Source organism: Acidaminobacter sp. QWL-03 (assembly GCF_058683855.1).
Window position 1 is genome coordinate 2,075,393 of the sequence record NZ_CM178752.1, and the last position, 57,671, is coordinate 2,133,063.

The 57,671-nt window shown below is 49.7% G+C and carries 54 protein-coding genes and 1 other annotated feature (2 of these 55 running past the window's edge); of the genes, 7 read left to right on the forward strand and 47 right to left on the reverse strand.

The genetic code is table 11. The features are described from left to right. From panB to AC4PHM_RS09660, 3 genes are all read right to left on the reverse strand, one after another. Positions 1-545: the 5' portion of a 3-methyl-2-oxobutanoate hydroxymethyltransferase gene (gene panB / locus AC4PHM_RS09650; protein WP_492017604.1), read on the reverse strand. 292 nt of this gene lie to the left of the window's left edge; only the first 545 of its 837 coding nucleotides appear in the window; the start codon lies at positions 543-545; its stop codon lies off the left edge, out of view. After that, positions 535-1,464 (reverse strand): Rossmann-like and DUF2520 domain-containing protein, encoded by a 930-nt coding sequence (locus AC4PHM_RS09655; protein ID WP_492017605.1) that lies wholly within the window; start codon positions 1,462-1,464, stop codon positions 535-537. The genes panB and AC4PHM_RS09655 overlap by 11 nt, the downstream gene beginning before the upstream one ends. Positions 1,465-1,857: 393 nt before the next feature. Further along, positions 1,858-3,069, reverse strand: a complete 1,212-nt coding sequence (locus AC4PHM_RS09660) for an MFS transporter (RefSeq protein WP_492017606.1) — start codon at positions 3,067-3,069, stop codon at positions 1,858-1,860. 260 nt (positions 3,070-3,329) lie between these two features. Between AC4PHM_RS09660 and AC4PHM_RS09665 the strand changes: the two genes are divergently transcribed. The 3 genes from AC4PHM_RS09665 (at position 3,330) to AC4PHM_RS09675 (ending at position 5,858) form a co-directional block, all read left to right on the forward strand. Beyond that, a complete protein-coding gene (locus AC4PHM_RS09665) occupies positions 3,330-4,130 on the forward strand; it encodes a threonine/serine exporter family protein (protein WP_492017607.1) in 801 nt (266 codons plus the stop codon). After that, positions 4,127-4,573 carry a threonine/serine exporter family protein gene (locus AC4PHM_RS09670; protein WP_492017608.1) on the forward strand — a complete coding sequence of 149 codons (447 nt, stop codon included), beginning with the start codon at positions 4,127-4,129 and terminating at the stop codon, positions 4,571-4,573. Before AC4PHM_RS09665 ends, AC4PHM_RS09670 begins: the two co-directional genes overlap by 4 nt. A gap of 208 nt (positions 4,574-4,781) precedes the next feature. Beyond that, positions 4,782-5,858, forward strand: a complete 1,077-nt coding sequence (locus AC4PHM_RS09675; protein ID WP_492017609.1) for an NAD(P)H-dependent flavin oxidoreductase — start codon at positions 4,782-4,784, stop codon at positions 5,856-5,858. A 111-nt stretch (positions 5,859-5,969) separates the two neighbouring features. On the opposite strand, the gene nspC is transcribed toward AC4PHM_RS09675, so the two are convergent. Further along, complete coding sequence (gene nspC, locus AC4PHM_RS09680; protein WP_492017610.1) at positions 5,970-7,109, reverse strand: carboxynorspermidine decarboxylase; 1,140 nt, start codon at positions 7,107-7,109, stop codon at positions 5,970-5,972. A 28-nt stretch (positions 7,110-7,137) separates the two neighbouring features. Then, entirely contained in the window at positions 7,138-8,337 is a 1,200-nt protein-coding gene (locus tag AC4PHM_RS09685) for a saccharopine dehydrogenase family protein (protein WP_492017611.1), read from the reverse strand. Positions 8,338-8,673: 336 nt separating this feature from the next. Between AC4PHM_RS09685 and AC4PHM_RS09690 the strand changes: the two genes are divergently transcribed. Beyond that, positions 8,674-9,918 (forward strand): RtcB family protein, encoded by a 1,245-nt coding sequence (locus AC4PHM_RS09690; protein ID WP_492017612.1) that lies wholly within the window; start codon positions 8,674-8,676, stop codon positions 9,916-9,918. A 79-nt stretch (positions 9,919-9,997) separates the two neighbouring features. On the opposite strand, the gene AC4PHM_RS09695 is transcribed toward AC4PHM_RS09690, so the two are convergent. The 12 genes from AC4PHM_RS09695 to AC4PHM_RS09750 form a co-directional block, all read right to left on the reverse strand. Then, the gene (locus AC4PHM_RS09695; RefSeq protein WP_492017613.1) at positions 9,998-10,156 is read right to left on the reverse strand and encodes a hypothetical protein; all 159 of its coding nucleotides are present in this window, start codon (positions 10,154-10,156) and stop codon (positions 9,998-10,000) included. 267 nt (positions 10,157-10,423) lie between these two features. Continuing rightward, the gene (locus tag AC4PHM_RS09700) at positions 10,424-10,582 is read right to left on the reverse strand and encodes a hypothetical protein (RefSeq protein WP_492017614.1); all 159 of its coding nucleotides are present in this window, start codon (positions 10,580-10,582) and stop codon (positions 10,424-10,426) included. Positions 10,583-10,614: 32 nt separating this feature from the next. Continuing rightward, entirely contained in the window at positions 10,615-10,773 is a 159-nt protein-coding gene (locus AC4PHM_RS09705) for a hypothetical protein (RefSeq protein ID WP_291403842.1), read from the reverse strand. Positions 10,774-11,469: 696 nt separating this feature from the next. After that, a complete protein-coding gene (locus AC4PHM_RS09710; RefSeq protein ID WP_492017615.1) occupies positions 11,470-12,189 on the reverse strand; it encodes a class I SAM-dependent methyltransferase in 720 nt (239 codons plus the stop codon). 99 nt (positions 12,190-12,288) lie between these two features. Next, the gene (locus AC4PHM_RS09715) at positions 12,289-13,926 is read right to left on the reverse strand and encodes a glycosyl hydrolase family 18 protein (RefSeq protein WP_492017616.1); all 1,638 of its coding nucleotides are present in this window, start codon (positions 13,924-13,926) and stop codon (positions 12,289-12,291) included. An 18-nt stretch (positions 13,927-13,944) separates the two neighbouring features. After that, positions 13,945-14,484 carry a chromate transporter gene (locus AC4PHM_RS09720; RefSeq protein WP_492017617.1) on the reverse strand — a complete coding sequence of 180 codons (540 nt, stop codon included), beginning with the start codon at positions 14,482-14,484 and terminating at the stop codon, positions 13,945-13,947. After that, positions 14,481-15,092 carry a chromate transporter gene (locus AC4PHM_RS09725; RefSeq protein WP_492017618.1) on the reverse strand — a complete coding sequence of 204 codons (612 nt, stop codon included), beginning with the start codon at positions 15,090-15,092 and terminating at the stop codon, positions 14,481-14,483. The genes AC4PHM_RS09720 and AC4PHM_RS09725 overlap by 4 nt, the downstream gene beginning before the upstream one ends. Positions 15,093-15,283: 191 nt before the next feature. After that, positions 15,284-16,396: an aminopeptidase gene (locus AC4PHM_RS09730; protein ID WP_492017619.1), complete on the reverse strand. Its 1,113-nt coding sequence runs from the start codon at positions 16,394-16,396 to the stop codon at positions 15,284-15,286. A gap of 167 nt (positions 16,397-16,563) precedes the next feature. After that, positions 16,564-17,352, reverse strand: a complete 789-nt coding sequence (locus AC4PHM_RS09735; protein WP_492017620.1) for a protein kinase domain-containing protein — start codon at positions 17,350-17,352, stop codon at positions 16,564-16,566. Then, positions 17,339-18,004 carry a hypothetical protein gene (locus tag AC4PHM_RS09740; RefSeq protein WP_492017621.1) on the reverse strand — a complete coding sequence of 222 codons (666 nt, stop codon included), beginning with the start codon at positions 18,002-18,004 and terminating at the stop codon, positions 17,339-17,341. Before AC4PHM_RS09740 ends, AC4PHM_RS09735 begins: the two co-directional genes overlap by 14 nt. After that, entirely contained in the window at positions 17,991-19,532 is a 1,542-nt protein-coding gene (locus AC4PHM_RS09745) for a DUF5702 domain-containing protein (RefSeq protein ID WP_492017622.1), read from the reverse strand. The genes AC4PHM_RS09740 and AC4PHM_RS09745 overlap by 14 nt, the downstream gene beginning before the upstream one ends. Before the next feature lie 52 nt (positions 19,533-19,584). After that, positions 19,585-20,040: a hypothetical protein gene (locus AC4PHM_RS09750; protein ID WP_492017623.1), complete on the reverse strand. Its 456-nt coding sequence runs from the start codon at positions 20,038-20,040 to the stop codon at positions 19,585-19,587. Between the two features lie 342 nt (positions 20,041-20,382). On the opposite strand from AC4PHM_RS09750, the gene AC4PHM_RS09755 reads away from it, so the two are divergent. Further along, positions 20,383-20,925 carry a 4Fe-4S binding protein gene (locus AC4PHM_RS09755; protein ID WP_492017624.1) on the forward strand — a complete coding sequence of 181 codons (543 nt, stop codon included), beginning with the start codon at positions 20,383-20,385 and terminating at the stop codon, positions 20,923-20,925. 189 nt (positions 20,926-21,114) lie between these two features. Here AC4PHM_RS09755 and AC4PHM_RS09760 read toward each other — a convergent pair whose 3' ends face one another. The 10 genes from AC4PHM_RS09760 to uvrC form a co-directional block, all read right to left on the reverse strand. Then, positions 21,115-21,771, reverse strand: a complete 657-nt coding sequence (locus AC4PHM_RS09760; protein WP_492017625.1) for a PHP domain-containing protein — start codon at positions 21,769-21,771, stop codon at positions 21,115-21,117. Positions 21,772-21,965: 194 nt separating this feature from the next. Beyond that, on the reverse strand, positions 21,966-22,148 hold the full coding sequence (locus AC4PHM_RS09765; protein WP_492017626.1) for a hypothetical protein: 183 nt from the start codon (positions 22,146-22,148) through the stop codon (positions 21,966-21,968). After that, entirely contained in the window at positions 22,148-22,705 is a 558-nt protein-coding gene (locus AC4PHM_RS09770; protein WP_492017627.1) for an ATP-binding protein, read from the reverse strand. The genes AC4PHM_RS09765 and AC4PHM_RS09770 overlap by 1 nt, the downstream gene beginning before the upstream one ends. Before the next feature lie 5 nt (positions 22,706-22,710). Beyond that, the gene (locus tag AC4PHM_RS09775; RefSeq protein ID WP_492017628.1) at positions 22,711-23,439 is read right to left on the reverse strand and encodes a hypothetical protein; all 729 of its coding nucleotides are present in this window, start codon (positions 23,437-23,439) and stop codon (positions 22,711-22,713) included. Then, entirely contained in the window at positions 23,439-23,771 is a 333-nt protein-coding gene (locus AC4PHM_RS09780) for an AraC family transcriptional regulator (RefSeq protein ID WP_492017629.1), read from the reverse strand. The genes AC4PHM_RS09775 and AC4PHM_RS09780 overlap by 1 nt, the downstream gene beginning before the upstream one ends. Positions 23,772-23,776: 5 nt before the next feature. Continuing rightward, positions 23,777-25,045, reverse strand: a complete 1,269-nt coding sequence (locus AC4PHM_RS09785; RefSeq protein WP_492017630.1) for a [Fe-Fe] hydrogenase large subunit C-terminal domain-containing protein — start codon at positions 25,043-25,045, stop codon at positions 23,777-23,779. A gap of 14 nt (positions 25,046-25,059) precedes the next feature. Beyond that, on the reverse strand, positions 25,060-25,509 hold the full coding sequence (locus AC4PHM_RS09790) for an ATP-binding protein (RefSeq protein WP_291403873.1): 450 nt from the start codon (positions 25,507-25,509) through the stop codon (positions 25,060-25,062). 56 nt (positions 25,510-25,565) lie between these two features. Next, entirely contained in the window at positions 25,566-25,922 is a 357-nt protein-coding gene (locus tag AC4PHM_RS09795; RefSeq protein WP_291403875.1) for a DRTGG domain-containing protein, read from the reverse strand. Positions 25,923-26,070: 148 nt separating this feature from the next. Beyond that, on the reverse strand, positions 26,071-27,039 hold the full coding sequence (tmk, locus tag AC4PHM_RS09800; RefSeq protein WP_492017631.1) for a dTMP kinase: 969 nt from the start codon (positions 27,037-27,039) through the stop codon (positions 26,071-26,073). A gap of 169 nt (positions 27,040-27,208) precedes the next feature. After that, positions 27,209-29,302, reverse strand: coding sequence for an excinuclease ABC subunit UvrC (gene uvrC / locus AC4PHM_RS09805; RefSeq protein WP_492017632.1), 2,094 nt, complete (start codon positions 29,300-29,302; stop codon positions 27,209-27,211). 185 nt (positions 29,303-29,487) lie between these two features. On the opposite strand from uvrC, the gene AC4PHM_RS09810 reads away from it, so the two are divergent. Beyond that, positions 29,488-29,970: a ferritin-like domain-containing protein gene (locus AC4PHM_RS09810; RefSeq protein ID WP_492017633.1), complete on the forward strand. Its 483-nt coding sequence runs from the start codon at positions 29,488-29,490 to the stop codon at positions 29,968-29,970. 151 nt (positions 29,971-30,121) lie between these two features. On the opposite strand, the gene AC4PHM_RS09815 is transcribed toward AC4PHM_RS09810, so the two are convergent. The 8 genes from AC4PHM_RS09815 to ftsE form a co-directional block, all read right to left on the reverse strand. Beyond that, on the reverse strand, positions 30,122-30,778 hold the full coding sequence (locus AC4PHM_RS09815; protein ID WP_492017634.1) for a hypothetical protein: 657 nt from the start codon (positions 30,776-30,778) through the stop codon (positions 30,122-30,124). After that, positions 30,775-33,798 carry an excinuclease ABC subunit UvrA gene (gene uvrA, locus AC4PHM_RS09820; protein WP_492017635.1) on the reverse strand — a complete coding sequence of 1,008 codons (3,024 nt, stop codon included), beginning with the start codon at positions 33,796-33,798 and terminating at the stop codon, positions 30,775-30,777. Before uvrA ends, AC4PHM_RS09815 begins: the two co-directional genes overlap by 4 nt. A gap of 6 nt (positions 33,799-33,804) precedes the next feature. Further along, on the reverse strand, positions 33,805-35,775 hold the full coding sequence (gene uvrB / locus AC4PHM_RS09825) for an excinuclease ABC subunit UvrB (RefSeq protein WP_492017636.1): 1,971 nt from the start codon (positions 35,773-35,775) through the stop codon (positions 33,805-33,807). 212 nt (positions 35,776-35,987) lie between these two features. After that, the gene (locus tag AC4PHM_RS09830; protein ID WP_492017637.1) at positions 35,988-37,103 is read right to left on the reverse strand and encodes an AI-2E family transporter; all 1,116 of its coding nucleotides are present in this window, start codon (positions 37,101-37,103) and stop codon (positions 35,988-35,990) included. Beyond that, the gene (locus tag AC4PHM_RS09835) at positions 37,100-38,326 is read right to left on the reverse strand and encodes a S41 family peptidase (RefSeq protein ID WP_492017638.1); all 1,227 of its coding nucleotides are present in this window, start codon (positions 38,324-38,326) and stop codon (positions 37,100-37,102) included. The genes AC4PHM_RS09830 and AC4PHM_RS09835 overlap by 4 nt, the downstream gene beginning before the upstream one ends. A 44-nt stretch (positions 38,327-38,370) precedes the next feature. Further along, the gene (locus AC4PHM_RS09840) at positions 38,371-39,504 is read right to left on the reverse strand and encodes a murein hydrolase activator EnvC family protein (RefSeq protein ID WP_492017639.1); all 1,134 of its coding nucleotides are present in this window, start codon (positions 39,502-39,504) and stop codon (positions 38,371-38,373) included. Between the two features lie 81 nt (positions 39,505-39,585). After that, positions 39,586-40,482, reverse strand: coding sequence for a permease-like cell division protein FtsX (gene ftsX, locus AC4PHM_RS09845; RefSeq protein ID WP_492017640.1), 897 nt, complete (start codon positions 40,480-40,482; stop codon positions 39,586-39,588). Next, positions 40,472-41,194: a cell division ATP-binding protein FtsE gene (ftsE, locus tag AC4PHM_RS09850; RefSeq protein ID WP_492017641.1), complete on the reverse strand. Its 723-nt coding sequence runs from the start codon at positions 41,192-41,194 to the stop codon at positions 40,472-40,474. Before ftsE ends, ftsX begins: the two co-directional genes overlap by 11 nt. A gap of 248 nt (positions 41,195-41,442) precedes the next feature. Between ftsE and AC4PHM_RS09855 the strand changes: the two genes are divergently transcribed. Then, a complete protein-coding gene (locus AC4PHM_RS09855) occupies positions 41,443-42,039 on the forward strand; it encodes a 5-formyltetrahydrofolate cyclo-ligase (RefSeq protein ID WP_492017642.1) in 597 nt (198 codons plus the stop codon). 118 nt (positions 42,040-42,157) lie between these two features. Here the strand turns inward: AC4PHM_RS09855 and AC4PHM_RS09860 are convergent, their stop codons facing one another. The 12 genes from AC4PHM_RS09860 to AC4PHM_RS09915 form a co-directional block, all read right to left on the reverse strand. After that, positions 42,158-44,755: a Lon protease family protein gene (locus AC4PHM_RS09860; protein WP_492017643.1), complete on the reverse strand. Its 2,598-nt coding sequence runs from the start codon at positions 44,753-44,755 to the stop codon at positions 42,158-42,160. A gap of 146 nt (positions 44,756-44,901) precedes the next feature. Then, positions 44,902-46,077, reverse strand: coding sequence for a 30S ribosomal protein S1 (rpsA, locus tag AC4PHM_RS09865; protein WP_492017644.1), 1,176 nt, complete (start codon positions 46,075-46,077; stop codon positions 44,902-44,904). A 261-nt stretch (positions 46,078-46,338) separates the two neighbouring features. Next, positions 46,339-48,030 carry a biosynthetic-type acetolactate synthase large subunit gene (gene ilvB, locus AC4PHM_RS09870; RefSeq protein WP_492017645.1) on the reverse strand — a complete coding sequence of 564 codons (1,692 nt, stop codon included), beginning with the start codon at positions 48,028-48,030 and terminating at the stop codon, positions 46,339-46,341. Positions 48,031-48,042: 12 nt separating this feature from the next. Next, a complete protein-coding gene (gene ilvD, locus AC4PHM_RS09875; RefSeq protein WP_492017646.1) occupies positions 48,043-49,695 on the reverse strand; it encodes a dihydroxy-acid dehydratase in 1,653 nt (550 codons plus the stop codon). Between the two features lies 1 nt (position 49,696). After that, positions 49,697-50,701 (reverse strand): ketol-acid reductoisomerase, encoded by a 1,005-nt coding sequence (gene ilvC / locus AC4PHM_RS09880; RefSeq protein ID WP_492017647.1) that lies wholly within the window; start codon positions 50,699-50,701, stop codon positions 49,697-49,699. A gap of 18 nt (positions 50,702-50,719) precedes the next feature. After that, complete coding sequence (locus AC4PHM_RS09885; RefSeq protein ID WP_291403908.1) at positions 50,720-50,941, reverse strand: ACT domain-containing protein; 222 nt, start codon at positions 50,939-50,941, stop codon at positions 50,720-50,722. 79 nt (positions 50,942-51,020) lie between these two features. Next, positions 51,021-51,260, reverse strand: a binding site (T-box leader). 250 nt (positions 51,261-51,510) lie between these two features. Then, positions 51,511-52,458 carry a transketolase family protein gene (locus AC4PHM_RS09890; RefSeq protein WP_492017648.1) on the reverse strand — a complete coding sequence of 316 codons (948 nt, stop codon included), beginning with the start codon at positions 52,456-52,458 and terminating at the stop codon, positions 51,511-51,513. Further along, positions 52,451-53,281 carry a transketolase gene (locus AC4PHM_RS09895; RefSeq protein WP_492017649.1) on the reverse strand — a complete coding sequence of 277 codons (831 nt, stop codon included), beginning with the start codon at positions 53,279-53,281 and terminating at the stop codon, positions 52,451-52,453. Before AC4PHM_RS09895 ends, AC4PHM_RS09890 begins: the two co-directional genes overlap by 8 nt. Before the next feature lie 39 nt (positions 53,282-53,320). Continuing rightward, positions 53,321-54,145, reverse strand: coding sequence for a WecB/TagA/CpsF family glycosyltransferase (locus tag AC4PHM_RS09900; protein ID WP_492017650.1), 825 nt, complete (start codon positions 54,143-54,145; stop codon positions 53,321-53,323). A gap of 4 nt (positions 54,146-54,149) precedes the next feature. Beyond that, the gene (gene csaB, locus AC4PHM_RS09905; protein WP_492017651.1) at positions 54,150-55,256 is read right to left on the reverse strand and encodes a polysaccharide pyruvyl transferase CsaB; all 1,107 of its coding nucleotides are present in this window, start codon (positions 55,254-55,256) and stop codon (positions 54,150-54,152) included. Further along, complete coding sequence (locus tag AC4PHM_RS09910; protein WP_492017652.1) at positions 55,243-57,447, reverse strand: DUF5693 family protein; 2,205 nt, start codon at positions 57,445-57,447, stop codon at positions 55,243-55,245. Before AC4PHM_RS09910 ends, csaB begins: the two co-directional genes overlap by 14 nt. Before the next feature lie 64 nt (positions 57,448-57,511). Further along, positions 57,512-57,671, reverse strand: the 3' portion of a protein-coding gene (locus tag AC4PHM_RS09915) for a hypothetical protein (RefSeq protein WP_492017653.1). The gene runs 371 nt beyond the window's last position; the window shows 160 of its 531 coding nt (coding positions 372-531); the start codon falls outside the window, past its right edge; the stop codon is at positions 57,512-57,514.

Below are 57,671 nucleotides of genomic sequence, written 5' to 3' on the forward strand. Positions count from 1 at the left end.
ATCGCGCACGCCCCCGCTTCCTGAACCGCCAGCGCGTCCTCAATTAGCTTTTTCGCCTGATCGAGGCTCTTGCCCTGGACCTTGAAACCTCCAAAAACGTTCACCGACTGCGGTGTCAGCCCAATATGCGCGACGACCGGAATCTGAGCTCTGACAATTGCCCTGATGGTCTCCGCCATCTCAACGCCGCCCTCGACTTTCACCGCGTCCACCAAAGCCTCCCGAACAAAGCGCCCGGCATTTCGAACCGCCTCTTCAACCGTGACGTGATAGGAGAGAAACGGCATGTCCGCAATAAGAAAGGCGTTTTTCGTTCCTCTGCGCACGGCCTTGGTGTGATGGATCATGTCCTCCATAGTCACTTGAAGGGTATTTTCGTAGCCCAGCATGGTCATGCCCAGAGAGTCCCCCACCAGCAAGCTGTCTACGCCGGCATCATCCAACAGTTTGGCCATGCTGTAATCATAGGCAGTCAGCATAGCGATTTTCTCGCCGCGGGCTTTAAAAGCTTTGAGATCACTCACTGTAAATTTTTTATCCTTCACGCTTGGTATCCTCCTTCGCGAGCAAGGCCTTCAGCTCGGCCGCCGCCCCTGGGTCCTTGGTCAGTTTATATCGCATTGCCAGCGACAGCGTTGCCCTGGAAAGGGACTTATAGAGCGCTGCCGCGTCCGGCAAAACTCCGCTGTCCAGGTCATCCAGGGCACCCAGCGCCTCCAGATGCTTAGCCACCGTGGCGACATCCCCTCTGGCGACTGGTCCCGTCAGCGCCCTCTCCGCGCCTGAGCGCGCCACATTTTCCACGCTCCCGTACACCAGCGGCATCAGTCCGCGTCTGGCCTCTTCCTCGGTAAAACCAATCTGTTCAAACAATTGAATCGCTGCGTCCAGCACTGTCACCACAAAATTTGAGGCAAATACCGCCCCGGCATGATACAGCGCTTTGTTTCCCGCCTCAATCCTAACAAAGCTTATGCCGATGGTCGCCAGCCAACCCTCAAAGCTGCCTCCCGGAGTTATTTCAGCCGTAAAGAGCGAATCACCAAAGGCGTTTCTGGCACGCTCAATTTCAGATACCGACTGCAGCGGATGCAGCGTCGCCGTTTCAAAACCGGCGGCCGCCAGCGGTTCAAGGGCCATGACACTATGGGCGCCGCTCATATGGACGAAGATAGGATAATAAGGAGCCGTAGGAGCGGCTTTCAAAGCGCTTTTGACAACCTTTGCCGCCAGCGCCGCTGCCAGCGGTTCTATCTGATCGTCCACCACCGTGAGAAAAATGAGTTCCGAGTTTCGGATCAGTTCCAAAGGATCCAGGAAAGGCTTGCTGCCCGTCAGCGCAGCGGCTTCGCAGGCTGAACTGTAAGTCCTGCTGGCATAGCCCGTGATGGTCTCACCCCGGTCTTTTAAGAAAAGACCAAAGGACGTCCCGACCTTGCCTGCACCTATGATCCCGATTCTCATGGAAACACTCATCCTTTCAACGTGCGGAAGATGGTGTCTGACACCAATTTCCTAAAAGTGAAACCGGGGGTCGATAGGCCTAAGGCCGCTGACACCGAGTTTCTTAACTCATTCTTACCCAAAAACACAAAAATGACCCGCCCCAGAACAGGACGAGCCGCACGCCAAAAAGGCGATTGAATCACGATGTCTGTCTCTGGCCGCGCTGGCTCTGAGCAGTTTTAAGGTCTTTCCAGCATTTCAGGTCTTTCATAAAAGGTATGGCGCACGCAGGCTGCCATCCAAAGAAATTTTATCACAGAAATTTTGAATGTAAAGTTTTTTCTATGTCGACGCCCGCCCTTCAAAGGACCTCCACAAAGAAAATTTTGCCTTTAACCGCATTTTTTCGACTTAATCCGCATTTCTTCTGTTTTCTTCAGGTCTGAACCACAGATAAAACCCTATCATGAGCAGTGCTGCCAGCATTGCCATGCCTGCACCAAAATAAAACGGCGCCTGGTTGTCCACGCGATCATAGAGATAGCCTGCGATCAGACTTGCCGGCAGCAGCGTGATCCCAACCAGGCTGTTGTAAAGTCCCAGACCCGTACCACGGACGTCTCGCTTGACAAGATCTGAAACCATTGCCTTCTGTGTCCCATCCGTTAAGGCGCTATAGAGCCCATAGAGCGCAAAAAGCATCACGACTGAAGGAACCTTGACCACCTGGCCAAATCCAAAATAAATCCCCGAATAAAGCAAATAACCGGCAATGATCAATCGCTCTCTGCCAATTCGGTCCGAGAGAATTCCGGCCGGCACTGAAAAAACCACCGAGACACCGTTAAAGGCCAAGTAAAGCATTGGGATCCAGCCCGCCTGGACGCCTACGTCGCCTGCCTTGACGAGGAGCAGGGCATCCGTGGAATTACCCAGTGTAAAGATAAAGACAATGCTCAAGAACATGTAATAGCGCCCTGAAAAATCCCGCAGATGAATCATGCCCAGTTTCTGCACTTCCATCTGCCGGCACTCCTTAACGAAGACCAGGATGGAGACCACGCCAAAGGCCGCTGGAATTGCAGCGAATACGAAGACTTTGCGATAATCCCCCGGAAACAGGAGCAGCACCCCTGCCGCAAGAAGCGGACCAAGGATCGCGCCACTGTTGTCCATAGCCTTATGAAAACCGAAGCCCTTTCCCCGCCCGCCCTCCTCTGAGGAGGCTGCGATCAGGCTGTCTCTCGGTGCAGTGCGAATGCCCTTGCCTACCCGTTCGGCGAAGCGGATGCCAAGCACATGAAACGGTGAGGACGCAAAGGCGAAAAGCGGGGATAAGGCCGCAGTGAACAAATAGCCCACAAGCATAAAGGGCTTGTTTTTTCTGATTTTGTCACTCCACCAGCCTGACAGAGCTTTCAGGACAGACGCGGTGCTCTCTGCGATCCCTTCAATGAGGGACAATTCGATTTTGGTGGCGCCCAGTGACAACAAGAACAGCGGCATGACCGCATAGATCATTTTGGTCGTCGTATCCGTGAGAAAGCTGGTAAGTCCAATAAAAAAGATATTTCTTTCAAGTCCAAAGATGGACTTTTGCTTGGGTGGAGGATTGGGAACCATCGGCTAAACCGCCTTTCCTTGAATGATTATTTAAGCAAATGACTATTGCATCCATTTAACCAGTCATGACATAATGGGATTGACTCCTTTGCGTCGGAATCCAGCCGAACCGGCCCTCCAACTGCTGGTCTGATGACTACAGTTTATCACACTTAGGACTCAAGTACACACCGACACAGCGCCTCAAACACCGCCACACAAGAGGTAAAAAAAGAGGCGATTCTAAAACGCAAACGCGACAAATTAAGTTTTCTGAGGAGGTGCCCGCTCTGGAACGATACGAAATCAAGGAGTTACTTCTTTTTGCTTCTCTGGCGGGTCGAGTCCTGCTTGAGAACGGTGCGGAGACCTATCGGGCCGAAAGCACCGTTGAGCACATACTCAGTTCCAGGGGGATCAGCAACGTTCAGGCCTTTGTGATTCCTACCGCAATTTTCTTATCCATAGAATACGAGAACGAGCTTTATAGCCATATTGAAAGAAATAAGCGCATCGGGATAGACCTGATGAGAATCACCAGAGTAAATGAGTTGAGCCGGGAATTCTCATCCGGCGACATGAGTGTAACCGAGGCTAAGATCAAGCTGAACGACATTAAAAAATCCTCACAGTATAATTTGTGGACCAGACTTTTGTTCGCCGGGGTGAGCAGCAGCTTTTTCACACTGATGTATAATGGCGGGTTCGTCGAATTCGGAGGCGCAATGATCGCTTCTGTCATCACCGCCGCGGTCACCGAGTTCCTGTTCGCCCTCGACGCGAGCCTGTTTATGCGCAATATTTTCGGCGGCGTGGTGGCAGCTGCCGCTTCTATAGCATTTTCCGTGCTTTGCGTCCTCCTGGGGATTGAGGTAGATATGAACATCATAATCATAGGCGCCATCATGACCATGGTTCCGGGCGTCGCCATCACAAACGCCGTCAGAGATTCCATTTCTGGCGATTACGTTTCAGGGATGTCGCGAACCTCTGAGGCCATTGTCATTTCGGTAGCGCTGGTCCTGGGTGTCGCCGTCACGCTCAACGCTTCGAGATTGCTGCTTGGAGGGTTGATGCCATGACACTGTTTACCAGCGGTTTGACTTCCTTTCTGGCCACCTTGGGCTTCGCGGTCATCTTCAACATCCCGAGGCGGCATCTGCTGACAGCCAGCTTAAACGGCGCGCTGGGCTGGATGCTTTATACGCTGATCATGCAGCTCGGCGGCACCATTATTTTCGCAAACTTTGCCGGCGCAGTCACCGTCGGTCTGATCGGCGAGCTCCTCGCAAACCATTTCCGGAAACCAGCCACCATATTCATCATTCCGGGCATCATCCCGTTTGTGCCCGGGTATGGGATTTTCTACACCATGGAGTCGATCATGCTGCAGAATTTTTCCGAAGCGGTGTCCAAGGGCTCAGAGTCGTTCATGATTGCAGTCGCTATAGCCAGCGGGCTCATCGTCTCCTCGACCGTAGGTAAATATGTCAGAACTTATGCACGACGAAGAAAAGCGACCTGAAGCTGCACAAAATTATGGCGGGATCACCCGTGGAGACCTTGATCAATAAAGGTTTCCACGGGTTTTTATTTTCATTTTTGATACCTGATACTAATATCTATCATTGACTTTTAACAACTTTTATCCTATATTAAGAGTTGGAAACTGAAATCGTCTACATGCAGGGTCGGCAACCGCTGATCCTTTTTTTATAAGGAGTGTGATTATATTGAATCTGCCAACCCTGAAAATTGGGGATCTCGAAGCACGCCTGCCTGTCATTCAGGGCGGTATGGGCATTGGCGTTTCCATGTCCAGACTGGCGGCTGCCGTAGCGAACGCCGGAGGCGTCGGCGTCATCTCCGGCGCGCAGCCTGGGTTCCGAGAGCCTGATTTTTGGACCAACCCTTTGGAAGCCAACCTCAGAGGGATTCGTAACGAAATCAGAAAAGCAAGAGACATGAGCCCGCACGGGATCATCGGCATCAATTTCCTGACAGCGACGCGTGAGTATACAGATTTTGTGAAGGAAGCCGTCAAAGAAGGCATCGATCTCGTCATTTCAGGCGCGGGTCTGCCTAAGAACCTTCCTGAATTTGTTCAGGGCACAAAGACCAAGTTCGCGCCCATAGTCTCCTCCGGCAAAGCCGCAGAGACGCTGCTCAAGTTATGGGACCGACGCTATCAGGTCGTTCCGGACGCCATCATCGTGGAAGGTCCTCTCGCTGGCGGTCACCTCGGGTTCTCCCGTGAAGAACTGGAAGGCACGGCCAAAGACCTTTACACCTTAGTTGATGAAGTATTGGCAGCCGTCAAATCCTTTGCGGACCGTTATCAAAAACCTATTCCCGTAATAGCCGCAGGCGGCATCTTCAGCGGCGCCGACATCAAAAAAGCCTTGGATCTTGGCGCTGCCGGTGTTCAGATCTCCACGCGCTTCGTCGCTACAGAAGAATGCGACGCGGATGACGCCTTTAAACAGATGTACCTGGATGCTACGGAAGAAGATGTGGTCATTATTCAGAGTCCTGTTGGACTCCCCGGCCGCGCGATCCGCAACGACATGACGCGCAGCCTCGAAGCCGGGCGCATTCCAGTCACCGCCTGCACCCGCTGCCTCAGCCACTGTGATCCCGGCACAACACCATTCTGCATCACTAAAAAACTGATTGAAGCCGTCACAGGTGAAGTCGACAAAGGCCTGGTCTTTGCAGGTCACAACGCCTTCAAGCTGGATAAAATCTCAACGGTACAGGCCGTCATGGATGAGCTCGTCTCAGAGTATGAAGAGGCTTGTCAGGCGTAGCGCATGCGCCAAGGATAAGAACATAAAAAAGCGTTCTCTTTTCGGTCAACTTAACTGCCGAAAAGAGAACGCTTTATTTATTGCTTTAATTCTTCACAACCAATCGGGCTTCTAAAGCCGCGATACATAGTCCTCGAACCCGAAGGTCCTGTGAACCCTGATCCCGTCAGTCTCATTGTAAGACGCAATGGACGGAAGGTTAACGCCATTGAACGTGTTGTTCTTAACCATGGTGTAATGGGCCATGTCCATGAAGACTAACCGGTCACCAGGCTTTAAAGGCGCATCAAAAGAATAATCCCCAATCACGTCACCGGACAGGCAGGTATTGCCGCCCAGGCGGTACGCGTAAGGCTTCTCACCAGGTTTTCCCGCACCAATGATGTTAGGGCGGTACGGCATCTCAAGGACGTCCGGCATATGGCAGGCCGCCGAAGCGTCAAGAATGGCCAAATCCATGCCGTTCTTGACGACATCCAGCACCGTAGACACCAGATAGCCCGTGTTGAGTGCAATGGCTTCCCCCGGCTCAAGATAAATCTTAAGGTTGTACTTGTTTTTCATAAACAGGATGGATTCCACCAGGGACTCAATGTCATAATCCTCGCGGGTGATGTGATGCCCCCCGCCAAAATTGAGCCATTTCATCTGCGACAGATAAGGCCCGAACTTCTCATCCACAACCGGAATAGTTCTGGCAAGGGCGTCCGAATTTTGCTCGCAAAGCGTGTGGAAATGGAGTCCGTCAATGCCTTCCAGCATCTCCGGATGGAAATTGTCCAGCGTAATCCCCATGCGGGAATTTGGCGCGCACGGATTGTAAAGCTCCACTTCAATTTCAGAATACTCCGGATTGACGCGAAGGCCACATTCGATCTTCTTGCCCGTGTAGGCTTTCACCCTGTCCCGATATTTCTCCCATTGAACGAAGGAGTTGAAGACCAGATGGTCACAATACCCCATCAGCTCTTCGAATTCATGTTCAATGAATGCCGGCGCATAAGCGTGGACTTCCTTGCCCATGTAGTCATGGCCAAGGCGCGCTTCATGAAGCGAGCTGGCGGTGATTCCCGCCAGGTATTCCCCGACAACGGGCAGCATGGACGCCATGGAAAACCCCTTTAGTGCCAGAAGAATTGAAGCGCCTGTGCGCTTTTGAACCGAATCCAGGATCTCCAGATTTCTTCTGAGAAGCCGCTCATCCACCACGTAGCACGGACTTGGAACGCTGTTAAAATCAATATTTTTCAATCTCTGCACCTCTGTCAGTCATTCAAGATCAGTCGAGCAGGACCGGCTCAAAGCTTTCATGCCATGGCAGCCCCTGCTTATTGAGCTCTTCCATGAACGGATCCGGATCGAACTCTTCGACGTTGTAGACGCCCGGCTTCTTCCAAAGCCCTTTCAGAATCATCATGGCACCAATCATGGCAGGAACGCCTGTCGTATAGGAAATGGCCTGTGAACCTACTTCCCTGTAAGCTTCCTGGTGGTCGCACATGTTGTAAACATAGTACGTACGCGGCTGACCGTCTTTAATGCCTTGAATGACGCAGCCGATGTTCGTCTTGCCCTTCGTTCTTGGTCCAAGGGACGCAGGATCCGGAAGGAGCGCCTTCAGGAATTGAAGCGGCACAATCTCTCTGCCCTCATACATCATAGGCTCTATAGACGTCATGCCAACATTTTCAAGAACTTTGAGGTGAGTCAGGTAGTTTTGAGAGAACGTCATCCAGAAACGGATCTTCTTGATGCCTTTGATATTGAGCGCAAGGGATTCCAGCTCCTCATGATAGAGGAGATAGATGTCTTTTTCCCCAATGCCGTCAAAGTTGTAAACCTTCTTGACGGAGAGCGGCGGCGTCTCGATGAACTCGCCCTTCTCCCAATAACGGCCATTCGCTGTGATTTCACGGATGTTGATCTCCGGATTGAAGTTCGTGGCAAATGGATAGCCATGGTCTCCGCCGTTTGCATCCAGAATATCAATAGTGTGAATCTCGTCAAAGTAGTGCTTCTGAGCGTAAGCGCAGAAGACGCCGGAAACACCCGGATCAAAACCGCTGCCGAGCAGTGCAGTGATCCCTGCCTTTTCAAAGCGCTCTCTGTAAGCCCACTGCCATTTATATTCGAATTTCGCCGTATCGAGCGGCTCATAGTTCGCGGTATCCAGGTAGTCGACGCCTGTAGCGAGACATGCGTCCATGATGGTCAGATCCTGGTACGGCAGCGCAACGTTGATAACAATATCCGGACCGAACTGTTTAATAAGCTCAATCACTTCTTCAGTTTTATCCGCGTCGACTTGAGCCGTCTGAATTTTGGTCTTTCCGCCGTCGAGCTTCTCTTTTAAAGCGTCGCATTTTGACTTGGTTCTGCTTGCTATGCAGATTTCCTCGAATACGTCAGGATTTTGACAACATTTGTGAACAACGACTTGGGCGACACCACCAGCTCCGATGATAAGGGCCTTGGCCATTTTTCAACCTCCTTTGAATAGTTAATCTTCCGGGACAATTATAGTAAAAACTTCACTATAAGTCGAGTGTTTTTGCTTTTTATTAAACGACTTGAAGTGAAAAAATTTACATCCGCCTGCTGTCTATGCCAGATTTCCTGAAAAATAGGTACAGTGGAGGACACATAGTCGTTTATACCCCGCTAAATCTGAATTAAATCGCGTATGGGAATTCTCCTTGAGCAGGTGTTCACCGTATCAAGCCAGACCTTTGATGTTTGTGGCTTTGTTACAGAAGGAGCAGTGTTATGATAAGATTGTATAGAAGATCTCACGCATTCCTAAAGGAGGCACATCATGTTCACCCTTTTTGACCCCAACCGCCAAAAACTCCCTATAAAAGTCTGGCTCGATAATGCCGGAGAACTGGAACCCGTCTGTCTGGAACAGGCCAGAAATCTCTCAAATCTGCCCTTTGCCCATGGTTGGATTGCCTTAATGCCGGATACCCACAGCGGTTATGGCATGCCTATTGGCGGTGTACTGGCTGCGCGGGAGGTCATTATCCCGAATGCGGTTGGCGTCGATATAGGCTGTGGTGTAGTTTTTGAACAAACCTCCGTCAAAGTTGCTGAAGTTTTTAAGGACAGCACAGACACTCGACTTTTGGAAGTCATCGTCAACGAAATCCTGCGGGCGATTCCTACCGGCTTTGAACATCATAAGCATAAGCAGCCTTGTCAGGCAGCGGACAGATTTGAGAAAGTCCTCTCAGGTATTAAAATCCAAGACTTTGAACAAGTATTAGTTCAGGAACTCGAGCGGGCTTGCTTTCAGGTCGGGACTTTAGGCGGAGGCAACCATTTTATTGAACTGCAGGAAGATGACGAGGGCTATCTTTGCCTGATGGTTCATTCGGGTTCCAGAAATGTGGGCCATACGTTGTGTACCCACTACAACAAACTGGCAAAATCATTGAGCGGCCGATTGCAGCCGTCCATTCCCTCAAAGTGGGATCTGGCCTATCTCCCTGTTGACACTCCGGAAGGTCAGGCTTACATCCGCTGGATGCAGTTTGCCCTTGACTTCGCCCACGAAAACCGCGAAGTTATGATGGAAAGGGTCTGCGGCATCGTTGAAAAGGCGCTGGCGCCGCGCTTGTCAAAGCACACATTTGAGATTCTGGCGCACCACCATTGTCATCACAATTACGCCAGCCACGAACGCCATGATGGTCAAGCGCTCTGGGTCCACCGGAAAGGCGCTATTCGGGTTATGAAGGACGAAACAGGCATCATCCCCGGCGCCATGGGCAGCTATTCCTATCTGGTCCGCGGAAAAGGCAGCACCGAGAGCTTTAATTCCTGTTCTCACGGCGCCGGGCGCAGGATGAGCCGCCATGAAGCGAAGAAGCGATATTCACTTCAGGAGACGCTGAAAGATTTGGAACATCAAAATGTTGTCCTCGGAAAAGTCAAAAAAGGGGATCTCGGCGAGGAGTCCCGGCTGGCTTATAAGGACATAGATGATGTCATAAAAAATGAGCTCGATCTGATCGAACCCGTCAAGAGAATGAAAACCCTGGCCGTAGTAAAAGGCTGAAACATCTCAAAAAACACCAAACGCCTTTGTCATGATAAGCGACAAAGGCGTTTAACTTCTGGGGCCAGATTGGCACATTTTAATTTTCCATCTCCTTGTAACCGTAGAGACCAGCATAATCATTGTCGATTTCGTGATCGCATGCGTCACAAACACCAAAACGATTGACTTTCTTTTCATCTCCACAGCGCTTGCAAGTTTCTACTTTCCATTGATCTTTGCTGATGTACTTCTCCATATTGTTTTCCTCCCTTATCGAATAATTGTATACAATTATTCTCTTTGTGATTATTATATGAGGTAATCTTTCATTTTACAACCCCTTTTTTCAGTGAAAGCTCAATTTTACTATGTATTTTTGCAAATACATAACGTTTAACTTGCATTTTTAACTCCAAAAAGAATCTTGTTTTGCAAGCTATACATTTTATAAAATAAAAAATGCGCCCCGGTCGACTTTTTCTTCGACGAGGGCGCTCAGTTTCTGGGCTCAGGCTGAATCATTTTAGTTTTCCATCTCCTTGTAACCGTAGAGACCAGCATAATCATTATCGATTTCGTGCTCACATGAATCGCAAACACCAAAACGATTGACTTTCTTCTCATCTCCGCAGCGCTTGCAGGTTTCTAATGTCCATTGATCTTTGCTTATATATTTCTCCATATTTTTTCCTCCTAGTCAATGATTATGATCTATTAGTTTTCCATCTCTTTGTAGCCGTAGATCCCTGCATAATCGTTATCAATTTCATGATCGCAAGTTTCGCATACACCAAAGCGGTTAACTTTCTTTTCATCTCCACAACGTTTGCATACTTCCACGTTCCATTGATCTTTGCTTAAGTATTTATCCATAATGCCCTCCTTAAGTTTTTTATGTATTGCTTAACCTCTTGTGATTATTATAAGGGATGATCTTTCATTTTGCAATACTTTTTTTGATATTAATTTATATTTTTTATCTATTTTTGCAAGTTTGCATTTTACAACTTTCATTTTGCGAAAACAAATGAAATATATTTTTCTTTTATCTAAATAAAGATTTCAAACCAGTCATTATAAAACAAGTTATATTATTCGTATTTTTGTTTTTTTATACCTGTGCTGTTTTTCCTGGATCTTTCGAACCCTTGCATTCACCAGCTTACAAGTGATTCAGCACATTATGCCAGACTGCTTCATCCCAGCACCAAACCCATTCAGACCTGACGCCATTCTCAGTTATGAATCTCTACCTGTATATTCCTGCAAACCTGTTTTTGTTTTAGTTCATCATCCCTGAGTTGTTTTTGATATCACATTGGTATGTCTCGAACTATTAATGAATATTATAATCACCAAACTTTCATTTTGCAACCCCAAATTCCATTGAATTAGCCATTTATCAATGTTTTTTTACAAGTACAAAACAGAAATCTTGCATCCTCGTTTTCTTCTTGCAAGTTTACGTCCCATTAAATATATTTTATAAAATAAAATGCCGCCTCCGAAAACGAAGGCGACATTTGTATAACTTGTATAGTTATTTATTTGATCACTTTTAACATAAACTCATCGAGTTGCGACAGCGATTATGGCCGGACTCTCCGATGTATACTCCGATCCGTCAAAACCGCCTAGGAGTTTGATAGTCTTAAATCCAGCCGCTTCAAGAGCGCCTGCGAGATCCTTTGAAACAATTGGCAAAAGAATCGTCGAGGCTTCGAGTTTTCCCTCACCTTCAATTTCCAGCTGCCCGTTAAAAACAATATGCGCATCTTTAATTTCATAAGACCTGTGGAATCGCACGCGGCCTTCCTGTCGGTCAATCAACGGCAGCGAAAGTTCATTACGGTCCAGTACGCGGTCATAATTGACCGTTTGAATGACAACCGAGCCCCCGTCATTAAGTTTTTCATAGCAATCCTTCATCAGCTTATTGACTTCGTCAAGCGTATCCAGATGAACAATGGTGTTTCCTATGGAATAAATCAGGTCAAAAGCGCCAACATTCAGATCCGACAAGCGCCGCATATCATAGACCAACGCTCTGGGAGGCTTATCATCATTTTCCGTTTTCGAGACCAGCTGTTCGACCATAGGTGAGTCGGTATCAAATGCACACACCTCATATCCAAGTCTTGCGAGCGGAATCGCATAAGTACCCGTTGCACAACCCACATCCAGAACCCGGCCACGCTCAGGCAGCATGCTTTTTAGGTAAGTTAAATGCTTCTCATTGGTCGGGAAGATCACATCATAATATCGTCCAAGCATCTCATAAAAGTCCACAGGATCACCTCATCCAATTCTTCATTAGGGCTCAGCCCAGTCGTCGTTCATTACTGCCGTGACCTCAGTCGCCTATCGCTGACCTTCGTATTATACCCTTCAACGGCTTTTTATAATCTCCCATACCTCTTCACTCGCAAAATCCACAGACCATAAACCCAACCCCGGAAGTTTGTATTGTTCCATTAGATCAAGCCTCATAGTCAAAGAGGTTTCATCTTCCAGCCAAACTTTAAACTTCGAAGCACCGGCCAGATATTCAACAAAATTTTGTCCCGTCTTAGGGTCGTACACCGGCGTTAAATTTTTATTCATCAGCCATTCCTCCGACCTCAGATAACTCAATGTTGATGAGCTCACCTTCTTCGAAGCGCCTGACTCTTCCCAGATGCGGGTATACAGCGGCATGCCCAAGATCAGCTTCTCCCGCGGGATCAGAGCGAGACTTTTTTCAATGCCCGTCACAACCCAGTCGCGGGAAGCCACAGAGCCTGCCTTTGAACTGGACGCCCAGTGTTCGTCGTAAGCCATCAAGAACATATAATCGACCGCTCCAGACAGCGCCTCACGATCGTAAACCTTGGACCATTGGTCGCTCCCCTCCGGTACAGTGACATCAACGGAAACCCATTTCCCAACCCGCTTCAGCGCATCAGACAATTTTTCCACATAAGCTGTGAAAAGGTCCTGATCCTTCAAATACATATTTTCGAAGTCTATGTTGATCCCATCCAGCCCGAACGCCACAGAATAGGCGACCACATGGGCGATGGTCCGATCCGTCAAAGCTTCACTCCGCAGCATTTCAGAGGTCCACGCGGGGCTGAAATGGTTGGCGTAGAGGCCCCAGACCTGCCAGCCTGCCTCTTGTGCGCTGAGGACATAGGCCATATCCGTCAGGTTCAGCACAATACCGTCGACATTCAGGTCGAACCAGGTTGGCATGATCACATTACCGACACCAGAACCATCGGCCGCATTGAAGTTGAAATTGTGGTCATAACGATGTACCTGGTCCCAGGCCGCGATGATTCTCTCCAGAACGATTCGGTCACCCGGCGCCGCCACCTGGGGAAGCACATCTGCCTCCAGAATACTCGACACCGCAGAGGCATCGATAAGCCCAATTCGACCGTCCGGATGAACCACACTTAAATGCCCATCATCTGACTTCACGGCAGTCAGATTCTCATTTGTCATAATTTCAAAGGTTTTAACGCCATCCAAAGTCGCAAAGGTCTTCTTCGCCACCTTCACGTTCACCACTTCAGCGCGATGGGTCACAATATTAATAATCCCCGTTTCGAGGTTGCGCGTCCAGTACATCCGAAACAAACGGGACAACGCTTCCAGTTCGATATAGTTTTGATCTTCCGCCGCATAGATTGGAAGACTCAGCGTCTCCAGGGATTTGCTCAGAAAAAGGTCCGTCGCCGGATCCCCCGACTTGAACCCGAGCGCGTCAAATTTCAGGTAAAGGCGTTCTCCCGAGGGGCTGACATAAGCGCCCTCATCCAGCCAGCCCTGCACGATTCTGATATCCAGAAACAGCCGCCCCTCATGCTCAAGATAGGTCATGCCGCTTGGAATGACTTGATCGTCCACCGTCACAAGGGATCGATAAAACGTCTCCGCATAGCGTCCGGAGAGCTCATTGTACTTGAAATACCAATAACCCGCTGCCGAGGACGACACCAAGAGCAGCAAGATTATAATCACCATCACCCAACGTTTCATACACCACGCCTCCAACACTTAGCCCATCAGTCCATAAAACACGGCCCCGAGCAGCCCCGAAATGCCCATCACCCATGTAACTTTGACCTTCACGCGAGTCAGCAGCAGAAAAGCTATTGCGCCGATGGTCACTGAACGAAAGTCCCATTCCACCGTCACTCCCGTAGAAACCGCTGCGCTGAGAATCAGCGCGATCACAATGGGACGAAGGGCGCCAAAGACACTTCGAATCAGACGGTGCTCCCTGTACGGGTAGAGCCTTCCCGCCAGCAGGATTGACAAGGTGATGCAGGCAACGACCACTGCAATGGTTGCCGCCATCGATCCAGGCAGGCCACCCATTTTATACCCGACATAAGTCGAGGTATTGATGGCGACCGGCCCCGGTGTCACCTGTGAGATGGACAAAATATTAAGAAATTCACGATCTGTCAGCCAGTGATGAATCCCGACCACCTCATGCCGGATCACAGGCAGGATGGCGTATCCACCGCCAAAGCTGAAAGCGCCAATTTTAAGAAAGGTCAGCGTCATTTGCAAAATCAAAGTCAGATTCACTTGCTGCCCCCCCTGTCTTCAACACCCAGCACACCGACTTGTTTTTTGTCAGTGTTTACAGCAGCAGGCGGGCTGTCAAAAGGCTGAAACATGCGGTTGAAAAACAGTCCAACGGCTATCCCGCCGGCGATGACGAGGATCGGATGAACGCCGGCGACAATCAGCAAAACAGCCGCCAGCCCGAATATTACCTTGTTCCGCCTTGTCCACCATACCTTTGTCCCTAGCCGGTAAGCCGAAATCAGGATCATAACCGCGATGGCAGGCATCAGCCCGCTGAAGACCGGTTCGATCTTGTCAGCGATGTTCGCATTAATCAGCAAGTGCGCTATGATCACAATAATCAGAAAAGACGGCAGAATAACGCCCAATGAGGCCATGAGCGCGCCACGCAGATTCCTGAGTCTGTATCCAATAAAAGCAGCCATATTGACAGCAATTGGTCCTGGCAGGCTCTGGGCAACGCTGATGATATCCATAATTTCTTCATCCGTCATCCAAGCCTTTTTCCGGACGATTTCCTCCTCAATCAGTGGAATCATGGCGTAACCGCCGCCAAAAGTGAATAATCCAATTTTAAAAAATGTCGTCAGCAGCGATCTAACCATTATTGATCCTCCGAATAACACGCGTTTAACAATCTTAAATCTTATTGTATCATATCCGACCATCGGCGTGGGCTTGAAGTTAAAACTCAGTGAAGAGGAAATTGGTGTCAGACACCTTTTTCCATCTACAAAAACGGATGCCCCGTTTACCAGAGCATCCGTCATGTGAGTCGTTTCGGTGTGATCAAAATTTACTTCAAATTCTCAGGATTCAGCACTTCCAAATCCGCTGCTATGAAACGGCCATCTTTACGAACCAATTCGCCGTCGAAATACATTTCCCCGCCACCATATTCAGGAGTTTGAATGCAGACCAAATCCCAGTGAATGGCGGAGGCATTGCCGTTGGAAGCGTCCTCATAAGCCCTGCCCGGTGTAAAGTGGAAGCTGCCCATGATTTTTTCGTCAAACAAAGTGTCTTTCATAGGTTTGAGGATATACGGATTGACCCCGATCGCAAATTCACCCACATAGCGGGCGCCTTCATCCGTATCAAAGACTTGATTGATCTTTTCAGTGTCATTGGCGGTCGCCTCGACAATTTTTCCATTTTCAAACCTGAGGATAATGTTTTCATAAGTGAATCCATTGTAGACGGCAGGGCAATTGTAAGATATAACGCCGTTGACCGAGTCTTTAACAGGCGCCGTAAAGACTTCTCCGTCCGGTATGTTGTTTTCGCCGGCACATTTAATAACAGGGATTTCACCGATTGAAAAGGACAAATCCGTTCCCTGACCAACTATTCTGATTTCACGGGTCTTATCAAGCCGTTCAACCAAAGCATCCATCGCTTTAGACATCTTCCCATAATCGAGATTGCAGACGTCGAAATAAAATGCTTCGAATTGCTCAAGACTCGTTGAGGCAAGTTGGGCCATTGAGCTGTTCGGATAGCGCAGCACAACCCATTTGGTATTGTTGACGCGTTCATTGGTCAGATTTGAGAGATATTTTTCCATATAGAGGCGCATTTTCGCACTTGGCACATCTGCCATTTCATTCACGTTATCCGCGCCGGAGATCCCAATATAGGCATCCATCTGGCGCATTTTATAGAGATCGACCTCTTCCCAGAGTTTGTAGAGCGCTTCGTCGCCCTGCATGACTATTTCACGGGTGAGGACAGGATCCTTGAGCTCCACAAAAGGATGTCCGCCTGCTGCGTATACCTCACGAACCAAGGCTCTGACCAAAGGCTTGGGACTTTCTCCTACACTTTGGATCAGCACCTTTTCTCCAGGTTGTACATGGCAGGAATACTGCACAAGATTTTTCGCCAATTGATCAATTCTGGGATCCATAATATCCTCCTCATAGTCCATTAGTGTACTGCGAACGGCCATCGGTTATTTTCGCTTTCATTATATACAAATAATTTATACGTCGCAATAATTTTATACGGCTTAAAATATTGATTTTTTGTAATCCGATTTTTTGTAATCTGACTTTTTCGATCTGAGACCATTGTTTATCCTTCACCGATCAGATTGATCAGCGCTTCACGCAGCCCAACGGCACTTTCAATTCTCGACGCTGACTCGATCCGCGTGCACCGGCGCATCACGTCGTAGAAACCGGGGCTGAAGGAGTGAGGCTCAAGGGCTGCGATTTCCAAAAACATCCGCCCGAAACTGTATAAATCCACCGCAGCATCACAACTTTCCGGAAACAGCTTAGCTTCAGGCGGGGCATAGCCCTTGGTGCCTTTGATCCCGGTACCTTCCCCAATCCTTTCCGCATCAGCCTTTGCCGTAGAAACCTTACGCCCCACCGTCACCAGTGGCCTGGCTGAGTCGAAATCAATCAGCACAGCGTCTTCAAAGTGGTCAATAATGACATTCTCAGGCTTGAGATCATGGTGAATAAAACCATAGATTCCATGGAGACGACTAAGGGTTGTCGCGAGCTGAATCGACCACTTCATGGCATTCAAAACAGCCATATGGGGTGTCGCGGACATAATCGCCCTCAGGGTCATCCCCTCAATCCATTCTTCTTCGACCAGGAGTTCTTCCCCAAGATGTCCCGAAACCGACCAATGAAACACCACCGGCACATTCATACCTCTTGGCGCCCGCATCAAATCCAGCAGTTTCAAATAAGTCTGACTCACCGGCTTGTCATACCTCTTAATACAGCGCTTGCCGCGTCCTTCCAAGCTGCGTACGCAGTATACACTGCAGCTGCTCCCTTTCGCAACATCCTCCTGGACAGGCACAGGTTTGTTCATCAGGCGTAAATCCTTATTTTTTTTCAAACAGCGGTACCTCCAATATACAATGTGCGCAGGCTTCGTAGCCTTGAAGCTCTGCCTCGTCCTGCAATAGTTCACGACGGGATTTTCTGAGATGAAAGCAGTCTGCTTCATGGTATTTCGATCCAGTGTTGGTGACGAAGACTAAAGCTGACACTTTATTTGAGCTCTCGCTGGCACCGGGTCGGTCGTTCGCCTTGTAAATTGAACGCCCGGTCTTTTCAAAGCTGGTCACCACATAGCCAATGATCGGAACCCGGCGTACCCAGTAAAGTTTTGCTACAAAATTCCCCTTGTCATCCTCACGAAGGTAAAGATATTGAAGCTCCACCTTATAATCAACCGCCGCCAGATTGGCAGCCATAGCAAGACTCGTGCCCCCAGGCGAGTGAAGCGCAGCCGGATCCTGGACTGAAATCTGCATACAGGTGTTATGAAACGCCTGCCGGGTAACCTCTGCCGCTCTGAGATGTCCCAGATACTGAGCGAGTCCCAACCCCATCATCAACAGCAGGGGAATCGCAATGGAGGCTTCAACTGTCAGCACCCCTTTGCGGTTAAGTCCACGGTAGAGCACGCGGTTAAACACGCAGTTAAGCCCGCGATTAAGCCAACAGTCCGGCCAGCGGTCACGCCACCCCTTAATCCAATCCATAGCCATCTTCCCAGATCACCCCCGGAAGTCCGCCATCCGGTTCAACATGGATGGCAAACCTCGTCGCCCTGCGACTGAGGTCGATCCCATTCTCGCCATCTCCAATCAAAATCAAGTCCATGACCCGCAGCACATGGCTTGTTGTTGCTTTTGCCGCAAGCAGAGCGATTAAGTGGTCTCCATAGTCTGCCAGGGTCGGGTCATCTTGCTTCAGCGCGTCACGAGTGGCAGCGGCCGCCTCGTCGCCGCCATCACCAAACCGGGTGCGCCAAGCTTCATCTGTGACATGCACCCAAGGCAGCATTTCGCCGTTTAGCAGCCGCAAAAAATCACTCCTGCTCTCTGCCATACCCCAAGTCAGAGCGAGTGCCGATGAGGTAATCAGAGCCGGAACGCCTGTGACAGCATTAACCGCCCCCGCCACTGCTCCGATCACTTCCTGTTTTTCACTGCAGGCGGAGACATGGGCCACATTGCCCGCCAGCCGCATTAAGTAAATCTCGGAAAAAGCTCTGGCCTTATTGAAGGCCTCATCATCATAACCATATAGGATGTACTCCAGCTCAGCCTTGAAGAATGACGGCTGCGGCGTCGTGATATAAAAGGCAGCCCGACTGTCAGCAACCCAATGCCTGAAGTGATGGGCGACATAGAAAAGAAATGGCACGCGGTCTGAAGGCGACAAGGCCGCTCTTGGACCAAGGTAATCGCGACTGACCAGTTTAGCCTGCAATTCCGACTCCATTGTTTGATCCTGAGTTTGGTCCTGAGTTTGGTCCTGGTCCTGGTCCTGGTTCTGAGGATCTTGAACCCCTCCGGCTTCTTCAGTATTTCCAATTTTTCGGATCCACCGGATGCCTTTAGCTGCAAGTTCTCGCTCCGCCTGTGTCGCTTCCGTCAATTTCTCCGGCTCTTTAGTCACTTCTGACTCGTCACTATCATCAGCGTTGGATCTCTCTTCCTCTGTGCCACTCAAATGCGCTTCAAAATTGGCACCTGAAGTATTTTCCTCCAAAAGCCCCTCTTCGCTCTTCCCCAACACCGGAACTCCCGAAAGCCCTCCAACAAAACCGTTCAGCACCTCATCCGCAACGCCCGCCGCAACCGCCTGCCGCACTGCCTCTATAAAATATGCCGGCTGATCAAGGCTGCGGCGCGGCTCAAAGGTCCACCTTCTTCCCGGCCGTTTCCAACTCAGATTCGGTCCGGAAGGCCCAGAGAGGTAGGCCGATGGTTCCACACATTCAAGATCCACCGCCAACAAACTGTAGGCCTCCAATAGACGCCGGTCGTAAGTATGAAGAATCGACTGCCCCGTCAGTTCCAGCGTCCTGAGCATTTCCGCATGCCTCGTCTGTTTAGTCCCAAAAGAAACCAATGCTGCAAAGAGCATGGTGAGCGTCATGGTCATTAGCAGCACAAACAAAGTTACGGCACCCTTTTCCCCTAATGAAATAGCCGGATCGCAGTGCCGCCTGTTTTGACAGTTAAGACTTCGCTTGTGATTTTGTATTTGAGCGTTGGCCATGCCTTTCCCCCATTCAAACCAGGATGATCAGTATAACCTATCCGAAATTGCCTTATTCTTCCGACTTCATGTCAGGTTGTAGTTGATACATCCCATAGACCAACAGATTCACCGGCAATCTGAGGTGAAAGGACCGGACCTTGATAGGTCTCAGTTTCTTCAGCCAGCGTTGGTCCGGATCCAAAATCGCATTTAACTTTAAAGTGCGAATTCCAGCCACGCCTTCCACTTCAAATGACGGACTCATTTCAACGGATCCAGCCACTTTCAGACCATTTTTCAAGTCCAAACGCTGCGTCTCCACCTCATGAATTTCGATAATCCCGTATTGGTGCACGCCTGCCACCATTAAGATCGACTGGAACTCAAAAAGCATCACCATAATAATCAATATTGACAGTATTAATGCTGTGGGAATAAGGATCGCTGCCTCAACCGTCAGCATCCCACTATTACCGGAAACGCCGGTCATGATCCTTTTATAAAGAGAATGGATGGATTCGGTCACTGAAATCGCCTGCTTTCTCAAGAATGGTAATTTCATCACTTATTTACATTTTATACCTTTTGTCGTACTATTAGATTACCATATTTTATCATTTCGTCAAGAACTTTCTAATCAGTTAGTGTTGCAGTCTAATGTCACTTCCGCCTCATTAATTTTTAGGTGATGCTTAAAACTAAATATTGTATTTTGTATTTTTTATTCATTTTTTTGATCAGAATCAATTGACATCCTACCTTACTTTCGGTATAGTATCACATGTGCCCAACACACCCCCGCCCGTAGGGGTATGGGATGCTAAAATTAATCAAACAGACATCAAAGATAAGACGGAGGTAAATCAGCATGGTCCAAAAAGTCATTCCATTTAAGCAGCCTACAGCAAGCACTCCAAAAGAATCCCATCATAAACCAAAGAAGAAATCTCATATGGCATGGTCCTGGATCATCATGATAGTCTTTCTTGCGCTCTCTGTCCTTGATCTGCGTTTCGGCCTCGGTGCCGTTCTTTGCATGACCGTCCCTATGATCCACGCCTTAAGGGGTCATGGTAAAATTCACTGCTCTCATTATTGCCCTCGAGGTTCACTCTTCGGGAAATTTCTTCAGCGTGTCAGCTTGAGGAATTCACTGCCGGTGTTCATGCGTACCACAATGTTTAAAAACGCCTTATTAAGTCTCATGGTCATTATGCTCACTATATCCCTCTCCCATAACCATGACTCTATACAAGCCATCGGCATGGCACTGTTTCGCTTTATGGCGGCATCCCTTGCGGTTGGACTCATGCTTGGCCTTTTCTATCAACCCCGCAGCTGGTGTCAAGTCTGCCCAATGGGCCATGCGACCAGCATTATAGCCAATTATCAGAAGAAAGTTGCCGCTTAGAAGCAATAAAGAGATGTGGAAGGCGGTGTCAGACCCCCGTTTCCTTCCCAGGAAGCGGGGGTCTGACACCGCCTTCCACAATCCATATTTTCCCACACGAAAGCCAAAAAGGCCTGCTGAAGAATGACTTATCACTCATTCTTCAGCAGGCCTTTTATCATTATTCAATTCATTCAAATCGCCGAAAGCTTACACCGCAATAACTTCGTCCATTCCTGCAGCCGGCACAACCGGCAGCGACTTCTGAGAAACAGGATGACACTGACCAAGTTTAAGAGCGCGTATCAAGTCTCTCTCCGAATGCACTGCTGCCTCCACTTGCGTCGCATAAGCGCCTACTTCACCAGGCACATGGGCATCGCTGCCACCCGTGACAGGCAAACCGAGCTTCATGGCCGCTTCAAACGCCTTAGCATTGTGCTCGAATAGTGTTCGCCCATTGTAGCCTTCAATGGCTGTTAAGCCAGAAAGTTCAAACATTGAATTTCCCAGCCCACGCCCGTTATCACGAAACGGATGCGCAGCTATGGTCGCCCCGCCGTGATCATTCACATAATCAATAAGGACCTGAGGATCCAACTTGTTGGATCCCTCCGCTGGAGGCAATTCATCCACGCCAAACACCAGGATATCGCCCCGTGATGTAGACACCTCGACACCGACAAAAATCATCAAGTCATGACGGGCACTTAAAAATCTGGCTTGAGACCGCAGCCCCAAAACATCGTGGTCCGTAACCGCGATGCCATCCAGTCCATGTGCTTTAGCCTCCAGAACAATTTGTTCGAGATCCAGCCGACTGTCTTTACTATGTTTTGATTCATGTATATGCAAGTCGAATTTCATACAATGCTCACCCCTGCTAAACGAAAACGTCCGGCACCTATGCCGGACGCCTGTTAACAGTATAACCCGGAACTCGTGATTTCCGGCATTGAAATTTCTTATCCATTCTTATAAACGATAATGATTTTAAATCATGGGCGCCAGCGTAAAAAACAGGCGTCACCGCACAAAGGCATCCACGTGCCAACACGCAGTTACTCCCCAGGCGGCAGGACACCTGCGACCACAATCAGGATAAACCCTGCACCAAAGCCAAAGGTCAGCAGCGCAAGACGAACATAACCGGACAATCCCAGTCTGGATGTCACAACCGAAATGAGGATCGTCAGCAGGATCAGGATGAGCCCCGCTTTCTTGAAAGCCCTCGGATTCAACATCAATAAACCGCCTCGCTCCCAATCGCCGCAATATTTTCGTGAACATACTCACGAAGCCAGCGCACCACATCTATATTGTCGAGGGGTACGTCGTCCCCCAGCATCCGCCTGATTTCTCTGGTGCTGAGCGAAAATTTCTGGTCATCCACGTAATGCGTCAGAATGAGGTCCGTCTTTGGACTTCCGAGGGCTATGGTGACTATGGTGTCCGTCAGGTTGCCCAATGGCACCCGGTCAATGTGGCTGAGCCTGAAGTTTGCGATCAGCTCTGTGCCGACTCCCAGTTCAGATTTCAGCTCGAATGAACCGTCGCACCCCTCTGCGTTCAGTTTAAACATAGGAATTCCAAGACCAACCTTGCGTGTGGTTCTCGTCGTATAAAACGGATCGACGACTTTGCAGACCGTTTCCTCATCCATCCCGCGACCATCGTCCTTAATCTTGATGGTCAGCCGGTCCTCTTTTCTCGCCTCGATAATGACAATCCTGAGGGTTGCCGCTTCTGCGACTATTGAGTTCTGCGCGATATCCAGAATGTGCAGCGAAAGCTCTCGCATAAATGTTACTCCTTTTTCATCAGTGGGGTAGACAAGGTGTCAATCAAGCAGTCCAAAGTCCGTTCTCGAAGCTCAATGACGTTTTCTCGCTCTGAAAGATCGATCAGCTGGTGCGCGTCCGAATTCCTCAAAATTCTAAAGGCGGCCAGTTCCGGGTGTGCTTCAAGAAATTGATCACCTTTTGATCCTGCTGTGACTTCCAGGGTCGTGAAAGCTTCTCCCTGAGGGATAAAGCCCAGGTTGGACAACAGGCTGTTGGAGCTTCGGTTTACATGAGCCGGGACGGGCACTCCGCCCAACCGTCTGACATGTGCCACGGCGTCGCTGAGGCTGAGCTGACAGGAGGTGATCAAGGTATGGGCCACTTCTCCGACCGGCTCATCCTGAGCATCCAAGAGCAGCTGATGACCGAAGCGCTCTGGGCGATTTGGCAATTTCAGCATGGCACCGTCTACGATTTCAAAAAACGCCTCCAGATCCTCCACCCGCCGAAACAAACAGAGCACATGAACGTCTTCCAAAGTCTGGAGCTCCATGGCCGGCACCAGCAGCATGTCGCGCTTGGCAGCGACTACCATAGCCGAGCGAACGTTGCCGCAGTGGTTGTGATCTGCGATCGCCAAAATATCGAGGCCTTTGATCATGGCCATGTTGACGACGTTGTTCGGCGTCATTTCCTCTTCACCGCACGGCGACAGGCACGTATGCATGTGCAGGTCATAGTACAGCAGCATTATCTTAGACCGGCTTCGTAAAGCACCTTAAAGATGCCGTAAGCATCCAGGTCCGACCCCACAACTGCGATGTTTTCTTCAACTGCTTTATCAAGTACTGCTTGTTCCATGGTCAGTCCATCCGGAAGGATAATGCATGAAAATTCAAGCAAAGAAGCCACAGCGAGGACATTCTGATGCGTCTGTACTGTAATCCATGCATTGCCCGCTTTGCCCTTCGCCATTACCCAGCTGAGCAGATCACTGCAATACAGCCCCGTGATCACTTGAGATTCGTCGCCCACAGCATAGACCCGAAAACCTTCAATTTTTTCAAGTTCTGAGATTTTCAAAAAAGTCACCTCTCCTCTGTCAAATTATATTTTCGTTCATTGTTCTTACGAACGACACAATCGGCTAAATCTGCCCTGCCCATAACAATATCTTCTGCAAGTGCCCGGCAAGTCGGTGCGCCGCATGCGCCGCAGTCAATTCCCGGCAGCATGTGATACAGCGCCTCAATGCGCGACAACTTCTCAAGCGCGGTTTTGAAGTCCGCGTCCAGCTTCATGACCGGGAGTGGCTCAATTTCCTCATCCCACTCCAGCATGTCTTCCGTGATCTCACCAAATGCCTCCATCGAGACCTCTTGAGGATATTTGGCCGATAGTCTTCTGATCCGGCCCTTCGCAATAAAAGGATTCTCGGGATTCAGCGGCCCACCGACACAACCTGTGACGCAGGCGTACCCCTCGAAGAAGTCGATGTCGTTCAACTTTCCAAGCTCCAGCTGCTCCAGGACTTTGATGACTTCGTCAATCCCGTCGACCGCAAGATAGTCCTCGGCACCCATCGCATAACTCTGACCGCCCACCATGCCCCAGCCGACCCCTTTGCCGCTGCACTTCGAAATCTGCTGAACGACCTCAATGTCGTCATACATCCGCAGTATTTTTGTATAAATCGCTTCCAGGGAGATGGCGCCATTGATCTGAGACTTTTCAATGCCGATGGGCTTTCGAATACTCGTAATCTTAGCCGGACATTCCGTCAGGTAAAAGACACCAATGTCCTCCTGGGCAAGACCCGTCATTTCTTCAATTTTCTTTCTGGCAATCCTCGCGGCGACTTCACTTGGCGATTCCAACTGGCTGATGTGATCGATCAGGGTTGGAAAACGCATTTGAATCAGGCGTATGACGGCCGGACAATAAACAGATATCAACGGCTTGACATGCCCGTCCTCTTCTACGCGCTTCTTCTGAATCTGAGTGATCAAATCCGCGGCGTAGGCAACGTCAAAGACAAAGTCAAAACCGAGCTGATAGAAACCATTCAGCACCTTGTTCATGTCGTATTCCAAACCAAACTGGCCGTAGATCGAAATGGCCGGTAAGGCGACATTGTATTTGAATTTCTTAAGCATCTCAAGCGAGTCGGATTGCGCGCCTTTGGCATGGTAAGGACAGACTTTGATACACATGCCGCAGTCAATACAGCGTTCCGTCATGATCTCCGCTTTGCCGTCGCGCACTCGGATTGCTTGAGTGGGGCACCTGTCGAGACAATACGTGCAGCCATTGCAGTAATCCCGCTCCAGTATGACGGAGTGCAAAAACTTCTCCATAGTTACCTCCAGCCCTAAAGTCGAATGACCATTTTAATGCGCGTCGACTCACCTTTTGCCGACTCGATGACGAACTCGTCGCAGCATTTTTTCATGTTCGGAAGTCCCATTCCGGCGCCAAAGCCCATTTCACGGGCAGATGTTTTGGCTGTGGAATAGCCCGCCGTCATGGCAAGTTCCACATCTTCAATCCCCGGACCTTTATCCACGGCCCATATTTCAATCCGGTCACTCATCAGCATCACCGTGATGACGCCGCCCTCTGAGTGGATGACAATGTTAATTTCTGCTTCATAAGTCATAACCGCGATGCGGCGGATGATTTCTTTATCCAGGCCGATCTCACGACACTTTTTTTTGATATCACTCGATGCCGAGCCGGCATGGGCAAAATCTTCTTTCATCACATCGTAATCATAGGCCATTACTGCCGAGGCACGGTCCATTTCCAAGGCTTTGCTCATAGCGTCTCACCTCACTGGTTGATGCGCGCTTGTACTGAGTATGTAGAACTACCGGTTTACAGAGGTACGCCTTCGAGCCCCTGGCCATACAATATGCCAGATGTAGCGTATAAGGTGTGGGGTGTTGAGATCAAAACCATGTCATTTTCCTCGGCGAGCTCGACCACTTCCATCGGCGGGCACTTGCCTCTGACGAAAACGATTGCGCTCAAATCGAGCATTTCTGCGGTACGTATGACCTGGTTGTTCGTGAGTCCGGTCAGCAGGACACAGTCCTGTGCGTGTTCCGACACAAAGGCGAGTACGTCGCTCATCAAGTCGGAACTGAAGGCGAAATCGATTTTTTTGTCTGAATATTGTTCTCCGACAATGATCTTGCCGCCCAGCAATTCTACCAATGTTCCGATCTGCATAAGAACCTCCTGGTCGTATGTCCTGAAGCGCTGCTTCAACAGCTTTGAAGGCGCTGTCAACTATTCACCTGCCCGTTGTGGGATAAGAAAGTTAACTTTTTAACGATCGGTTTTATTATATCATGATTTGTTGCTTTTTTCACGGTTTCTAATCCTGTTTCATCAAATTGTCCAAGAGATTTTTCACGTCTTCGAAAACGGCTTCGATGGGCCTTGAAGCGTCCACCTCGATCATCCGCTCTGAGTGCTCTGACAGCATAATCCTGTAGCCTTCCCGCACTTTGACGTGAAATTCGGCTGCTTCGAGGTCCAACCGGTTGATCTCCCGGCCGGAGTCCCCATAGACGCGCTTCAGGCCCTCAGCGGGGTCGATATCCAGATAGATGGTCAAGTCCGGCAGAAAATCCTCAGTGGCAAAGCGATTGAGCTCGTACACCTCATCCATGCCGATCCCCCGCACATAGCCTTGGTAGACAACGGAGGAGTCTACGAAGCGGTCGAAGAGTACCAGGTCCCGCCTGCCCAGTTCCGGCAACACCTTCTGAGTCAGATGCTGGCGCCTGGCCGCTGCGTAAAGCAGCGCTTCGGTCCTCACGTCCATTTCAGTGTGTTCTATGTCGAGGATGATCTCTCGGATCTTTTCGGCAATTCTGACGCCGCCGGGTTCTCTGGTGATCATGACGTCCTTGCCTGTCTTTGTATAGTAATCCTGAAGCATGGCGAGAAGCGTCGTTTTTCCCGAGCCCTCTCCGCCTTCAAGACTGACCGTTTTTGTTCTTTTGGTGACAGTTTGTGCGCCCGGGGTTCTCAGGACGTCGTAATAGAGTCTCTCGACTTCCTGAATACCGACTCGCTCATACCTTGTGGTTTTCCCATTCAGATCCACAACTTCGAGAATTGGCTCTTTGTCACAGTCTCCCATACAGCTCGTCTGAACGATTTGAATATGGGTGTTGCGATCCTGCGCCATGAGATCCAAAAGCCTGGTCAGCGTCTGTCTCGCGCCTGCCGTAATACCACAAGTCGCCATGCCAATCCTGACCAGGATTTTTTTGTCATCCCGGGATTGGTCCAGCGCCGCGGCGCGAATTTTCGTCAATTCATCCAACGATTTCAAAATAAAGACCTCCTATTTGGTTGGTGCCTGTCCCAAAATTCTTTTTAGTGCCTGTCACCAGTTTATTTTTTGTCCGCGTCCCCGGTTATATTACTGTCCGCGTCCCCGGTTTAAAATTGGGGACGCGGACAACTTTCATTTCAGTGCCAGAGCTTCGCACAATTTAGACTCAATTCTCTTCGGTCTCCTGGCGTTCTGGGGTGCCATGAAAATAATCATACACCTTTTCCGCCGTCCGGCGGTTCATGCCGTCGACCTTGGCCAGCTCCTCCACCGAGGCATCCCGAATTTTATCAATGCTCTTAAAATACTGCATCAGCTTCAATCGCCGCTTTTCGCCAACGCCTTCAATTTCGTTCAGCAAAGACTGTGTCATATTTTTGCTGCGCAGCGTCTTGTGATACTCAAGTGCGAATCGGTGCACTTCCTCCTGGATCCCTGCCAGGAAGCGGTACAGTTCCGGCTGGGTCCGGATCGCGTAAAACTGACCGCGGTAATAGAGCTGATCCGTCCTGTGATAGTCATCCTTAACGAGACCGGCAATCTCAAGTTCAAGCCCAAGGGCGTTCATGACGTCCAGTACGGCAGAGACGTGGCCCTTGCCACCGTCGATCAGGATCAAATCCGGGAATTGGGAGAACTTCGAGTTCGCGCTGCTGCCAGCGCCCCATCGGCGGCCAGCCTTGCCCATATAAGGCCCCGCAGACTCAGCTGCTGCTGCAGCTGATGCCGCTTCCTCTCCCATTTCAAAAGCATCCGGCGCCGCAGTCAACGCGCTTCCATCCAGGCCAACACCAGTCTCTGACCCATCCCATAAGCCGTCCTCCGCCGCAAGGATTCCCCCGTCATCCTGAGACTCGATCAGCGCATTGAAGGCAGCCTGCTCCTCAAGGCCCCGCCTGAACCTTCGGAACAAAATTTCCTGCATGGAGCCGTAATCATTCGCGCCCTCAATGGTCTTGACCTTGAAGCGCCTGTAATCCCTGGGTTTCTTCTTTCCATCTTCATAAACCACCATGGAGCCCACCGAAAGCACCCCATAAATATTCGATATATCATAGGCTTCAATCCTGCGGATTCGCCCTTTCAGCCCCAGCATCTCCCGCAGTGCCGTTTCGATCTGATCCGACTTCTCTCGCTCGCGCAGGATTCGTTCCTCGAACTTCTCAAGGTACTCCCGGGCATTTTCGCGCACGAGATCAAGCAGCTTAATCTTGTCGCCCCGCTGCGGCGCCGTCAGCTTAATTTTGAAAGAAGCCTTCTTCGCGAGAAACGCCTCCAGTAACTCGAAATCCTCCGGCAGTCGTTCCACGACGATCTCCTTTGGAAATTCCGTGACATTCGCGTAATACTGAAGAATAAAGTCATCCATAAGCGCTTCCGGATCCTGAAGGTATTCCTCTTCAAAGACATACTCCTCTTTGCCAATCATCTTCCCGCCCCGCACCGTAAAAATCATGACGCAGATCCGGTTTTCCGTCGCGAAGCTGCCAATCACGTCCTGGGAGACGTCCGACTCATAGACCACCTTCTGACGCTCCATCAGCTGATCGATGGCCATAACCTGATTCCTAAGCGCCGCCGCCTTCTCAAACTCCAGCGCCGCTGCGGCCGTCTTCATCTCCGCTGTCAGCTTCTCCCTCAAGAAATCCGTCTTACCGCCCAGAAACTTGAGGATCTCCTCAATCATAGCCCGGTACGCCTCCTGATGAACGGTACCCTGACACGGCCCCAGACACTTTCTGATATGAAAATTCAGACACGGCCGTTCATCCATTTTTTCCAGCCGCCGGTTGCACTTCCGAATAGGGTAAATCTCCTGCAAAGCCTCAATCGTCCTGCGCACCGCCTCAGCGCTGGTGTAGGGTCCAAAATACCGGGCCTTGTCCCGGGACAGCTGCCGCGTCATGATCAGCCGCGGGAATGCCTCATCCACCGTCACTTTGATATACGGATACTGCTTGTCATCCCTCAGCAGAATATTGAATTTGGGCTTATATTGCTTGATCAGCGTCTGTTCGAGAATCAGCGCCTCCATCTCAGAATCCGTGAGAATGTACTCGAACTCCTCGACCACCGCGACCATGCTGCGCACCTTTGGCGCATGGGAATTCAGCGCCCTGAAATAGGAGGACACCCTCTGCTTCAGCCGCTTCGCCTTGCCCACGTAGATCACGTTGCCCCATTTATCCTTCATCAGATAGACACCGGGCGTCTCCGGCACCTTCTTCACTTGCGCCTTGATGGTTTCCATGCGCGTCATAACCAAACTCCGTTTCGTATTTAAAATGACCATCGGCAAAAACAAAAATAAAAACAGGCTGCCGATGGTTCCACAACCCCAATCCTTCTCAATTCCATAAACAATTCTACCATATTTTCTGTTTTGATTGGTGAAAATCGCCCCACGTTGGGTAATAGGTTAACATTACAATAGGAGGTGTTTTCATGAGTCTTTACGATCTTGCCGTCAAAATGGAAATGGACGGTGAACAGTATTACCTCGAACTCGCCAAAAACGCTGTGAACCCGGGCATCAAGGCTGTCTTTGAATTGATGGCAGCAGACGAACACAAGCACTATGAAATCGTCAGCAATATTATATCCGGCAGTGTCCGCTTTATGGAAGGGACCAGTCTGGAAACCCTCAAAAGCGTCTTCGCCAAGGCACTCGAAAACAAAGAGTCCCTTGAGATGCCGGAGCACGCCTTTGAAGCTTACATGAAAGCCGCCGACATGGAACGCAGCTCAATCGAATTCTATAAAGACGCCTATGAGCGCACTAATTCCGACCACGAGAAAAAAATTCTGATCGAGCTGCAGGAAGAAGAAAATCGCCATCTCATGATCGTCGAAAACCTCGCTGAATATGTCAGACGGCCTGAAGAGTGGGTTGAATCTGCGGAGTTTAACCACATGATGGAGTACTAAGTCTAGAAACAAAGGACAATCCAAAATTCGCCGCGCGAATTCCGGATTGTCCTTTGTTTTTTTGAGTACATGTGGTGGAAATGGGTGGTTGTAACCGGGTGTCAGACACCCGGTTTCTCCAATACCATTTATACATTTTATTTAATAGGCGCTACACACGGCGAATCAGCTTCGCCTGCTGCAAGTAAGCGCACACGGGCTCTGCCAGATTTTCAGGGAGCCGCAGACACAAGCGGCCGCCCGTTCCCGCAAGCCTCAAAGTAAGGCGTTCACCAACCAGCGTGAAGGACTCAAATTCCTCGTATTGATAAATGCCGCTCGTCGTCATGGCCTTGCTCGACATGCCATAGTGCTTTCGAAAATTCAATCCTCTTACCAGGATGATGTCGTGTTGAAAATCAGCCCTGGCAAAGCGGCTGCTGATCAGAAGCAATGCTTCTGTTATCACAATCCACGCCACAACACTGGCCACTACGAGACGCGGCTCAATCCGATCGAGCTGAAACAGTGGCACCATGCCTGTCAAAGCCATGCCCGCGACGGTGAGAATTCGATCATAGAGCGGCGTTTCAGCAGTTTTAAGGGAAAACCTGAATTTATAAAGATCCGCGACCTGTCGACTCAGCGCTTCGTTGATAGTCATATAAACCAACGGCTGGAAGACCAGAAAAGCAAACAAAGCAAAATTCCAGGCTGTCAGCCTGTTATTCTCAAAGGGCTCAGGCACCAGTATAAAAGACCCAAGCACGAAAAAGAAAGCGGCAATAAAGCTGAACGTCGCTAAAAAACTACGGCTCAGTCGTCTCATGAAGTCTTCGCCCTCGCTTTTCTCTTTGGCTTATCTGATTCTGGAGCCTTCGGCGTCGCGGCTTTCGACGCTGCGACTGTCGATTCCGCGTCAGGTGACGCTGTTTCTTTAGCCGCTGCCGTCTTTTTCTCTTTGAGTTTCTTCGTTCTTACCTCTTTCTTGGATTCCTCGAGCGGTACCACGTCCCACAGATGTTCCTTTTCCAGGATGGGCCGCAGATACTGTCCGGTATAGGAGGCCTCACAGCGCGCCACCTGCTCAGGCGTCCCGACCGCCACGACCCCGCCGCCTTTGTCTCCGCCGTCCGGTCCAAGGTCGATCAGATAATCCGCAGACTTGATGACATCGATATTGTGCTCGATGATGACCACGGTGTTGCCGCCCTGAACCAGTCGGTCCAATACTTTGATCAGATGGTGGACGTCGGCGATATGAAGGCCCGTCGTTGGCTCGTCGAGGATATAAAGCGTCCTGCCTGTGCTGACCTTGCTCAGTTCTGTAGCAAGCTTGACCCTCTGGGCTTCACCCCCGGAAAGCTCAGTCGATGGCTGGCCCAGTTTAATATAGTCCAATCCGACTTCGTGCAGGGCTTTGATTTTCCTTTTGATCTTTGGAATGCTGTCAAAAAAGTCGAGGGCCTCCTCGACGTTCATATCTAGAACATCGGCAATACTCTTGCCCTTGTATTTGACCTCCAGGGTCTCACGGTTATAGCGCTTGCCCTTACAGACATCACACTGAACGTAGACGTCAGGCAGGAAGTGCATTTCAATTTTCAGGATGCCGTCCCCGCGGCAGGCTTCGCAGCGGCCGCCCTTGACGTTGAAGCTGAAGCGGCCCTTTTGATAGCCCCTGATTTTCGCTTCAGGGACCCTGGCGAAAAGATCCCGGATTGGATCAAAGACGCCAGAATAAGTCGCCGGATTAGAGCGCGGTGTTCGCCCGATTGGCGACTGGTCAATATCAATAATCTTGTCTATTTCTTCGAGGCCTTCAATCCCAAGATGACGGCCCGGCTTGACCCGGGTGCCATTGATGCGCACCGCAGCACTTTTGTAGAGAATTTCATTGATCAGCGTGCTCTTCCCCGAACCGGAAACCCCGGTGATACAGGTCATGACGCCTCTGGGAATTGCGACGTCAATGTTTTGGAGATTGTTTTCAGCCGCCCCTAGAATCCGGATCCACTGACCATTGGGACTTCTTCGCGCTTTGGGCAGTTCTACCTTCTTACGACCGGAAAGGTACTGGCCGGTGAGAGAGGTCTCGCTCACCATCAACTCAGGCACCTTGCCGGAAAAGATAACTTCACCGCCATGTACCCCCGCGCCTGGACCCATATCAATGACGTGATCCGCCGCCATGATGGTCTCCTCGTCATGCTCGACCACCAGCAGCGTGTTGCCGAGCTCTGTGAGGTTTCTCAGGGTTTTCAGCAGTTTGCTGTTGTCTTTTTGATGCAGACCAATCGATGGTTCATCCAGGATGTAAAGCACCCCTACCAGGCCGGACCCAATCTGAGTCGCAAGGCGGATCCGCTGGGACTCGCCGCCGGATAAAGTGCCGGCTGTCCTGGACAAGGTTAAATAATCCAAGCCGACATCCTTAAGGAAGTTGAGACGGCCGGAAATTTCCCTGACAATGGGTTCAGAAATGGCCGTTTTCATTGTGTCCAGCTGTACCCTGTTAAAGAAGTCTACAAGATCTCGAACGGCCATTTCCGTCATTTGATGGATGTTGACACCGCCAAAGTGAACGGCCAGTACTTCGTCCTTCAGCCGCGCGCCATGGCATTTTTCACAAGGCTCAAGGCTCATGAACTCGCTGAACCACTCCCGCATATTGTCGGATTGGCTCTCGTTGTACCGGCGCTGAATATTGGGAATGATGCCCTCGAAAGTCGCTTTGTATTTCTTATAACCTCCAAAGCGGCTGTCGAAGAAAATCTCAAACTCCTGAGTCCCCGATCCATATAGGATGGCATTCAGGGTTTCTGGTTTCAGCTGCTCAATGGCTGTTTCATCCGACTCTTCAAAATGATCCAGGATCGCCTTGATCATCTGCGGGAAAAAGGTCTCTTGTCCGCTGTTGGCCACCGGTGCCACCGCGCCGTCCTTGATGGAGAGATGCTGGTTTGGGATGATTAGGTCCGGGTCAATTTTTTGAAGGTACCCAATCCCCTTGCAGTGCTCGCAGGCACCGTAAGGCGCGTTGAAAGAGAAGATGCGGGGCTCCATTTCCGTAATGCCGAGCCCGTGTTCCGGGCAGGCAAACTGGGTGTTGAAGACGAGATCCTCTCCCTCCAGAATGTTGACCACCACCAGGTCACCCGTCAGTTTGAGCGCCGTTTCCACGGAGTCTGACAGCCTTTGCTGTATGCCTTCACGCACGATCAGTCGGTCTATGACCACTTCAATCAGGTGCTTCTGAGTCTTGTTGAGTACGATTTCCTCAGAAGCCTCCCTGATCTCGCCGTCAATCCGCAGCCGGACAAAGCCCTCTTTGCGGACGGACTCGAGCTCCTTTTTGTGCTCGCCCTTTTTGCCGCGAACAACCGGCGCCAGAACCTGGACCTTGGTCCCTTCCGGCAGTCCCATGACGCGGTCGACAATCTGGTCCACGGTCTGCTGGGAGATTTCGATGCCGCAGACCGGACAATGGGGCGTCCCGGCTCTGGCGTACAGCAGTCTCAGGTAATCATAGATTTCCGTCACTGTGCCAACGGTAGACCGAGGATTTCGGCTGGTGGTTTTCTGATCTATGGAAATCGCCGGCGACAAGCCGCTGATGGACTCTACGTTGGGTTTTTCCATCTGTCCGAGAAACTGCCGGGCATACGCAGACAAACTTTCCACATAACGCCGCTGGCCTTCCGCGTAGATGGTGTCAAAGGCCAGAGAGGACTTTCCTGATCCGCTTAGCCCGGTGATGACGACCAGCTCGTCCCGGGGTATGTCTATATCGATGTTCTTCAGGTTGTGCTCCTTTGCACCCCTGATTTCCAGTTGATTCTTGCTCACCTTGTGTCACCTCAATTTTTTCTTAAGCGCATGAATTCGGTCCCGCAGCACAGCCGCCTTCTCAAATTCCAAATTGGCTGAAGCCACATACATTTCGTTTTCCAGGTCCTCGATCATCCGCTCGAGATCCGCGTAGTCCAGCACCAAGGCCGCAATTTCTGGATCCAGCCCTTCCTCGGCAACTTCGGTTGCTTCAATGATCGACCGGATGGATTTCACGATGCCCTTCGGTGTAATATTGTGCTCCAGATTGTACGCATGCTGAATCTCTCGCCTGCGGTTGGTTTCGTCAATGGCCTTCTGCATGGACGCCGTAAAGACATCCGCGTACATGATCACCCGACCGTCAATATTTCTCGCCGCTCTGCCGATGGTCTGGATCAGCGACGTCTCAGACCGCAGGAAACCTTCCTTGTCTGCGTCCAATATGGCAATCAATGAAACCTCAGGCAAATCCAGACCTTCTCTGAGAAGGTTGATCCCGATCAGCACGTCAAATTCTCCCACCCTGAGCCCGCGAATGATCTTATTCCGGTCCAGCGTCTCAACCTCGGAGTGCATATACCTGACCTTGATATCCATCTTTTTAAAGTAATCCGTCAAATCCTCTGCCATTTTTTTCGTCAGCGTCGTCACCAGGACCCGTTCCTTGCGGGCGACGCGCACCATAATTTCAGAATACAGATCGTCAATCTGACCTTTGACCGGACGCACTTCGATGTGCGGATCCAGAAGCCCTGTCGGACGGATGATCTGCTGAACCACCTGGCCGCTTCTGTTCAGTTCATAAGCCGATGGTGTCGCGCTGACATACAGGATCTTGTCCAGCACTTTCTCAAACTCGTCAAAGCTAAGCGGTCGGTTGTCTAGAGCGGACGGCAGGCGAAAACCGTAATCTACCAGCGTATGCTTTCTCGATTGGTCACCGCCGTACATACCGCGCACTTGGGGCAGGGTGACATGGGATTCGTCTATGACCATTAAAAAATCATCCGGGAAGTAGTCAATCAGTGTAAAAGGGCGGCTCCCCGGAGGTCTTCCGGACAAGATCCTCGAATAGTTTTCAATGCCCTGACAAAATCCCATCTCCCGAAGCATCTCAATGTCGTACCGGGTACGCTGTTCAATGCGCTGAGCCTCCAGGAATTTGCCCTCATCCTTGTAGAATTTGAGCCGATCTTCCAGTTCCTGCTCAATGACGCTGATTGCCGCCTCAATTTTTTCTTTGCTCGTGACATAGTGGGACCTCGGAAAAATGGAGATGTGTTTTCTATAGCCCAAGATCTCGCCTGTCAGGACGTTGACTTCAGCGATCCTCTCAATTTCGTCCCCGAACAGCTCCACCCGGATCGCGCTTTCCTCCGAGGCAGCGGGAAAGATTTCGACGACGTCGCCTCTCACCCTGAAGGTGCCGCGGGTAAAGGCAATGTCGTTTCGGACATATTGGATTTCCACCAGCTTAGACAAAATCTCTTCGCGGGTTTTCACCATGCCGGGACGCAGCGACAGCACCATGCTGTTGTAATCGATGGGATCACCGAGGCCATAGATACAGGAAACCGACGCGACTATGATCACATCTTCACGTTCAAACAGCGCCGCTGTGGCCGAGTGCCGCAGCTTGTCGATTTCATCATTGATCGATGAGTCTTTTTCAATAAATGTATCGCTGTGTACCACATAGGCTTCCGGCTGATAGTAATCATAGTAACTCACAAAGTACTCGACGGCATTGTTCGGGAAGAACTCCCGAAACTCACTGCACAGCTGAGCTGCCAGTGTCTTATTGTGGGCCAGAACCAAGGTCGGTTTCTGGATCTTTTCAATTAAATTGGCTACTGTAAACGTCTTGCCCGAGCCGGTTACCCCCAGCAGAACCTGCTCCTTCATTCCTGATGTGTAGCCGCTCACCAGTTTCTCTATTGCCTCGGGCTGATCCCCCGTAGGCTTAAATTCTGATACGACTTGAAAGGTCATGCGATCACCTCTATTTCCCAAACGTTTGTTCCCTATCCATTATACTCCCCTATTATATACCCCGTCAATCAATGTAAGCAACGCGGACAAGTTTCGATCGAGTGACGCGGACGAGTTTCAATTTAGTGCCAGAGCTTGCGATAACATTTCTCAATATCAGCCCTTTGATCCTGTCAAGATAGAAAAGACCCCGGCACTCGCCGGGGTCACAACTACGAAATCACAATACCCTTTTCCTCTAGCCGGCGATCCACATGACGCCTGTAATAATTTCTAATGACCGCTGCCGTCGGCACAGCCAAAAACATCCCCAGAAGCCCAAACAAACCGCCGCCCAGCAAAATCGCCAAGATAATCATAAACGGCTTGACCCCCACTGAATCTCCGAGAATCTTCGGTCCCAGAATGTACCCGTCAAACTGCTGCAGCACAAAGATGAACAGCAGCACCCACAAAGACTGGATCGGGCTGTAGAACAGCGTGATCAGCACCGCTGGCACCGCACCAATAAAAGGTCCGAAGTAGGGAATCATATTCGTGACCCCAACGATCAGCGCGAGCAGAATCGGATAGCGAATGTCCATGAATACAAAGCCAAAATAGGCAATGATGCCAATAATCAGCGAGTCAATTATCTTTCCAATGATAAACTTCGTGAACATGCGGTCACTTTCAGAAACCAATCCACATAACCCATCTGCCGTCTCCCGGTCAAAATGTGCATAAGCAGACTTCTTAATACTGGACATAAACTTTTCTTTGTCCTTCAGCATGTAAATAGAAAGGATCAATCCAATCGCGAACTTTAAAATACTGTTCGCAAATCCAAGCACGCCAAAGAACATGGCGCTGACTGCCGTGTCCAGATTTTCGCTGATGGTGCCCAGCATATTGTCGAGGCTCCAGCGCTCCAAAAATTTCTCAAGATCAAAAACCTCAAAGCTTTCAATCCTGGCGGAGGCATTCAGCAAGAAATTCCTAAGAGACTCAAGGTAAGTCGGCCCATTGTCGATGATGTCCCGGATACTGGCGGCGATACTCGGCACAATGCCCGTCATAGCCAGATACACCAGCCAGATGGCAAAGGCATAAGTCACGGCTAAACTTAGTGTCCTCGGCAGGCGCAGATATTTCTCCAAAATTTTCATGAGCGGATTCAGAATATAAGCAATGCCAAAGCCCCACACAAACGGCATTAAAAGTCCGACAAGCAGTTTTACGAACGACCAGACACTGACATAATTCTCAATCACTTTAAACAGGACCAAAGCAATAAACAGAACTGGCAACCACTCAAGATGCATGACGCGAAGCAAATGTTTTTTCAATTCGAGGCCCCCTGAACCGACGCATTGACAGACTCTTGAATTGATCCCTTCATAACCTCAACCGCTTTGTCGAGCTGGACATCCAACGTTTCATCCTCGGATGGTTCCACAACGATATCCGGAGTTATGCCAACCTTGTGGATGTTGGTCCCATCCGGGGTAAAATACTGGGACGTCGTCAACTTAAACGCTGTGTCGTCGCGAAGTTCGATCACCGACTGGACCAGGCCTTTGCCAAAAGTCTGCGTTCCAATGACAACACCAGCTTCTTCATCCTGAACAGCACCCGTCAAAATCTCCGAAGCGCTGGCAGAACCGCCGTCGACGAGCACCACCAGCGGTAAGTCGACCTTATTCTTGTCCGATCTGTAATACGTTTTTTCACCGGCACGGTCCTCCATGTAGACAATCACTTGTTCCCCCAGCAGATAGTCCGCGATCTGGGTGCATTCCGTGAGAGATCCGCCAGGATTTCCACGCAGATCAAGTATCAAACCCTTAATATTTTGTCTCTGTAAATCTGACAATTCAGCTTTGAATTCCTTATAAGCATCCTCGTCAAAAGAAGTCAGCCTCAAATAACCGATCTGATCCTCGAGGATTTCCGTCTTCACGACCTGAACTTTGATTTGCTCCCTGACAATTTCAAATTCCAGGATTTCAGAGACGCCAATCCTGCGAATGGTCAGTTTGACCGCCTCGCCTGGTTTGCCGCGAATCATGCTGACCGCCTCTTCATACATGTCCATATCCACATCTGTGTCATCCACCGTCAGTATGATGTCCCCGGATTTGAGCCCTGCTTTCTCAGCGGGGGTGTCGTCTATTGGTGACACGACTTCAATATAACCGTTCTCATTCGGACTGACCACGACGCCAATCCCGCCGTATTCGCCTGTCGTCGATATATTGAAGCTCTCGTAGTCCGATGCGTTCATATAAATGGAGTAGGGATCTTCGAGGGATGAAAACAGTCCCTTTAATAATCCGTCCTCAAAATCCACCTCTGCGACATCTTTATAAAAATACTGATCAATATAACCCTTCAATTCCTCAACTTTACTGTAACGTCGATCCAGATCCTGATAATACTCAAGATCTGCCTTTGGCAAAATGACTTTATCCCCAATTCGAAGCTGCAACAGGTTGCTGACAAAAAAAGTACCAACTGAACTTAGAATCATCACAAACAGGCAAAGCAGTGCTGCGCTGCGTTTTTTCAATTGACCACATCCTATGGTTGTCTATTGTGTAAATCCTCACCGGGTTATTTGGACACCCATGGGACCGGATCGACATACTTACCGTTCTGCCGCACCTCAAAATGCAAGTGCGCGCCTGTTGAAACCCCTGTGGTTCCAACCTTCGCCACAGTCTGACCTTTGGTGACCTTGGTCCCGGACTTCACAACCAGCGAGGAGCAATGGGCATACAGCGTCACAATGCCGCCGCCGTGATCGACCATAATTACCTTGCCGTAACCGCCGAACCAATCCGAGTAAATGACCGTCCCATCCAATGCCGCAACAATTTTGGCCCCTGACGGCGCCGCAATGTCAATCCCCGTATGCATCTTGTAGGTTTTGTAAACCGGGTGCAGCCGGTTGCCAAATGGCGACGTGATCCTCGTATACCCCGGTGTCGGGAACATCATCTTGCCGCCGACATACTTCTCGGTCGTCTTCAGGCTGGCAATCAAACTGGTAATTTTCTTGGCGTCCTCGTTCAACCGGTCTTCCTGGGCTTCCAGCGCCTTAATATCCTTCTTCAAATTCTGCTGCTCGGCATCCAGACTGACAAGATCCCCCGAGAGTTTGACCTGCTTGCTGGATAAATTGGTTTTCAAGGATACCAGTGACGCTTTTTGCTCTTCGAGAGATTTCTTTTTCTCCTCGACCAGATCTCTCTGCTGCTGCATGTATTCAAGCAGTGTGGTGTCATGCTCATAAATTTTCTGCAGCATGTCCATTCGGCTCAGCATGTCTTCAAAATTAAAAGAACCCAGCAGCACCTCGAGATAACCAACATGGCCGGTTTTATACATGACGCGAAGGCGCTGGTTCAGCGTGTCCTTCTTATCGACGATTTTCGATTCCGCGTTAGCCAGCTCCATCAGGGTGGTGTTCAACGTGCCTTCCGTCATCCTGATCTGTTCAGTAATGTTCTCCATCTCAGCTTCGACCGAGCGGATGCTGTCCTCAATACTGCCGATCTTCTTCACCACTGACTTCTGGCTGCTGGTCAGTTTTCGCTGCTGTTCATCTATTCTCTTCATGTCAGACTGGAGCTTTTTGAGCTGCTCCTGGTACTTTTTCAAATCCTGGCTGCTGGCCCAGCTCTCCGTGCCGACCGCACCAAACACCAGCGCCACAGCAATCAGGACGGCGATCCATTTCTTCAAAGGGTGACCTCCTTTCAGCGAGAAGATTTTGTGGCCGATGGTCACTTTAACTCACCATCGGCAAAAAATCTTTGCCTCACATCAAACATCCAGATATTTCTTCATTGACAAAATACTGCCCAATATACCTATTCCCGATCCAATGACAACAAACAAAATCAAAATATCCCTCATGACCGATTCAACGCTCACCAGATAAGCGGCAATCAGCACATAGAACTGGCTGCTCAGAATGGTATGCAGATAGTGATAGAGGGCGTAAATCACGCCTGCCGAAATCAGCGCGCCAATCAGGCCGAGTACAGTACCCTCCACGAGAAACGGCCAACGGACAAACCAGTTTGTCGCCCCGACGTATTTCATGATGTTGATCTCACGACGCCGGGCGTTGACTGCTAATTTGACCGTATTATTGATAATGAACGTACTGAGCGCCACCAGGGTAAACATGACCGCCAGCCCCACCGTTCGAATCATGTCCGCGATATTCATCATTCGCTCAATAATTTCCTGATAATATTTGACCTCTTCAACGCCCTCGAACTTCTCAACATTCCGCACCACATAATTCGCAAAGCCAATGTCGTTGAGCGTTATGATAAAGCTGTCCGGAAGCGGATTAGACTCAAGACCGTCCAGCAGATAGCCATTTTCCTGCCACTGCGCTTTCATCTTCTCCATGGCTTCTTCCTTGGTCTCATAAGTGACCTCTCTCACGCCTTCCAGCGCAAAGATGTCTTGGCCGATGGTTTCGATCCTGGATGTTTCCAGTCCATCGACAAGATAGACTTGAACGGTATCGAACTGCTCCTTCGCACCTTGCGCAAGGGAATTGATATTGACGATCAGAATAAAAATTATCCCAAGGATCAGGAGTGTCGCGGCCACCGAAGTCAAGGACGCCAGACTCATCATCCGGTTTCTCCACAGGTTTTTCATGCTTTCTTTTAGTGTGTACCGTATCGACCTAATCTTCACAGCCGTAGCAACCTCCCAATTCATCCCTGACGATCACGCCGTTATTAAGCGCTATAACGCGCTGCTGCATGACGTCAACGATAGTCTTGTCGTGAGTTGCCATGAGGATTGTCGTTCCCCTCTGGTTGATCTGCCTGAGAAGCTTCATGATTTCCCAGGAGGTGTCCGGGTCCAGGTTCCCCGTAGGTTCATCCGCTATAAGAATGGGCGGATTGTTGATCATGGCCCGCGCGATGGAAACGCGCTGCTGCTCACCGCCAGACAGCTGATGCGGGTATAGCTTGTGCTTGTCCGCCAATCCAACAATGCTGAGGATCATGGGCACCTGCCTGCGGATATCTCGGTCTTTAGCCTCGATGATCTCCATAGCGAAAGCGACATTCTCATACACCGTCTTGTTGGGCAGCAGCCTGAAATCCTGGAACACTACGCCGAGCTGACGTCTCAGAAACGGCACCTTCCTCCGGTGCATGTTGGAGACGCGTTGCCCGCAAACGTAAATTTTCCCGGCAGTCGCATCATACTCCTTTAACAACAACTTAATAAATGTCGATTTACCGGCACCTGATGGACCCACGACGAAAATAAACTCTCCCTTTTGGACATCCAGATCAATGTCCTTCAGCGCCTCATGCCCATTATCAAAACGGACCGTGACACCTTCCAGGCGAATCTGCGGAAGATCTTCCGGCAAGCGATCCGCAAAATGCATGGTTCATCACCCCTCATTGACTCGTAGACGCCACTTTCATTACTTACAGCGCACTCATTCACATTTACATCACTACTATTCTATCTTAATCATAGAGATAAGAAAAGCGAACATTAAAAAAAACCATATGAAGCCGAGGTTACAGTTCAATGACACCCTCATTATGATAGACAATAAAAGTCAACCCTTGCCAATTCACCCGGGAATGCCTATGATGGAGTTAAGACATTCAAATAAGGAGGATTCCCATGGATAAACAAACACTGCGCGCGGATATTCTTACGCGACGAGGCAGTCTTTCTGAAGCAGAGCTTGACGCCAAGAGCGCTCAAATACTCGATCAGCTGATTCACACGCCACTGCTGGACAACGCCAAAATTGTCATGATCTTCATGGATTTCAAAGATGAAGTCCGCACTGCAGGCATAATTGAGCACTTGTGGAAAACCGGCAAAACACCGGTGGTTCCTAGAGTCAACAAAAAGGCGGATCGTTTGGATTTATATTCCATTAAGTCCTTCGACGACTTGGTCCGCTCCTCTTTCGGCATTCTTGAGCCGCCAAAAGACCGAATGCCAGATATCGAACCCATAGATCTGGATCTTATTTTGTCACCGGGTGTCGTTTTTGATGTCATGGGCAACCGGATCGGGTATGGGGCCGGTTATTATGACAAGCTTCTCCCACATGTTCGCACGGAATGTGTTGTCTGCGGCATTGCCTATGACCTGCAGATTGTCCCCAACGGACTTATCCCTGTTGAACCCCATGACATTCCGCTGGACTACCTGATCACAGAGCACAGAATCATCAGAACGCCAAACGCTGATCTAAAGGGCAAGTAGAGCCAAGAGAAACAGCAGAGAAAATGGGTGGAAATCCCAATTTCTCTGCTGTTTGTTTTTGTGTCAGTTTTAATAACCTCTGTATCCCCAGCTTCAGACTTGCCGTCCCCCAATTTAATTAGAAGGACTTGTCCTCTTCGCCCTCTTCATCTTCATCTTCCACAGGCTCTTCAATGGGCAGCTGACCCGGAATTGGTCCGGAGTCTTCTTCTCCGTCTTTTTCAATGTCATCTTCACCGACGACCGGATCATTGTCCTTTCCATTTTCTTGGGTTTCTTTTTCTTCCTCCTCTGCTTTTATAGCCTTGGATACCCTAAGAGCTTCAAGCTCCGCCGGTGACGGTTTGATCAGCTCCTGCAGCTTCCGGTTGACGCGATCATACACGGAATCCTTTGTATAAGAGCCATCCGGATACATGGTGCCTGCTTGAATTCCCGTCAGGATCTCAATGCCTTCATCGATGTTATGCACAGAATAGATATGGAAAGTCCCTGCTTTGACTGCATCAATGATTTCTTCTGAAAGCATCAGATTCTTAACATTCTGGTGAGGGATGATGACGCCCTGTTCACCATTTAAGCCTTTCAACTTGCACACTTTGAAGTAACCGTGAATTTTCTCGTTAACCCCGCCAATGGGTTGAATTTCCCCGCGCTGGTTTACCGAACCTGTAACGGCAATAGATTGCCGTATAGGGATTTCAGACAAACTGGACAGCAGGGCATACAATTCCGTACTGGAGGCAGAATCGCCGTCAATGCCCGAATACAGCTGTTCAAAGACGATACTGGCAGTCAGAGCCAATGGCTTATCCTGGGCGAACTTATGGCCAAGATAACCCGATATGATCATAACCCCTTTGTCATGGATCGCGCCGCTGGTTCGCGCTTCGCGTTCAATATTGATGATCCCCGCTCTCCCGCGGTAAGTTGAAACTGTAATTTTGGTTGGCTTTCCGAACTGATACTGGCCGGAGCCGGTGACTGCCAAGCCATTGATCTCGCCAATCTTCTCGCCGGAGACATCCAGGAGATAATCCCCATTCTCAAACATTTCCAGAACCTTTTCTTCAATTTTGTTGTTGCGCTTCTCAATCATTTCCAGCGCAATATCGACGTGCTTTGACTCAACAATCTCTGCGCCGTCCTCATCAGCCCAGCTGTCTGCTTCGTAAATTAAGTCCACCAGCTTATTCAGATGTGAGCTCAGTTTATTCTGATCATCCGCCAGCCTCGAGCTCTGCTCAATGACACGTCCTACCGCGCACCTGCTGAAATGCCTGAGTTCGTCTTCATGACAATGCTTTGCGATAAACCGAGCGATTTTATCAATATTGTCCTCATTTCGGTCCATTTCAATATCAAAATCTGCCATGACCTTAAACAGTTTTCTAAATTCCTCATCATAATAATACAGCAGCTGGTAGGTATACTGATCCCCAATGAGTATGATCTTGACATCCAGCGGGATAGGCTGAGGTTTCAAGGTCGTCGAGACAATAGCGCCCATTTGGCTTCCCAGGGACTCAATGGTGATTTCGTCGTCCAGGAGCGCTCTCATCAGTCCCTTCCAAGCGTAAGGCATAGTCAAAATGTCCTTGGCCAGAACGATGAGGTACCCCCCATTCGCTTCGTGCAGCAGACCCGGTTTGATCATGGTAAAGTCCGTTTTTAAAACGCCGAGCTCATTTTTATATTCAATGCCTCCAAGCAGGTTGTAGTATGTCGGATTCGAAGCAAAGACGACCGGAGCGTGCTCTTTGCCGTCATTGTTCACAAATTGGTTGATGGCATAGCGATCAAAAAAGGACTCACTGCTCCTTGGCATAAGCGCCGCCAGAGGTCCCGTTGCCTGCTCCTCGCCGCCATCATTTTTGAACCTTTCCAGATTCTCCACAATATCATCAATCAAAAAATTCAAATACTGCACAATGGCGTCGTTATCGCGATATTTGTCAAACATCTCAGACAGGTGAAAAGTCGCGATCCCTCTCCCGGTTTTGGCGTCGAGGTCCAGCATTTTCTGACGGAACTGCTCTTCTGCGCCTCTCAGCCGGTTGAAGAGGTCTGAGGTTTCAATGCTCAGCCTTGCAGACTCGGATTTCAGTTTCTCAAAATCCTCTTCTGTCAAATTTCTATACTCTTCCTCAGTCATAGGCTCGTTATTTTTTAACGGGATGCTGATCAGACCCCGTTCATTCTGCGCAAAGCGAAAACCATATTTCTCTCCGATCTCATTGAGCTCATCAATAATGACCTGTGTATCCTCCGAGTATTCCTGAAGCAATCCAGCACGGTCATTTTCATAGTCTTTCCCAGAAAAGGCGTTGGAGATTTCCTTTTTGAGAAAACTGATTATAAACCCCATGCTTTTAATGAATTCTTTTCCTTCGCCAGGCGGCAAACCAATGGCGATTGGCGTGCGTGCCACCTTGAAATTGTTGACATACAGCCAATCCTTTGGCGGTGTTCTAAGTTTGGCAGCCGCGTCGGAGAGATGGCGGACAAGGCTGTTTCTTCCTGTACCCCAGCTTCCACCCACATAAATGTTGTAGCCTTTTCTCTTCATTTTGAGTCCAAATTTAACGGCCTCCACTGCGCGGTCCTGACCCATTATAGCTTTTAACGGTTCAAGTTCCTCCGTTGTCTCAAAAGGCAGACAATTTAAATCACAGGCTCTGGTCAATTGGTGCGGTTCCAATTCGTATTTTTTCATCACTTGTTCCTCCTTCCTTGACATGGTCGTTTATACCCTGCAAAAAAAGACTATAACCTCAAATATATATGAAAAAAGAAGTTGACTCGCCGGGGATCGAACTTCATCAACCCGGCTGCGTCAACTTCTCAATAATGATTAAACTACTATTTCAAAAAATCTTTAAATTTGTCGCCGAACAGGTCACCCAGCGTTGAAGTTGCGCTTGGTGTCTCTTCCTCTTCTTCAACGTATGCGGCATAAGCATCCTCTTCGTTGTCCTGAGCGGCTTTTATGCTCAGCGAGATGCGCTGCTGCTCTGCATCAATGCCAAGTATTTTAACTTTGACCTCTTGACCAACGGTCAGAACATCAGAAGGTTTTTCCACCCGGGCGTCTGAAATCTGAGAAACATGCACCAGGCCTTCGAGACCATCTGCGAGCTCCACAAAAGCGCCGAATGGCTGAAGTCTTCTGACGACACCTGTTACGATCTCATCTACATGGTAATGCTCATTGACTGAGCTCCACGGATTGTTGACATAATCAGCCAAACGAAGCGAAATTCTGTGCTTTTCCGGATCGACATTGAGGACAGTGACTTTGACTCGATCTCCAACAGACACGACTTCAGAGGCACTCTTAACGCGCTTCCAGGAAAGCTCGCTCAAATGTACGAGTCCGTCCACGCCGCCAATATCAACGAACGCGCCAAAATCCGCAAGTCGTCTGACAACACCCTCTACTGTTTCTCCAGGTTGAAGGGTTTTATAGATGTCTTCTTCTTTGAGTGCGCGCTGGGCTTCGAGGTACTTTCTGCCCGAAACCACAAAATCTTTTTTGCTTCTTACTTCAATAGCCACAACATCCATGGTCTCACCGACCACTTGATTCAGATCTTCAACGCGTTCCAGGCGAACCTGCGATGCCGGCATGAAGAATCGAACACCTTTAAATTTGCCGACGACGCCGCCTTTCACCACTTCGGTGACCTTTACATGAAGCGGCAGTCCGCTTTCGAGGGACTGGTTGATTTCTTCCCAGACATCGAGCGCTACCGCGCGTTTTCTTGAAAGGACGACATTGCCTTGCCCGTCATCTTCCTTAAGCACGACGAACTGCATTTTGGTGCCGACCTGGACGCTCTCAATGGACGAACCATCTTCAAAATCCATTTCACTCTTTGGCATCACGCCGTCTGTCATAAGCTCCAGATTGACGACCAGTTCTTCTCCATTGTTGGACATGACTGTGCCCTCAACGCAATCACCCTGGTTCAGACGCGTCATCGATTTATCGATATCGCCCATGAGCTCTTCCATTGTCATCTCATTTTCCGTCATCAGTTCCACCCCTTGTATCATTCAGAATACTCTTATTATACAGGACTTACCCGAATCGGTCAAACGCCCCCACCGGAGCACAGGCATATTATTCCATTTTTAAAGAAAAAAGGAGCAGGGATTCAGAGAATCCCCACCCCAACTATTGACTTAGAGCCAGAAAAAAGAAAGTGCCGCAGTGATGCCGGATTACCCGACACCCCCCCTGTGACACTTAACTTCTAATTATGCCTTCAATCCTTTTGCCTTTTCAACTTCAAATTAAAGACTGCCGGCAGGTGGTGCCAGATCCGCTTCTTCCCAGTCTTCAATGGAGTCCGAGATGGACTTGCCAGGCGGGATGATTGGAAGAACATTGATGTTGGAATTCAGTTCAACGACAATCAAATTGGCAACCGAATCTAAAGCAGCTGCATCCAAGGCCTCCGAAAATGCCTCCGTGGTATACACCACTTTTCCCTTCAACCCGAAAGCGCCGGCCAGTTTTTCGAAGTCAATGATGTCCTTAATGTCCGTTTCACTGTAAACACCACTCTGGAACATTTTCTGCCATTGACGGACCATGCCGAGAGCATTGTTTTTGAAGAGAATAATGTCTACCTTAATACCATGCTCCGCCAGGGACGCAAGCTCATTCATGTTCATCCTGAAACTGCCGTCACCGGTAATCAGATAAACTTTTTTGTGAGGACAGGCTACTTTGGCACCGATCGCGGCACCCAGTCCAAAGCCCATAGTGCCGAGTCCGCCTGAGGTGACCCAGTTTCTGATGCCCTGAAACTCAAGATACTGTGCTGCCCACATTTGATGCTGACCGACATCTGTCGCAAAGAGCGTATTTTCATCCATGCGCTCATTCAGTGCGCCAAAGACGCTTTGCGGCGTCAGCGCATATTTATTCTTGAATGCCGGCTTTTCGTAATTCGAGATTTCCTGCAGCCAAATTTCATGACGTCGTTCGCCAAGTCGTTCTGCGATCTGGCGGATCATGGTTTTGACATCTCCAACCAGCGACAGTGCCACAGGAATATTTTTATCAATTTCAGTCTTGTCGACGTCCAGATGAATTATTTTTGCCTGCTGCGCAAACTTGGACGGATCTCCGATCACCCGGTCGCTGAATCTCGCGCCTATAGTCAGGATCACATCCGCTTCATTCATCATCCGATTGGCGATCTTAGAACCGTGCATGCCGGCAAGGCCAAAGGAAAGCCTATGGTTTCTCGGAAAGTTTCCAAGGCCCATCAACGTATTGAGCACAGGCGCATCAAGGGATTCCGCCAGTAATTTTAACTCCGGCTCACTGCCTGACAATCTGACACCTCCGCCGGCGTAGATCAGCGGACGCTGGGCTTTTTCAAACAATGCGGCAACCTGATCAAGCTGAGCTTCATCCAGGCCGTGCAATGTTTCATGGGTTTTTCGAATTTCTCTGGACATTTCCGGTGTCCACTCCGAAAGGAAGAAATCTTTCGGAATATCGACGAGCACCGGGCCAGGTCTGCCGGAAACCGCAATTTCCATGGCTTCGATTAAAGTTGGGATCAGGTCTTTCATGGAGCGCACCAGCACATTGTGCTTGGTGATGGACATGGTTATGCCGGTGATGTCGATTTCCTGGAAGGAATCAAGTCCCAGCAGTCCGCTTGGTACCTGCCCTGCGAGAACGACAAGCGGAATGGAATCGATAAAAGCTGTGGCGATTCCCGTGACGGTATTTGTCGCGCCTGGTCCCGATGTCACAAAGCAGACGCCCACCTTTCCGGTGGCTCTGGCATAACCATCGGCCGCGTGAACGACATGCTGCTCGTGGGTGAGACGGACATGACGAATCTGATCCTGATATTTATACAGCTCGTGATAGAGCGGTATGACGGCGCCGCCGGGATAACCGAAGACCGTTCCCACGCCAGCGTCTATGAGTGTTTTGATAATTGCTTCCGCGCCATTCACAAGCAGTTCCTCCTAACGGCAAATCGCGCCCTTGGATGCAGAGGTGACGCTTGCCCTGTATTTTTTGAGATATCCGGTGACCGGTTTTTCAGGAGCGGACCAGTTGCCCTTTCGCGCCTCCCAAATTTCAGGCTCGACGTCGACATTCAAGGTGCCCTTGTCGAGGTCAAAAGAGATGGTATCGCCTTCAGCGACAAAAGCGATTGGACCGCCTTCGTAGGCTTCAGGTGAAATATGGCCAATAGCGCCGCCGCGGGTTGCGCCGGAGAAGCGGCCATCCGTCAGCAGTGCCACATGCTCGTCCAGACCAAGACCACTGAGGGTCGACGTAGGCGCAAGCATTTCACGCATGCCCGGGCCGCCCTTAGGACCTTCATAGCGAATGACGACTATGTCGCCTTTTTCAATCTTGCCTGAAAGCAGTGCCGCTGTAGCGTTTTCCTCGGATTCGAAAACTCTGGCACGCCCTTCAAATTTTCTCATTTTTGGAGAGACTGCCGATTGTTTGACAACTGCACCCTCCGGTGCAATGTTGCCAAAGAGGATTTTTATGCCGCCCTGCTCAGAATAAGGCGCGTCAGTTTTAGCGATGACCTTCCCATCCGGCAATTTGGCTCTTGCGACTCTTGTTTCAAAGGTACCATCCACGGTTTGCTGGGATAGGTCAAAACGGCCAATTGCCCCAAGGGCCTTGATCACCGTGCTGATGCCGCCTGCATCGTGAAGGTCTTCGATATGGTAAGGGCCTGCAGGGCTCAATCTGCAGAGGTTTGGTGTTGTTTTGCTGATCTCGTCCACACGCCGGAGATCAAGAACGAAATCAAATTCTGCCGCGATTGCAGTCAAGTGGAGAATAGTGTTGCTGGAACCGCCAAGGGCCATATCGACTGCAAGGGCATTTTCAAAGGCTTGCGGTGTCATGATCTGGCTCGGAGTCTTATTCTCCTGGAACAGTTTCATGACCGCTGCGCCAGCCATTTTCGCAAGTCGCGTGCGATCTGCGTAGACCGCAGGAATAGTGCCATTGCCAGGGAGACCCATACCCAGCGCCTCTGTGAGGCAGTTCATGGAGTTCGCGGTAAACATGCCTGAGCAAGAGCCACAGGTCGGGCAGGCGCTGTTCTCAAGATCGTCGATCTCCTCATCGCTCATGCCGCCTTGGGCGTGTCGGCCAACACCTTCGAAAACGGTCGTCAAGTCAGTCACTTTGTCCTTGGTCTTGCCGGCAAGCATTGCGCCGCCGCTGACAATGACAGTTGGAATATCAAGTCTCGCCGCAGCCATCAGTGCAGCGGGAACTGTCTTGTCGCAGTTTGGAATAATGACAAGGGCATCAAAGGCATGGGCGATCACCATGGTCTCAATGGAGTCAGCAATCAGTTCGCGGCTAGGCAGGCTGTATCTCATGCCTCTGTGACCCATGGCTATACCGTCGCATACAGCGATGAACGGCGCAGCAATAGGCATGCCGCCGTTCATCAGAACGCCTTCTTTGACCGCCAGAACCAGCTTGTCGAGATGTGTATGTCCAGGAACGATTTCGTTATGGCCATGAAGAATGCCGACGAGCGGACGCTCGATCTGCTCGTTGGTGAGGCCAAGGGCTTTGAGAAGAGAGCGGTGTGGCGCTCTCTCCACACCGCTCTTCATAGCGGAGCTCTTCACTTTATTTCACCTCCGACTGTCTGATCCACGACATCATAGACCGCAGATTCTTGCCTGTTTCGACAATCGGGTGCTCAAGTTCAGCAGCTTTAATTTTATTGAAAATTGGACGGCCTTTTTCGTTTTCTTCGATCCAAGCTTTTGCGAATTGGCCGCTTTGGATTTCAGCGAGAACTTTCTTCATTTCCGCGCGAGTTGCGTCGTTGATAATACGCTTGCCAATCATGTAATCGCCATACTCAGCCGTGTCGCTGACGCTGAAACGCATATTTTCAAAGCCGCCTTCATAAAGAAGGTCAACAATGAGCTTGAGTTCATGGAGACACTCGAAGTATGCAATTTCCTTTTGATAACCAGCTTCGACAAGGGTGTCAAATCCGGCTTTGACGAGTTCTGTCGCGCCACCGCAAAGAACTGCCTGCTCACCAAAGAGGTCCGTTTCAGTTTCTTCTTTGAAAGTCGTCTCAAGAACGCCTGCTCTTGCAGCACCAATACCTGCAGCATAAGCAAGGGCTTTGTCGAGAGCTTTGCCGGTTGCATTCTGATGAACTGCGACGAGCGCTGGAACGCCGCGGCCTTCTTCATAGACTCTTCTGACCAGGTGGCCCGGGCCTTTAGGAGCGATCATGAATACATCGACATCTGCCGGTGGCACAATTTGTCCAAAGTGGATGCTGAAGCCGTGAGCGAAAACGAGAGATTTCCCTGATGTAATATGCTGCGCGATATGCTCGTCATAAACCTTTTTCTGGCGCTCGTCAGGAACGAGAATCATGACGACATTTGCGACACGTGCTGCTTCTGAAACACTGACAGCTTTTAGCCCATCTGCCTCAGCGCGCTTGACGGACGGGCTTCCTTCATAGAGACCCACCACGACATCAAATCCGCTCTCTTTTAGGTTCATGGCATGAGCGCGGCCTTGGCTTCCATAACCAATGACGGCGACAGTTTGACCTGCGAGTGCTTCTTTGGAAATTTCGTTTTCGTAATACATCTTTGCCATTTTAATATTTCCTCCTTTTTATCGAACCCAGCGGACGTCATGGACGCCATAGAGTTTTCTGACATGTTCGAGCGCGCGGTCAGTTGTTTGGTCCGGCGCATCCAGTGTGATCCAAAGGGCACCTTCGTGCTCCTCCATTTCGACGCCGACGACGTCGAACTCTCTTCTTCTCAATGTACTAAGGACGCGAATGAGTCCATCTACACCATGATCGACTTTGGCATGAAGTTTCTTCGTCATTTTAATAACCTCCTGTCTTATTTTCGTCGGCGTTCCGGGTATAAAAAAAGACCCTCCACCACCACGAGCTCAATCAGCTCGTAGAGATGGGGGATTCCCCATGGTACCACTCTACTTTACGGTTTAAAACCGCCTCTTCGAATCGGCGCACGACGTCGCGAATTCCAGTCTTTTAACGGGGACAGCCGTACCGGTCTACTGTTAGTTCGAACCGGAAGCTCCGGAGCGATGTTCCACCGGCGACCCTTACCCGTCTCACACCAAGTGACGGACTCTCTGAAAGGACCTTGCCGCTGAAGCTCTCCTTCAACGCTCTTATCAGGTATTAAATGGATTATACTGAATGAACAATTGATTGTCAACACAAGAAAGACGACTTTTTTACATAATCGTCATAATTTTTTATAAAATTAGAAAAAAAGTATGAAGATCGCGAAATGCGGAAGAGGGTGTCATACGGAAGAGGGTGTCAGACACCGCCTTCCACATTCTTAAAGAAAAAGGAAAGAAACGGGAATCATCTTCCGCTTCTCTCCTTATCAAAGATCTTGTATCGTCCTAATACCGCTTTACTTCAAATTTTTCAAGACGACCTCAACAATATGATCTGAAGTGAGACCATACTTTTTCATGAGCGCTTCCGGCGTACCGGATTCGCCAAAGGTGTCCATAATGCCAAGACGAACCACTTTGACCGGACAGCCCTCTGCTGTCACCTCAGCGACAGCGGATCCAAGTCCTCCAATGATGCTGTGCTCTTCTGCCGTTACAATCAATTGAGTCTCAGCCGCTGCTTTCAGGATCGCCTCAGAGTCAATAGGCTTCAGGGTATGCACGTCAAGAACCCGGACTGTGATGTTCTTCTCAGCCAAGATTTCCGCAGCCTTCATGGCCTCATTGACCATAATACCTGTCGCAATCAGCGCGACATCGAAACCGTCGCGCAGCATCATAGCCTTGCCAATCTCAAAAGCCGTATCCGCTGTGTAGAGCATTGGTACCGCCGCACGACCGAGTCGCACATAAACCGGACCTTTGACCTCCAGGCTGGCTTCAATCAGTGCTTTAGCAGAAACGCCGTCTGAGGGTTGGATCACTGTCATATTTGGCAGCGCACGCATCAGTGCGAGATCTTCAATAGCCTGATGAGAGGCCCCATCTTCCCCGACAGTAATCCCAGCGTGAGTCGCGCAAATGCGCACGTTCAAATTTGGATAACAAATGGAATTGCGAATGATCTCAAAAGCACGTCCCGCCGCAAACATGGCAAAAGTACTCGCGAACGGTTTCAGACCGGCAGCAGCCATTCCGGCAGCAACACCCATCATGTTCTGCTCCGCTATGCCCATGTCAAAAAAACGATCCGGAAACTTCTTGGCAAAAACATCTGTTTTAGTAGATTTTGAAAGATCCGCGTCCAGCGCGACAACCTCAGGGTATTTTTCGCCAAGCTCTGCCAGAATTTCTCCATAGGCTTCACGTGTGGCCATTTTTTTCTGTGCTGAAGGATTAGACATGATCAGCACCTCCTAACTCTTCAATTGCGCGTGCTTTTTCCTCGGCGGATGGCGCTTTTCCGTGCCAGCCGACCTGGTTTTCCATAAATGAGACACCCTTTCCCTTAACAGTCGTCGCCAGAATGACCGTAGGGGCGTTCTCGCAAGTCTTCGCCTCAGCAAAGACGCGTTTCAAATCATCAAAATCGTGGCCGTCAGCGGTCAGTACATTCCATCCAAAGCTCTTGAATTTCTGATCCACAGGTGATACAGCCATGACCTCGTCGTTGGTGCCATCAATTTGAAGACCATTGAAATCAAGAATAGCCACCAGGTTGGAGAGCTTATAGTGAGCTCCGGCCATAGCCGCTTCCCAAATCAGACCTTCATTGAGTTCCCCGTCTCCAAGCAGCGCGTAAACACGGCTCTTAGAGCCGGTGACTCTTGTCGATAATGCCATGCCAACCGCAGTTGAGAAGCCTTGTCCGAGGGATCCAGTAGACATTTCGACGCCTGGGATATTCTTCATGTCAGGATGTCCTTGAAGTTTCGAGCCAAGCTGTCTTAGTGTGATGAGTTCCTCCGGATTAAAATAGCCCCGTCTGGCCAGCGCAGCGTAGAGTACAGGTGCCGCGTGTCCCTTGGAAAGGACAAACAGATCCCTGTTCGCAAGTTTTGGCTCAGCTGGATCGATCTTCATTTCATCAAAATAGAGCGTCGTCAGGATTTCTACGGCAGATAAAGATCCGCCAGGGTGTCCCGATTTGGCGGCATGCGTCATCTCAATTATATCCCTGCGGATCTGACGCGCAGTCGTTTCAAGTGCAATGTTGCGGTGCGACACTTCAGTACCTCCTGTTTTTCAGTTATTGTGTATAGACTATCAATTGCTGGCGTGTTTATCCGGAGAAGCCGAAACTGATGCTTCCGAATTCCCGCCATTGATACCTTCTTCACCTTTAGGCGCATAATCCTTGCTGAAATCTCTGCTTAAAAGAACTTTAAACATGAACTTTGGAAGCGCCATCATCCGGCCAACCCGGCTCGGATTTTTTATCAGACGGTAGAGCCATTCCAAATTGGCCTTTTGGTAAAAGACCGGAGCGCGCTTGGCCGTTCCCGCCCAGACATCCACACTGCCCCCGACACCCATGGCGACTTTAACATTGAGGATTTTTCTGTGCTTGTAGATCCATTTCTCCTGTTTGGGCGCACCCATGGCAACAAAGAGAATGTCTGGCTTAAGCTCATTGATTCGATCGATGATTTTCAATTCATTCTCCGGCTTGAAATAACCATCCTGGTATCCCTTTGACTCAATACTCGGGTAAACCTTCAGGATCGCTTCCATAGCGCGCTCAGCCACCCCAGGTTTACCGCCCAGTATGTAGATGGAACGCTTCGTGGTATGACAATACTTAAGAATACGCTCCATGAGGTCAATCCCTGTCACGCGTTCATCCAGCCCGAGGTTATGAAGCTTGGAGGCATAGACCAGGCCAATTCCATCCGGTACTACGAGGTCCGCCTCACGCAGAATTGATCGCAGAGCCTTATCCTGCTGCGCCATCATGACAATCTCAGTATTGGGCGTAAAAATCATAGACATGGTATGACTGTCCATCAAATGTAAAAACCGGTTATAGGCTTCCACCGGATTGACCTTATCTACGCGTACCCCAAGAATCTTGATCGATTCACTAGTCATTCGCTTACTTCCCTCCCAGCAATTTCACAAGTTCGCGCTCGTTAATGTCAAGCCTGGACTTCAGGTCCTCAACAGCCGAGATGAGAGTCGCGCGATCTGTTTCCGTGTTGTCAAGTTTTTCCAAAATTCCCCGAGTCAACTGCTCAGGTTCAAAATCCTTTACTGCACCAAAGGTCGACTGCCCTATCGCTTTCATAAAGTAGTCAATCTTAGGATCGTAAGATAATGCAATAAGAGGGGTCCCCGCGACTGCCGAAAATATTAAAGCATGGAGTCTGACCCCGACCAGCAGATCCATGGTATGGATCACACTCAGTATTTCCTGAATGGAATGACGCTCGACCAAGGCATGGATTCGTCCTCCAAAGTTCGCCTCCAGGCGCTGAATTACTTCCAGGTCCTCCGAAAAATGAAAAGGCAGCATTATTACAGCACATTGTTTATCCAATAAGATTTCTACCACACTGCATAGGGCATCAAAAGCTTGCTGATCTCTGAAATCCTTCGATCTCAAAGCAAAGGCGACACGCTTTTCAGGAGACTTCAAATCAAGTCCGGCCTTTTCGAGAATAGTCTCTCCAATACCTGTACCCGGGCAATCCATGTCAATGACGGGATCCGCCGTCACAAAAAGGCGCTCCGGCCGTATCCCCATTTGAATCAAATCCGTCTTTGAGTTCTCTTCCCTTACAGTGATGACATCCGCTCGATTCAAAATCCATTTTGTCAGAAAGCGATTCAATGGCTTCTGGATCGGCCCTATCCCCTGACTATAGACCATGACGCGTTTTCCAAGCAAGCTGGCAGCCAGGAGAATCATCAGATAATAATGGATGCTCAGTCTGCCGGTAACATCCTGGATCAGGCTGCCGCCGCCACTGATCAGGGTATCACATTTGAAGACAGCACTGAGTACCTTCAAAGGATGTGCGCGTTTGACAGCTTTTATGCCGTATAAAGTCTGAGTCCGCTCCGGGTTGGCAGATAAGACCGTGATCTGTGCTTCAGGTACCGCGTTTTGGATTCTTTTCAGCATAGTATCCAAAATAGCCTCATCACCAATATTTCCAAATCCATAATAACCTGAAATCAGAAGATTATGCCTGGTCATTTTCACGGCCCCTTTGCCACTTTGCATATAACCCTTCCACCAGCCACTTGTCCAGAATCAAAAGGATGATCACAGCCACAACGCCAAGCACAAGACCCAGGCCAAGGGCATAAAGTTCTCTAACTGTGGACAAATAGAGCGGCGACCTCAGATGCGAAAAGGTATTGACGACAGAGGAATAGCCAAGAGACGCAATGAGAACCAGCGGCAAAATCAGCGCTTTGCGTTTCTTGGCAGCCATTGCAGCCACCATCATCACTGCCGGAAATGCCATGAGGAATTCCTTCGTTCTTGGTCGGGCGAGGAGCATTTGTTCTAATGTATTTCTAAAAATCATTTCGAGAGTTGAAGGCTGAAGGTCAGTCTCATGGCCGGATCGCGCAATATAGACATAGGCGACGACTGCCGCTGCGCCGAGGATGGCCAAATGCTTCATTTTTATGCTGGCATCCAGGAGACTCAGCAAATCTTTCCAGTAGACGGTACCATTCTTTTCATTAGCAGCCCCGTGATCTGCCTTGCGGCCATAACCAAATTTGAGGATATAGAATATTGCAGCCGCAGCAACTGGCGCGCCAAGTGACAGTTTGACGCCTCTGAAATACTCCATTTCGAGAAGATAGGAAGAGGATGAGAGAAATCCGCCTATATAGTACCCGCCTGCCAATGACACGAAGAATGTCACAGCTAAAAGGACGACCGCTCTTTTGATGATGTCCGTGTTGCTCATGGACGCCTTCTTATCGAATATTTTTTTTAGCTGATCCAATAAAATATAGACGGACAGAGCAGGAAAGATAAGGCTTGATGTCAGCCCCAGAAGCGCTGTCGCCAAATTTGGCGCGACAAACAGAGCGCCTGCGACACCCAGAGTGCCGAGTCCGGCCAGTGCCGCACCAACAGGCAGTGTGAGTCTCACCATCTGAGAGAGAAGCCATACCGCGGCTGCGACCAGGCCCATGCCTGAAATCAGTTTCAAAGACAGAGAAGGCGTATTAAAGCCCATTACGCCCGCATCACCGAAAGATAGTCCATGAGCCGCAATGCGCGTCTCAAGTGAAGTGAACATTCTCTCATATTCATTGCGATCCGTCAGATAAACACGATCATTTTCCAAAAATGGCCTCATATAGATACTTCGTATGTTGCGCTCTGTTATCGCGCGGTAAAGCGTATTTTCAATCTCTTCAGAGCCATTATAATTGTAAATGCCAATTCTTTTTTGAATATAACGGACGACTGGGAACACTCGAACCGCCTTATAATGGCTGTTCTCAGCTACATACTCTCCGCCGCGCGTCTCAACGTGCCCGAGCTGATTCCCGGCCTCAATCAGGCTGGTGGACAATCCGAGTCTGTCCAGAGTCTGAATCAGACGATCCAGGGACATCACCTCTTCCCCATTGTAGCCAATGACTTCCTGACCGCTGTAAATGATATAGGTCGTCTCAAAGCCATAACTCAAAAAATCCTCTTCAAAGGCCTCCAGAGCCAGATTTGGATTCAGTGGATTATTGATGGGGCGAGGCAAAACCTCGAGCCCGCCCGCGCGCACTGCTTCAATTTTCACAGGATCAAAGCCAATGCCGATTCGGTCGAGAAGACTGTTTGTATAGACATCCGGCCGCTCAACGACTTTGCCGTCTGCGCCGGTCATGATCCTGCCTGTTTCAAACAGCGCCTGCTCTACAGTGCCATCAATGACAAACCAGGTAGTTTCCGGACTGCTGTAGGTTTCATAAAAATCTTTTCCCACTCTTGATCTCAAACCAGTTTCAATAAAGTTTGCAGTCTCCGGATCGGATGTCTCCACTACTAGATCGTATTGATCTGCCTGACTGCCGGCGAGGTCTGATACCAGCTGCGACGGTAAGCCCTGGTCCCAATGGCTCTCAGAAACAAACTCCAGCTGTGTGGCGTAAGAGATTGCCCGACCCTGAGCTTTCAAGCTCTTAAGCGTTTCTTCATTCAATGCCACATGCCGCACGCCTTGTTCTGCGAAAAATGTCATCCAGTTTTCAAACGACATCCCGGACTGATTGGCCATCTCATAAAATTCATCGTAATCCAGAACTAAATCCACGGTCCTGGCCTGACGTTCTGCTTTTGCTCTGGACACGTCGAGAAGGCCCGTCGCGATCATGCTCAGGGCCATCATAATCAACACTATTTTCTTCAAAGTTTTATCCATTTTACCGTACGCTCCTCATCTGGCGGTTAGTTCTTTCCACTTAATTCAGCAACCAATGTCGAAGTTACTGAGCCGCCTTAGTGACGGTATATTGTCCTGCAATCATTAGCCAGGCTCTATCTACAATTTTCATGCCGCGGCCGTCATTTTTAGGGATGATGATCAGGTGATTCAGCGGCACCTTAGTGCCTAGCCCGAGACCTGTGCCACCGGTAACGTCAGGC

Excerpts from the sequence above, each read along its gene's own strand:
- AC4PHM_RS09655 (WP_492017605.1), bottom strand. The coding sequence starts at position 1,464 with ATGAGAATCGGGATCATAGGTGCAGGCAAGGTCGGGACGTCCTTTGGT.
- AC4PHM_RS09660 (WP_492017606.1), bottom strand. The coding sequence starts at position 3,069 with ATGGTTCCCAATCCTCCACCCAAGCAAAAGTCCATCTTTGGACTTGAA.
- AC4PHM_RS09670 (WP_492017608.1), top strand. The coding sequence starts at position 4,127 with ATGACACTGTTTACCAGCGGTTTGACTTCCTTTCTGGCCACCTTGGGC.
- AC4PHM_RS09685 (WP_492017611.1), bottom strand. The coding sequence starts at position 8,337 with ATGGCCAAGGCCCTTATCATCGGAGCTGGTGGTGTCGCCCAAGTCGTT.
- AC4PHM_RS09690 (WP_492017612.1), top strand. The coding sequence starts at position 8,674 with ATGTTCACCCTTTTTGACCCCAACCGCCAAAAACTCCCTATAAAAGTC.
- AC4PHM_RS09695 (WP_492017613.1), bottom strand. The coding sequence starts at position 10,156 with ATGGAGAAGTACATCAGCAAAGATCAATGGAAAGTAGAAACTTGCAAG.
- AC4PHM_RS09700 (WP_492017614.1), bottom strand. The coding sequence starts at position 10,582 with ATGGAGAAATATATAAGCAAAGATCAATGGACATTAGAAACCTGCAAG.
- AC4PHM_RS09705 (WP_291403842.1), bottom strand. The coding sequence starts at position 10,773 with ATGGATAAATACTTAAGCAAAGATCAATGGAACGTGGAAGTATGCAAA.
- AC4PHM_RS09715 (WP_492017616.1), bottom strand. The coding sequence starts at position 13,926 with ATGAAACGTTGGGTGATGGTGATTATAATCTTGCTGCTCTTGGTGTCG.
- AC4PHM_RS09725 (WP_492017618.1), bottom strand. The coding sequence starts at position 15,092 with ATGGTTAGATCGCTGCTGACGACATTTTTTAAAATTGGATTATTCACT.
- AC4PHM_RS09730 (WP_492017619.1), bottom strand. The coding sequence starts at position 16,396 with ATGGATCCCAGAATTGATCAATTGGCGAAAAATCTTGTGCAGTATTCC.
- AC4PHM_RS09740 (WP_492017621.1), bottom strand. The coding sequence starts at position 18,004 with ATGGATTGGATTAAGGGGTGGCGTGACCGCTGGCCGGACTGTTGGCTT.
- AC4PHM_RS09745 (WP_492017622.1), bottom strand. The coding sequence starts at position 19,532 with ATGGCCAACGCTCAAATACAAAATCACAAGCGAAGTCTTAACTGTCAA.
- AC4PHM_RS09755 (WP_492017624.1), top strand. The coding sequence starts at position 20,383 with ATGGTCCAAAAAGTCATTCCATTTAAGCAGCCTACAGCAAGCACTCCA.
- AC4PHM_RS09760 (WP_492017625.1), bottom strand. The coding sequence starts at position 21,771 with ATGAAATTCGACTTGCATATACATGAATCAAAACATAGTAAAGACAGT.
- AC4PHM_RS09765 (WP_492017626.1), bottom strand. The coding sequence starts at position 22,148 with ATGTTGAATCCGAGGGCTTTCAAGAAAGCGGGGCTCATCCTGATCCTG.
- AC4PHM_RS09770 (WP_492017627.1), bottom strand. The coding sequence starts at position 22,705 with ATGCGAGAGCTTTCGCTGCACATTCTGGATATCGCGCAGAACTCAATA.
- AC4PHM_RS09775 (WP_492017628.1), bottom strand. The coding sequence starts at position 23,439 with ATGCTGCTGTACTATGACCTGCACATGCATACGTGCCTGTCGCCGTGC.
- AC4PHM_RS09785 (WP_492017630.1), bottom strand. The coding sequence starts at position 25,045 with ATGGAGAAGTTTTTGCACTCCGTCATACTGGAGCGGGATTACTGCAAT.
- AC4PHM_RS09790 (WP_291403873.1), bottom strand. The coding sequence starts at position 25,509 with ATGAGCAAAGCCTTGGAAATGGACCGTGCCTCGGCAGTAATGGCCTAT.
- AC4PHM_RS09795 (WP_291403875.1), bottom strand. The coding sequence starts at position 25,922 with ATGCAGATCGGAACATTGGTAGAATTGCTGGGCGGCAAGATCATTGTC.
- uvrC (WP_492017632.1), bottom strand. The coding sequence starts at position 29,302 with ATGACGCGCATGGAAACCATCAAGGCGCAAGTGAAGAAGGTGCCGGAG.
- AC4PHM_RS09810 (WP_492017633.1), top strand. The coding sequence starts at position 29,488 with ATGAGTCTTTACGATCTTGCCGTCAAAATGGAAATGGACGGTGAACAG.
- AC4PHM_RS09815 (WP_492017634.1), bottom strand. The coding sequence starts at position 30,778 with ATGAGACGACTGAGCCGTAGTTTTTTAGCGACGTTCAGCTTTATTGCC.
- uvrB (WP_492017636.1), bottom strand. The coding sequence starts at position 35,775 with ATGACCTTTCAAGTCGTATCAGAATTTAAGCCTACGGGGGATCAGCCC.
- ftsE (WP_492017641.1), bottom strand. The coding sequence starts at position 41,194 with ATGCATTTTGCGGATCGCTTGCCGGAAGATCTTCCGCAGATTCGCCTG.
- AC4PHM_RS09855 (WP_492017642.1), top strand. The coding sequence starts at position 41,443 with ATGGATAAACAAACACTGCGCGCGGATATTCTTACGCGACGAGGCAGT.
- AC4PHM_RS09860 (WP_492017643.1), bottom strand. The coding sequence starts at position 44,755 with ATGAAAAAATACGAATTGGAACCGCACCAATTGACCAGAGCCTGTGAT.
- rpsA (WP_492017644.1), bottom strand. The coding sequence starts at position 46,077 with ATGACGGAAAATGAGATGACAATGGAAGAGCTCATGGGCGATATCGAT.
- ilvC (WP_492017647.1), bottom strand. The coding sequence starts at position 50,701 with ATGGCAAAGATGTATTACGAAAACGAAATTTCCAAAGAAGCACTCGCA.
- AC4PHM_RS09885 (WP_291403908.1), bottom strand. The coding sequence starts at position 50,941 with ATGACGAAGAAACTTCATGCCAAAGTCGATCATGGTGTAGATGGACTC.
- AC4PHM_RS09890 (WP_492017648.1), bottom strand. The coding sequence starts at position 52,458 with ATGTCTAATCCTTCAGCACAGAAAAAAATGGCCACACGTGAAGCCTAT.
- AC4PHM_RS09900 (WP_492017650.1), bottom strand. The coding sequence starts at position 54,145 with ATGACTAGTGAATCGATCAAGATTCTTGGGGTACGCGTAGATAAGGTC.
- csaB (WP_492017651.1), bottom strand. The coding sequence starts at position 55,256 with ATGACCAGGCATAATCTTCTGATTTCAGGTTATTATGGATTTGGAAAT.
- AC4PHM_RS09910 (WP_492017652.1), bottom strand. The coding sequence starts at position 57,447 with ATGGATAAAACTTTGAAGAAAATAGTGTTGATTATGATGGCCCTGAGC.